A 57,671-nucleotide genomic window follows, 5' to 3' on the forward strand; every position below is an offset into this window, starting at 1 on the left:
TATTTACGGCGTCTTGTTAACGCACGGTAGGAAAGCTCCCTTTTAGGGAGTTATATCAAAGCCACCTTCTTCAGAAGGTGGATCTTTTACTGGCGAGCTTTAAATAGTAAAGCGTGATACTCGCTCGCTGAGTTCGTTAGAAGTGTTCAGCATCATCTGAGCATTGTCGCTAACTTCTTGGGTCTGCGCTGATAATTGATGCGAGGTTTCGCTAATACCTTGGGTATTACGGCTGATATCGTCTGACACGGCGCGTTGCTCTTCAGCTGCACTGGCAATTTGGGTCGCCATATCAGTGATTTCGGTAATTGAGTCAGTGATACGCGCTAGGCTTTGCTTGGCTTGGTTGGCAAGTTCAACACTGCTATCGGCAATTTCTGTGCTCGATGCCATCGATGCTACCGCTTGTTGACTATTTTGCTGCAAGGTCGCAATCATATTGCGGATCTCTTCGGTAGAGTCCTGAGTGCGGTGACTCAATACTCGTACTTCATCGGCAACAACGGCAAAGCCACGTCCTTGCTCGCCAGCTCGTGCAGCTTCAATCGCAGCATTTAGCGCAAGTAAGTTAGTTTGCTCAGCAATCGCCTGAATGGTAGATAGGATCGTATTGATCTCTGTAACGTTAGCTTCAAGGGCTGACACCACTTGTGACGCATCACCTAACTGCTCTGATAATAGACCAATAGATTGGCTGTTTTTGCTGATCACTTCATTACCTTCGATACAGGCTTGAGTTGATACTTGCGCTGCATTAGCGGTCATTTCAGCGTGGTTAGCCACTTCACTAGCGGTAGCTGACATTTCGTGGATAGCGGTAGCAATTTGATCAACATCTTGATGTTGAGCATTGACGCCATCACTAGCTTTAGCGGCGATATCTGATGAGTCATGGATCTGTTTGATCAACTGCTCGGCATCATTAGAAATAGCTTTGATCATCTGCTGTAAACTTGCGATGAATCGGTTCATATGGCGCTCAAGTTCACCAATTTCATCTAGTCTGTTTGCTGAAAAACGTTGCGTTAGATCGCCATTACCATTAGATAAGGTTTCAATCGCTTTGGTCAGCTGTTGCAGTGGCTTAAACATGCTGTTTACGATTAATGTCGCGATAACCAAAATGATAAAAGCCAGTAAAGCGACTGCAAAGATAGACTGCATAACTTGCTCTTGGATAGCCTCGTAGGCTAAAGATTTGTCTTCAACTAAGCCTAGTGTCCAAGCAGTGCCTTTAAGAGGAGTTAAGCGCAGTAATTTGTCTTTGCTATCTTGCCATTCAATAGTGCTGATCTCACCAGTTTGGCGTAGCTGCTGGATATAGGCTGGTGTAAGTCCTTTAGCGAGTTTATTAGCTGTTTGCTGAGCGAAGCTGCTGTCTCTAAAGGCAAGAATTTTATTATTTTCATCCAGTAAAAAAGCAAAGCCTGCATTGGCAATATTCAAATCGCTCACTTGCTCTGTGATATAGCCAATACTTAAGTCGGCTGCTAATACGCCGTTACTGCTACCGTTAAAGCGCTTAGCTAAGGTCACCACGATATCGCCAGAAATATCAACATAAGGCTCGGTAGTGATAATGCCATGGCTGCGATAAGCATCTTGATACCAAGGGCGGCTGCGACCATCAAAATCAGCAGGAATGTTGACGGACTTGTCTCCCGATACCACTAAGCCGTTATCAAACCCCATGTATAAGTTAATAAAGCCGCCAGATTCTATGCTTAACTCTAGGTCGCTTTGACTGCTAACGCCTTGGGCTAAGCGGGCTTCGTTGGCATCGATAATATGATTTTTGCTGTCTAACCAGCTAGCAATGTTATTACTTACTGCATCTGCTTGCAGAGTGAAACGATCTGAAATGGCTTGCTCGGTGTTGTGCTGTAACTGGTTTACAGATATCACCGCTAGGGTTGCGGTAATCGTTATAATTACCATGAGTATGGCAAGCTGGATCTTGTTTTTTATCGTAAGGTTCATTGTATATTTTTGGTTGATTATTTATTTTCAGTAACGACTAAAAGCCCTGCTGTTGCAGGGCTTTTAGCATTGAGATGGGCTAAATTTTAAAACGTGATACGCGATCGCTCAGCTCACTCGAGGTGCGCAGCATCATCTGCGCGTTGTCGCTGACCTCTTGAGTCTGCGACGACAGCTCGTTTGAGGTATCGTTAATTGCTTGAGTATTGCGGCTGATATCTTCTGACACTGCGCGTTGTTCTTCAGCTGCGCTGGCAATTTGGGTCGCCATATCATTGATCTCAGTAATAGAGTTAGTAATGCGCTCTAAACTTTGTTTAGCTTGGTTTGCAAACTCAACACTTGATTTAGCGATATCAGTGCTTGATGCCATAGAGCTTACTGCTTGCTGGCTATTTTGCTGCAAGGTCGCAATCATGGTTCTAATTTCTTCGGTAGAGTCTTGAGTGCGATGACTTAATACTCGTACCTCATCAGCTACAACTGCAAAGCCTCGCCCTTGCTCACCTGCTCGGGCAGCTTCAATGGCAGCGTTAAGCGCAAGCAAGTTAGTTTGCTCAGCAATTGCTTGGATAGTCGATAGAATTTGATTGATGTCAGTTGCATTTTGCTCGAGAGCGGAGACCACTGATGATGCATCACCTAGTTGCAGTGATAACTGCTCAATCGATTCACTGTTTTTGCTAATAACGTCGCTGCCTTCAATACATGCTTGAGTCGATACTTGCGCTGCGTTTGCTGTCATTTCAGCATGGTTTGCCACTTCACTGGCAGTCGCTGACATCTCGTGAATAGCAGTTGCTATCTGATCCACATCTTGGTGCTGACCATTAACCCCTTCGCTGGCTTTTGCTGCAATATCTGACGACTCATTAATTTGCTTAATCAGCTGCTCTGTATCGCTTGAAATAGCTTTAACCATCACTTGCAGGCTTTCTAAGAAGCGGTTCATATGGCTTTCAAGTAGGCCTATTTCATCTTGTTTGGTCGCAGCAAAACGCTGAGTTAAATCCCCATTACCTTTAGACAGGGTTTCAATGGCATCGGTTAACTGCTGTAGTGGCTTGAACATGTGATTGACGATAAACGACGCCAATAACAGAATAAGCAAGGCTAGCACTGCAACTACCGCTAATGATTGTAGCACTTGCTGTTCAATTGCTTCATAGGCGAGAGCTTTATCTTCAACAATACCTAAGGTCCATTTAGTACCTTGTAAGTTGGTTAGGCGTACAAGTTTATCTGTGCCATCTTGCCATTCAATGGTGTTTATTTCGCCTTGGTTAAGCAAGGTTTCAATATGAGCTGGGGTTAGCACTTTTGCGAGACGAGAAGCGTCTTTTTGGGCGTAGCTACTATCGCGAAACGCTAGGATTTTATTGTTTTCATCAAGCAAAAACGCAAAACCAGCATTATCAATGTTGAGGTTGTTAATTTGCTCAGTGATATAACCAATGCTTAGGTCTGCTGCTAGCACGCCATTCATTACGCCGTTAAAGCGCTGGGCTAAAGTCACAACCGCTGCGCCGGTAATATCAATATATGGCGGAGTGGCGATCATTTCATTGCTGTTATACGCCAACTTGTACCATGGGCGGGTACGTGGATCATAATCTTCAGGCCAAGGCTGAGTTTTATCGCCAGAGATAATATCACCAGTATCAAAACCAGCATAAACGTCAATAAAGCCGCCGCCGTTTAGGGTTAACAATAGTTCTCTATCACTGTCATGACCGCGACTAATTCTGTCTTCGTTAGCAATAATGATGCGGCGTTTATCTTCTAGCCAACTAAAAATATTATTGCTTACGGCTTCAGCATGTAATCTAAAGCGGTCTGCAATCGCTACTTCAGTGTCTTGAGTTAGTTGACGAGTAGAAATACTGGCTAGAGTAGTGCTAATCACTAAAATTATGATTAATACAGCAAGTTGGATCTTGTTCTTTATCGAAAGATTCATTGTTTTATCACTGATAAAATTAAGGTTTACTCGCTGATTAGGCCAGTAAATAGTAAATATTTAGCGTAAAGGTGCGCTAGAAAAATCCGCTGCATTATAGAGCAATAGTTAAAGTTGAGTATATAGATTGTTCAGTATATTGAGTGAGTTATCTCAAATAATAAGCAACTTTATTAAATACGCAGTGTAGCGGAGTGTGTATTATGCTGGTTATTGCTTGTCTGAATATTAAAAAAGCATGGTTTAGTGTTAGCTAAATACAAAAAAGCCGGCTACAAAGTAACCGGCTTTAGTTATTAACCTATGGTTTTATGTAGGTTACTCGTCGCTATCACCTAAAGACAATAACGTCGCGTTACCACCAATAGCGGTAATATTATTGGTGTGAGTCTTTTCGGTTATAAAGCGTGTGAGGTAGTGTGGACCACCGGCTTTAGGGCCAGTACCAGATAGGCCTTGACCACCAAAAGGCTGAACACCAACTACTGCACCAATTTGGTTACGGTTGATATAAACGTTACCAGCACGGATCTTTGCAGCTAGCTTTAAGGCGTAAGCTTCGTTGCGGCTGTGGATCCCTAAGGTCAAACCAAAGTTGGTCGAGTTAATTTCTTCAATTACTCTTTCTAGCTCAGAAGACTTATAACGGATCACATGTAAAATCGGACCGAAATGTTCCTTCTCTAATACTCTGATTGAATCAATTTCTACTGCTGTTGGTGCAACATAGTGGCCGTTTTCGGTTCCAGGCGGCAATTCGACCTGTTTGATCAACTTCCCTACTTGCTTAATATGCTCAATATGGGCATTTAGGTTAGCCGCCGCTGTTGCATCAATCACTGGGCCAACATCAGTTTTTATAAAGTGTGGATCGCCAATGGTTAGCTCATCCATGGCACCTTTCATCAGATCGAGTACGCGATCGGCAATATCTTCTTGTAAGAATAATACTCGTAGCGCTGAGCAGCGTTGGCCTGCACTGGTGAATGAGGATGACACGACATCATTAACCACTTGCTCAGGTTGCGAAGTAGAGTCCACCACCATTGCATTCTGACCACCGGTTTCTGCGATAATTGGGATGATTGGCCCTTCACGCATAGCAAGTGTGCGGTTAATCTGTTTTGCGGTGGCGGTAGAACCGGTAAAGCATACGCCTGCAATACGCTCATCTGAGGTAATCGCTGCGCCAACTGTCGCACCAGTGCCCGGTAGGAACTGTAATGCTTCTTTCGGGATCCCAGCCTCATGGGCAAGCTGTGTGGCGCGGTAACCAACGATTGAAGTTTGCTCTGCGGGTTTAGCGATAACCGTGTTACCAACCGCTAGCGCGGCTGTCACTTGACCTAAGAAGATAGCTAATGGGAAGTTCCATGGGCTAATACAGATAAAGATACCACGGCCTTCGAGGTATAGCTGATTACGCTCTCCCGTAGGTCCTGGTAGCAATGTCGGCTTTTCCATCATCTTCTTGGCATTGACTGCGTAGTAGCGACAGAAATCGACAGCCTCACGGACTTCATCGATACCATCTTGAATACTCTTACCTGCTTCGCGGGTACAAAGTGCAATCAGTTCTTCGCGGTGTTCTTCTAGCAAATCAGCCAGTTTAAATAGTGCATTAGCGCGTACTTCTACAGGGGTGTTGCACCAAGCTGGAAAAGCGGCCTGAGCACTAGCAAACGCCAATTCAACTGCTTGTTCATCAGCGAAAGTGATATTGCCAACAAAGCGGTCGGTATCAAATGGGCTTACAACTTCTTTAGTTTCACCGCTAAGCGTTACACCGTTAACCAAAGGACCCGCATTCCAAGTGACATCTTTATACTTATCTAGTTCGGCAAAAAACGGAGTCGACTCAGAAAGGATGTTCATGTTGATCCCTTTAGAGTTTTTACGCTCAGGACCAAATATATCCTCTGGTAACACGATTTTAGTATTAGCTAAGGTTTTGTAATCTTTAAGGGTTCTTAAAGGATGAACCACTAACGACTCAATCGGTGTATTAAGATCGACCAACTTGTGAACAAACGAAGTGTTAGCGCCGTTTTCAAGTAAACGTCTAACCAAGTAAGGCAGCAAGTCTTTATGAGCACCAACAGGGGCATAGATACGGACTTTTTTAACGCCGCTCTCGGCAAGTAGCGTGTCATATAGCTCTTCACCCATGCCATGTAGGCGCTGGAATTCATAATCACGATCGCCTGCTATATCGGTAATGCTGGCAATAGTTTGTGCGTTGTGGCTGGCAAATTGCGGGTAGATGGCGCCTTTTGTGGCGTCAGATAGTAAGTATCTTGCACAAGCAAGGTAAGAAACGTCGGTACCCGCTTTGCGAGTATAAAGTGGGTAGCCAGCTTCACCGTTTTCCTGCGACCACTTTAGCTCGCTATCCCAGTACGCGCCTTTTACCAAGCGTACCGGTATTTCATCACCTTGATCTTTTGATAAGCGTGTTAGCCAACATAGTACTGGCAGTGCACGCTTTGAGTATGCTTGAACAACAATACCTAACAGCCCCCAGCCTTTGGCGGCATCTGAGTTGTATAGCTTTTGGAAGAGTTTTAATGATAGTTCTAATCTATCCATCTCTTCAGCGTCGATTGAAACGCCAACATTTAGGCTACGAGCTTGCTGAACCAGACGGGTTAAGCTGTCATATAGCTCGGTCAGGGTTCTGTCTTCATTAGCTACTTCATAGCGAGGGTGTAGCGCAGAGAGCTTAATTGAGATGGTTGGTCTAGGTGCATTGCTGGTGTCGTAATTTTGGCTACCTAAGGCTGCAATCGCGTTTGAGTATTCTTCAAAGTATTTTTGGGCATCTTTTTTAGTGAGTGCAGCTTCGCCTAACATGTCATAGCTGTGGGTATAACCCATCTTACGCTTATCGACACTGTTTTTAAGCGCTTCTTTTACGGTGCGCCCAAGTACAAACTGCTTACCCATGATCTTCATGGCAGCCAGCATCGACTTTCTTACAACTGGCTCACCAACCTTGTTGACCAAGCGATTAAGTAGGCTACTTGGCTTGCCATCAATATCGTGGTCAAGTTTAACCACTTTACCGGTTAACATGAGTCCCCAAGTTGATGCGTTCACCAAAATAGAGTTGCTCTTTTTGATGTGTTCATCCCACTTAGCGCCCGACAGTTTATCTTCAATTAGCGCATCGGCAGTATCTGAATCTGGAATACGTAATAAAGCCTCTGCAAGGCACATTAAAATAATGCCTTCGTTGGTTTCCAAACTGTATTGCTGTAGGAAAGCGTCGACACCGACCATTAGGCCTTTTTTGTCATATTGACGGACTTTATTAACTAGCTCATGTGCACGGTTAGTCACACGATTGAGCTCTTCATTGCTCGAAGGAACCAACTTGATCAAATCTGATAAATATTGCTCTTCATCGACAATATAGTTATCGCTGATCGCTTGGAACAGTTCGTTGAGATCGGCTGAGTCATAACGCCCAGTTAGTACTTCACTCGCTTTGAACATATTAATCACTTCCATCTAGGCCATATGGGCAAAATTGCTTGAATAATTGTGTCGATTGGCCTTGACTGTTTTTCTTTTGTATACAATCTAAGGCGTTCTCGCGGCGATTATACATACAAAATGTGACGGGGGACACCTTTGTGACATCCGATGTGATTAACGTTTGATTTTCGCTGAGTAAAAAGTGCGCTAGCCCAGTGATATAAAGGGTTGCGCTAATGTTAATAAAATCGCTGAACGATTGAATTTTGCGGTTTTTATCAGTGGTTTTACTAATGTTTAGCGAGATTGATATTTTCTAAGGAGTTTAATGTGAGCAAAAGACCGCTTTGAATTACGATTCGTTATCTGTGATTTTTTAGCAACGGGTTAGCGGCAATAAAAAAGCCCATGTTAACAACACAGGCTTTCATTTTTAGACTATTTGCCCAATTATTTTGGCAGTCATTCTTGCGGGATTTTACCAGCGATTTTTAGGTTTACGCTGTGGCTTTGGTAGGTACACTAAAATAATACCTAGAAGTAAACCACCGGCAGCAATAAAACCACCTTGTTTCCACATTTCAAAGCGTTCATTCTTTTGCATGTTAGCCAATGTTGCTTTGGCGTTGTCACGCTCTAAGCTAGCGCTTGAAAGTGCTTTCTCTGCTGCAGCCAATTGAGATTTCACTTGGCTTAGCTCTTCAGCATTGCTGTCACTAGTATTTAGTGCTGTTTCAAGTTTAGCTTTAGTTTGCTCAAGTTCAGCTTGAATTGCTGGTAGTTGAACACGCAAGCTAGTCGACTTGCTGAGCATTTTTGATTGGATCCAGCCTTCACGACCTTTGTGATCAACAATCTTGCTGTAATCGCCTTGAGTCTCTTCAAGAGAAGTCACTTGTTGCCCAGCTTCAATACTACCCAATATGCGGAATTGAGTTCCCGGTCCACCATGAAGGTAGATATAAACATCATCAGAGATGTAGCGCGTTTGGTTTGCAGCAAGTAAAGAAGGGGAAAGTAACATCATTCCCACAATAACTAGAATTCTTAACACTAATCTATTCTCTTCTACGAAATTTAGCCCACATGCTAGGGATTTCAGGGGGCTAATGCAAGTAGCAAAAAGGGGGATAAAACGCAAAAGGGAAGTTTGATACAAAAAATATCAAACTTCCCTCATCATCACGCTGTACCAGAGGTACTCATCGTGCTCAGGTGTTAGTTAAAGATACCTTTAATCATGAAGAAGAACATGATTGAAAGACCAGCACCTGCTGGAAGAGTAACAACCCAAGAAACTACGATGTTACGTACAACACCAATGTTAATTGCTGCAATACCACGTGCCATACCCACACCTAGAACTGCACCAACAAGTGTTTGTGTAGTAGAGATAGGTAGACCAGTACCAGAAGCAATAACAACTGTTGATGCTGCAGCAAGCTCAGCTGCAAAACCACGGCTTGGCGTTAAGTGAGTAATGTTCTTACCAATAGTCTGCATTACGCGCTGACCAAAGATAGCTAGACCCATTACGATACCGATAGCACCAAGAGGCAGAATCCACCAAACAAGTGCTGCAGTGCTATTGATTTGACCACCGCTTTCAACAACAGAAACAACTGCTGCTAGAGGGCCAATCGCGTTAGCTACGTCGTTAGAACCGTGAGCAAATGCCATACAACATGCAGTTACAACCATTAAGATAGCAAATACTTTCTCAACGTTACCAAACTGAGTTTGACGGTCTGCACTAGTGTCCATTTTAAGACGCTTAATCGCAAGCATACCGCCAAAACCAACAGTAACGGCAATCAATGTTGCTAAGCCATACGCCTCAGCTGTGCTGAAGTGCAGACCCACGTGCTTAAGACCTTTAGTGATTGTCACTAGTGACATCATAAAGCCCGCAAGAGCCATATAGAAAGGTACATAACGCTTAGCGTTTTCTAGTGGGTTATCTGTGTTGAAGATAAGCTTTTGCACACTTTGGAATATCATAAAGGCGATAAAGCCAGATATTGCAGGTGTTACAATCCAAGAGCCAACGATACCGCCAACTTTACCCCATGCAACTGCATCGGTACCCACACCCACTGCCGCGAAACCAACGATAGCGCCAACAATAGAGTGAGTAGTAGATACAGGCCAGCCTAGTGCTGACGCAACGATCAACCAGATACCAGCAGCAAGTAACGCAGAGATCATGCCGTAAACCAGTAGTTCTGGTGAATCAATAAAGTAAGCTGAGTCGATAATGCCTTTACGAATAGTGCTGGTAACTTCACCACCAGCAAGATACGCACCTGCGAACTCAAAGATCATAGCGATAATAATCGCTTGCTTAATTGTAATAGCATTTGAACCTACAGAGGTTCCCATAGCATTAGCAACGTCGTTTGCGCCAATACCCCATGCCATTAAAAATCCAAATACAGCCGCAATACCAATAAGCCATGGGCCGTTGGTGACTAATACATCAACCATTTTGTTACCTTGATAATCTTTTGATTAGACGCGAGCTAACATTAGCTCTAAGCGAGAACCGACTCGTTCAGCAAGATCTGCCAAGTCACCAACCCACTCAATTATCTTGTAGAGGAACATGACATCTACCGGATTGAGTTCCGACTCGATAGCGTAAAGCTGTCTACGGATCTTAATCTGTAAATCATCGGTATCTTCTTCGATAGAATCGAGTTCACCGATCATTTTTGCCACAAGATCCACTTCACGGCCTCTAAAACCTGTTTCTAACAGATCATCAAGTTCGTTAATTGCTTCTTTTGACAACGAAACTGCATCAATACAGCGTTGCAAGTAAGCGATAAATGGTTCTTGAATAGCTTGAGGTAGCTCAAGTTGTCGACCGATAACACGGCCTGAAATGTCTTTTGCTTTGTTAGCAATCTTATCTTGCTGGGTAAGTAGCTCCAGTAAGTCAGTACGCTCAACAGGCATAAACAAACCACCTGGCAGAGTTAAACGGATCTCACGCTTTAGTGAGTCAGCTTCTTGCTCTGTAAGGCTAATTTGCTTACGTAATTGAACGGCTTTGTCCCAGTCTCCTGCGACAGTAGCTTCAAAAAATGGGACAAGTAATGACGCACAGTCGTATACTTTGTCGATATGCTCTTGAAGAGGCTTAATTGGCGATTTTGCAAACACGCCTAAAATAGAGTTTACTGGCATTGCCGTGTACCTATTTTGGTTATTCCACTATTGGAAAAAGCGGGCGCATGTTAACTCAAGCGGCCGCGTATTAAAACTGTGTTTTACGATTTAAATAGACAGTTTTTTATTCTAGCTAGTTATATCCTAACTGCAAAGCGGATCCTACGGGGATATTATTGCAGAAATATTACAGTATGTAACTTTGATGACAGATTGATTAATTTTTGATGACAAGGTGAATGGTGCATCGATGGAAGCTGAGATCGAACTCAAACTTTTCTTAAACGAAAATGACAAGAAAAGCCTTATAAAACTATTAGATAGCTTACCTAATTGTGATGCTAAAGGTACAGAAGAACTCACCAATGGCTACTTTGACACCGCTGATTTAGCGTTAAGAAAGTTGGACATGGGGTTGCGAATTAGAGGGATTAATCAGCATTTAGAGCAGACAATTAAGACTAAAGGTCAGGTTGTTGGCGGGATCCATTCACGTCCTGAATACAATGTTGATGTAGATCAAAATTTCCCGCAATTAAATTTATTCCCTGCTGATATTTGGCCAGATGATGCCAATGTGGAGCAAATTCAGACAAATTTATACTGTTTATTTAATACTGACTTCACTCGTCAGCGTTGGCATATCTTTGTTGAAGACAGTTTGGTTGAGGTTGCATTAGACATAGGCGAGATAAGAGTTGATGAAGCGGTCGATGCTATTTGCGAACTCGAATTTGAACTATTAGCTGGTGATACCAGTGCTTTGTTAGCGCTTGCAGGTATTGTTAGCCGCGAAATACCTGTGCGTTTGGGTAAAGCAAGTAAAGCCCAAAGAGGTTATCGATTAGCTGGGCAACATACACCTGATACCATAGACCCACTTAAGTTTATTGAAATTGAGCCACAACAAAGTTTAAAGCAAGTGGCGATTAACCTATTAACACTGGGGCTAGATCGCTGGCAAACCATAGAGTCTATGTTGCTCGACCCTGAACAAGACCCGCTAGCGCTGCCTATGTTGAGTTATCGTTTACGAGCATGCATTCGTTTGCTTAAAAACACGCTCAAACAATTTGGTTTACTCGAAGACTCGTTTCAAACCGATTTTGATTATATTGAACAGCGACTTAACTTTATTGAAGAAGTGCTAAGTTTGTTTGGCATTATTGATGAAGGAGCCGCTTTAGTCGCGAAACTACCGCAGTATCAAGCCTTAGTGGATGTGGCAGTAGATAAACTGCAACAGCTCGATATTGTTGGCGAGGTTGAGCAACTCATTGCTGATATTTGTTATGGCAGACTGCAGGTGCATTTAGTTGATCTATTAACTCAATTGATTGATGGCTCTGTGGCGATTGATAGACAGTTAGATTTGAAACATTTCGCCGATCAAATGCAGGAAAACTCTTGGCAGAAGATTTTAGCTGTTATGCCACAAGATGATGATCTCAGCACTTCAGATTACCTTTCAGTGGCTAAAGCGCTAGATGACAGTATTTTTGTTGGTGTGGCTTACGGTGGTCTCTATCCTGAAAAATCGCGAGATCAATTTAGAGCGCCTTGGCAAGACTTAGCATTGGGGATTAGAACCCTAGCTGCATATCGTCAACTTAAAACCATTAGCGAGCTAGCTTATTTAGATATAAGCCAGTGGTTAGAGAATAAAGAGCAAAGCTTAGTGCAAGCGATGGAGTTCTCTCGCCACAGTGCATTGAAAAATGAGCCGTACTGGCGTTAACTATGTATAAGCGCGCCGCAATATAAAACGTAAAAGCCCACATTACAGTGGGCTTTTTGCTTTTTGAGATAGTGAGTTTGTGCTAAAGAGCTAACTACTTATCTGCGTTAAGTCTATTTTCTAGGTGGCTTTCTAATTTATCTTCAAGCTTGTCGTCAATTTTGTCTTCGATCTTTTCTTCGATAGTTTGTTTTAACTCATCGATTTCAGCCAGTAGCTTTTTCTGGTTAGCTTCCATACGAAGTAGGCTGTTATTGAGCTCACAGCGAATTTCTTCTGCGTGACTATCAAGTTTTTCTGCTTCATCAGGGGCAACAAATACTGATGCCATATAACCGGAGATCACCCCGAAAAAGCTCACACCACAAACAATCACCACACCACCAATAATATGCCCAGCCGTGGTCACCGGATAATAATCTCCATAACCCACGGTAGAAATCGTCACTAGTGCCCACCAAATGGCGCTTTCTGCAGTGTCGATATTGGCACCTTCAACACCGCTTTCAACTATCAGTACTAATACAGAGGCAAAGGTTAAAATGGTGATTAGCGCGACCAGCAAACTGGCAACGGTAGCTTGGCGGCGCTGTTTGAGCATGGGCACAATGAGTGAGCGCGTAGTACGGATTAGCCTGACAACACGTAAAATTTGAAATAGGCGCGCCATTCGTAGTGCTTCAATGGCGGGAATACTGGCCACAAAGTCTATCCAATGGTGCCTGAGATATTCGGCTTTACTACTGGCTTTGAATAGCTCAAAAAAGAAATTAGACATAAACACCAAACAGATGCAGGTGTCGATAAAAAACAGTAAGCGCCGGGTTTCGCCATCAACGCGACCGAATGTAATGACTAACACGAGTATTACAGATAGCAGCGATAGTAACATCATCGCCAGTTGCAGTGGCGTGGGGGGAGTATCAGGTTGTATTAACCAGCGCTTAGTATTTACCATTATCGCGGTCCATCGTTGTCGGTGCAGCTTATTGGTTCAATAAACACCTTGAGGCGCTATTTTTCAGCGCTAAATTGAATCAAGTCGTCTAGCACATGCTTTTTAATTTCAAGCTGTTGCTCGGCAGCTAACTGATATTTTTCAGCTAAAATCTCGTAATCACTAGGGCTAAGTGACACAGTCAAGCGCGGACGCTTTGGTCTTTTCGTCACGCTGAGACCCAATATTTCTCGAATTTGATCAGAAGGGCTCACGCCTGCATCAAGTGCCGCCTTACGGATTGCGTACTGGAATTTTTCATCCATATCAAAAGCAATTTGGGTTGCTTTGGCTGCCTTTTGGTTTTGCTGCCATTGCGCTGGTAAGGGATTTTTTTGTTTGGTCATGCGTGCGGTACCTAAAATTTACTTATCCGTCATCGAACGAACGGAATATGCTCCATGCTACCACTCATCGGAGCTGAAACAAAAATGGTTCTAATACAATAATGTATTAGAACCATTTATTTATGCGCCAGGCCAATAATCTCTGATATCAGATAGTGGGCGATAGATGGTTAACATCACATCGGTTTCGCCGCCCTCATAGACTTCAACGTCAATGGCTTTATCTTCATCATCATCGAGTAATTGATATGCTTCAAAGGCATCACCAGTTGCACCATCGGCATCTTGAGGTGGCTTTTGGCCGCGGTAGTCTTGGCGGTGGAAATAGCCAAAATCACCTGAACTCACTTGATGGTAGTGCGCTGATAACCACTGCTCATAATCATGCAAGTCAGCCGACAATGTTTTAGTGGTTAGCTCTGCTTTACCTGGCTCTTCGAAGATCTCACTAAATTGATCTAAATCGAACAGCGCTTCAACTAGGCCTCGATTAAGTTTAATCGAGAGGCCAAGGTAAGTTTCATCATCTTCATCAAGGCTGAGAAAGATAGTGTCGTTACCGTGACCTTTTAACACCCATTCAGTTTGTTGTTTGCGTTGATACTCGTAAGTATTCACTGCTTCAACTCGCAATTGCTGCCCACGCAGTTGTGGCGGCAATGCAAAACTGTCATCAAGGGAGATCATGTCTCCCTTATTGAGTTTTGATGGGTGATCGAGTTGACGTTTAGGTGCTTCTTTTTTGCCAAATAGGCTGCTTAGAAATCCCACGCCAGTCTCCTTTAGCCTTTACGGGCTTTAATGCGATCGAGTACAGCGTTAGCGTTAGACTTTTGCTCGCCAATACCGGCTTCTGCAAGTTTGTCGTGTAGCGCTTTATCGCTGTTCTCTTCAGCCAAAGTTTCAGACGCTTTTAGGCGGTCATCAAATGATTGCTGACGAGCCTTAATGCGCTCTAGTGAATCTTTAGCGTTGAGTAGCTTAGAGTTACTGCCCGCAAACGAGTCAGTAATCGTTGCTGTCGCTTTTTGCACGCTTTCAGTGGTTTTAACCATAGTCAGCTGGCGCTGGTAATCAGCAACTTGACGTTCAGTTTTGCGTACAAGCTCTTTAAGACGAGTTGCGTGAGCACCAAAGCTTTCGTTTGCAGCTTGTTGATCGCTTAGCTCTTGGTCAAGCTCGGCAATTTTCTCAGCCACTTCTAGCGCTAATGGTTCGTTACCTTTCTCAAGCGCTTGAGTTACGTAACCTTCATGCTCAGCAACAGAGCGCTTTAGACGATCCACTTCTCGGCTCGCTTGCATCTCTTTTGCCATCACTTCTGTTAAGTCGCGCTTAGCTTTAGTTAGGTGTTTCTCTGCATCACGGATCTCTTGTTCAAAAATACGTGTTGAGTTTGCATCTACGATGCTTTGGCCAACTTCAGTAGCACCGCCACGAAACGCCGTAAGAATTTTGTTTAGAATGCCCATAATATGGCTCCTTTAGTTCAGGTAATCGACTAGTTCGTCGATGACTTCGAGACAGTTATCAGAAAGAACAGACAGTTCCTGTTCAATTTCTTGCATGCTTGATTGCACTGATAGCGCGCCGTAAACCACGTATTTATCATCAATTTTTGCAAATGATGATAGTGGCATTGGAATGTTGAGCTCTAACATAGTCTCAAACATCTCTGCACGACGTTCTTGATTCACTTCGTCCTCGCCCCATAGGTAACTGATGCAAAGGATCTGGTTGTCCGTGACCGATACAAATACCGGAATTTCTTCACGGCCAACAACGTTAACTTGTAAGACTTCCACGTCACCAGCAATTGGATAACAGTCAAATTGAAAGCCAGTCTGGCTGCTGTCGCCAAGTTCATTTAGGTGGTTGGCAATTGTGTGGATATTCATGTTTGTCCTTATTGACATATTATGTCTGTGATTAAAGATAACACCGCGACATAATATGTCAAGGGCTATCTTTACGATTCAAAAATAAACTCTACTGATTTTCTAACCAAGCTTGCTGATGGTATTGATACAGCTGGCTTGAACCTAAAACATTGGGCTTAATCTGGGCTTTATCTTGGTAGAAATTGCCCGGAAATTCAAAAGCTGCGTGAATAAGCCCTGGTGTTAACCAAGGATCATTCACTGGTAGCTGTTGCATATTGTTTAATCTATTACGTGCACTTTTACCACTTAAGGTGGCAATGCTCCAACCCCACTCGCCAAAACTTGGTACATTGTGGTGGTATTGGTCCACATTAAAACCTGCCAGCTCTAGTGTGTTAGCCACCGAAATAAATGCTTTAGGTGCATGATAAGGCGAGGTCGACTGTATGGTTAAGGCAGCGTCATTACTCATTAGTTCCTTAAGCTTCAAATAGAAAGCATCGGAATAAAGCTTGTTCAGATCGGGATGGCTAGGATCGGGCAAGTCGACAATAATCGCATCAAACTTTTGCTCGGTTGCCAGCAGTTTATCTACGCCATTAAAGGCGTCGTCATACATAATGCGTACCCGAGGATCATTCAGCGCGTTTTGATTAAGCGCCAGTAATGCATCACTTAAATGCTCTGGCATATCGCTAGCAGGATCCATAAATAACCCTACGAGTTCTTCATCGAGATCCATCAAGGTGACTTGCTTAGGTTGCCATTGCAATACTTGCGTTAGGCCTAAACCATCACCGCCACCAATAATTAATACTTTGTCATGGCGTGCGCTAGCGGCCATGGTTGGGTGCACTAAAAATGAGTGATAGATATGCTCGTCACTGCTTGAGAATTGCAAGCGACCATTGATATACAAGGAATGCACCGGCCCTAAGCCATTGCCGCGTAAACGCTCGGTAAAGGTTAATTGCTGAAAGCGAGTCGCCTTGGCATAAACCACTTTGTCTTTATACAGCAGGTTATTGAAGTTTTGCTCCCATGATGGGCCATGCAAAGCCAGTAATACTAAAATACCGCTCGCCACAAAATGGCCAGTTAACAGCAGTTTTGCGTGGCGAATTTGGTGCCAGAAGCGCCAGATAAAGATAAAACCCGCTAACAGGTTAAAACTAGCGGTTAATGCTGCGGCAAGCTGAATATCAATGGCTAACATAAAGCCAACCCAAATCGCAGCACCAATACCCGCACCAATATAATCGGCGCCATAAATGGTGCCAGCGTTATGCATTAGGTGAGCTTCTGACATGGCTTGGCGCACCCGGGCGATAAGTGGAATTTCCATACCTATCATTAGTCCGAGTAAAACGCCCCATACGTATGGCAAGTACTCGGCTAGCTTTTGCAGGGTGCCGATAAAGCCGCCATCGGGCAGCTGATCAGCTGGCAAACCTAAAGTGTTAGCAATAATCAGTGGCAACTGCTGACCAAAGCCGATAACCGCAGCGGTAATTAAAATCGCGAGTGAGCCACATAAAGCCACACACAGCTCTAAAACCGCAAAGCCTGTAAAGGCGCAGCGGATTTTACGCGCGGCAAATGCACCTAAACCCATAGAGACGATCATCAGGCCAATCATGGTGTAAATCGCTGCTTCTAACGCGCCTAAAATACGCCCAGCATAATGGGATAAAAGGTATTCATAGATCAGGCCACAACCAGCAAGTACCGCCATAATGCCTAGCAGTAAAATGTCATCAAACCAGCCGAGTTTACCTGACTCGATAGTTTGCTCGGTGCCGGAATGATTGGCTGTGGTTTGCTTGGCTGCGGCTTGTTGCTGCAAAGATTGATTGTCGCTAACAGCGTTATTTGAGTCGGTTTGCATCGAGTGTCTGTTGCTTAGAGAGTAATAAAAGAATGTAAACAGTGAAGAAAAAGGGAGCCTGTTAAGTGCTCCCTTATAACCGTTAAGCCATTAATGCGGCCAAAATGATGGCGATAGAGACGCTAATCGCCACTTCAACAGCAGCAAGGCCAATATTGTGTTGCTGCTCAACTTCTTCGCATAAGTTGATGTTGGCAAGTACCAGCTTTTTGATCAAAGTGATCAACAGTGACAGCGACACTAACATCACAATCGAGAAGGTTAACCAGCCAATCAGGTTGGCGATATAAGCTTCAGGATTAAAGATAATGAAATGACTGGCAGCATTAAAGCTAAAGGCCATTGCTAGCATGTAACCACTGTGACGAATCGCTAACGCAGTATGGCCTTGTGCCAGTGCATCTTGCATTGACGCGCCTTGGTTGCGCTTAGCATAGCGGTTTTCACGAGCGCGAGTCAGTAACACTAACATCAGCTGTGAAATCGCAAAGGCACTAAAGATGGCGATAAAGGTATAAATGGTTAAGTCTTCTGCCCACAATAGTACTGAGCGGATGATAATCGCAGTAGCAATTGCCGCAACCGCATCAACAATAGCTACCGATACATTACCTTTAATAATCAGCGCGTTTTTATCAATGTTATTTAGGGCAATTTTGTCATGTAAAAAGCGCCCAAGCTTGATAAGCACTAGGCCAAATAAGCCGTATGCACTCATGCCAATGGCTTCGACTAAATAAGACTCTGCCGCTTCGCCAGTAATTGCGCCAGTGAGCACAATACCTAACGCCATCACCGCGCCAGCAGTACTAATACCAAAAGCAAAGTTGTCGTTCTCAGCCAGCTCATGGCGGCTATTTACTTTTACCGTCCAGCCCTGCAAATAACGCATGAGTGTGAGTAATAACACCGCAATGGCGATATCGATTGCCAGAATAATCAGTAGCTCTTGAGTGAGGCCGTAGTTGTCTAAAAATGTCATAAAAGTTCCTTAATTATTTGCCTCGGCGAACACCGCGAGTAGTACGACTGCTGGAATTACGGAAGCTGCTGTCCTTAGAGTAGTTTGAGCGGAACTTGCTCTTACTGCTCGCAGTGCGTCCTGTTGAGCTAGCTTTTGGGGTACTGCTACTTTGTCTTGAAAGACTGGTTGAACCGGTACGCGATTTTGCATACGGGCTATCAAACTTTTTACCTTGAGAGCTAAACTGCTTTTTAGTGCGCTCATAGGTTTGGGTCTGGGCGCGCGCCTGTTTAGGCGAGGTATAGCGGTAACGACCTACATCGTTGTAGTAACTATAATTACGGCGGCTCGACCATCTGTCATAACCGATTGGGCCACGAGTGAGATTAGAGAACATAGAGTACATGCCGTACCATGCCCAAAACGACATGCCGTTAGAGCCCGTTTGCCAGTTACCATAGGCTGGGTTACCCACTAATTGGCTACCGGCACCAAAGTCTTCTGAACCGTTGGCAAGCGCAGCGGCTTCGCGGCTAATAGAGTTAACCCTCGCCAGCGCACCATCAGACATATCGGCGACCACGTTAAGTGGATCTGACAACATATCGTTGAAAAGACTTGGATCGGCCGCTTGGTAGAGGTTTTCTACTTCAGCGAGTTGCTGATCGAGATCGACATAGTTAGCCGCATTTTGGGTATCGGTTAAGCGCCGGGTCAACGAGGTAAACATCGGGCCGCGATTAGTGGCGTCGGTAGCTAGCTCATTAAGTAACGGGCTTAATTCGGGCTTTTGCTTTTCTAACACCTGGACGTATTGTTTAAGCAAATTAGCATTACGTACCTGACCGTCATTAAGCATATTACTCAAGGTATCTAATCGCTGCTGCGTTAGCTGCTGATACTTGGCGATTTGCTCTGGTCTATCATCGCCACATCCTGCAAGGGCGAATACCATTAAGACGGTGAGAACGCGCATTAGCATTCCTGCCATAGTCTCTCCAAAATCGGTTATGTTACTTTTAGTGGCTCTTAGCCAAACGACAAATACTAAATATAGCCAAAATACTTGCTAGGCTTATACCGCGCTATTGCTTGCTGAAACATTGAATTCGCAAGAGAAATTATTTGGCTGCGGCGTAATTAGTATAGTATTGCCTATTAGAGCATAAAAAAAGCAAGGATCCTGTTTATAAGGCCTTGATTTGGTCAATTTATCTAAATGTTCAACATCCGTGATAAAAATTGCTCACCTTTATTACGCTCTATCTATATCATTAACGACATAATATGTCGATGTACTAAATTGTTAGGGATTATTATGCGCACGGCGACACAGGGTAATAAGCAAATTAGTTCTCAAATGCTGGAAACGGCAGACTTATATTGGCAAAGGCTGTTAGATAATGCCGCCGAGCTAGTTGCATCTTTAACTGATGAGCAGCAACAAGAGTTAAAACTGGTCTTTGGCCTTAGTGATTTTATTGCCACTCAGCTTTGTCGCCATAGCCAGTGGATCCCTGAACTATTTAGTCAGAACCTACAAAATTTTGATCGCCAAGTATTTGATAAAGAACTCGCTGATTTACTTGAGCCAGTGACCGATGAAGAAGTTGCAAAGCGGGTATTACGCCAATACCGTAACAAGCAAATGGTGTGCATGGCGTGGCGCGACTTTCTTAGCTACAGCCAGTTAGAGGAATCATTACTGGATTTATCGGCATTGGCAGAAGCGCTAGTTATTGCTGGCCGCGACTGGCTATATCGTGAAATGTGCGCCTCGCTAGGCACTCCGAGTGATAAACAAGGTAAGCCACAAAAGCTGCTTATTTTAGGCATGGGAAAACTCGGTGGTCGCGAGCTTAACTTCTCCTCAGATATCGACCTTATTTTTACCTTTCCAGAACATGGCGAAACCCTTGGCGGCAGACGCTCATTAGAAAACCAGCAATTTTTCATCCGCATGGGGCAGCGCCTCGTTAACTTGCTTAACCAAGTCACAGTTGATGGCTTTGTGTATCGGGTGGATATGCGTCTGCGCCCTTATGGCGAAAGCGGGCCGCTGGTGGTCAGCTTTAACGGCCTTGAAGACTACTATCAAGAACAAGGGCGAGATTGGGAGCGTTACGCCATGGTCAAGGCGCGCGCACTCGGCCCGTGGACTGCTGAATCAGACGAACTGCACGATTTATTAAGACCCTTTGTTTATCGCCGCTATTTAGATTTCTCGGCAATTGAATCATTAAGAAAGATGAAAGGGCTTATTTCACAAGAAGTACGCCGCCGAAAACTCACCGACAATATTAAGCTTGGCGCGGGTGGTATTCGAGAAGTCGAATTTATCGTGCAGAGTTTCCAGCTTATTCGTGGCGGCCGCGAGCCAGCGCTGCGCACTCAGAGCTTATTTGCATCGCTAAAAACTTTACTCGAATTGGGGCAACTTGATTATCTGGCAGTGGATGAGCTGAAAAACAGCTACTTATTATTACGCAGGGTAGAGAATTTACTGCAGGCGATAAATGATGATCAAACCCAAACCTTGCCAAGAGAGTCCCTAGATTGGCAGCGCTTATGTTATGCATTAAATGCCGATACTGAAATGGATCTGCGCGAGCAGATCGCCTCAGCAATGCGCCAGATCCATCGCCACTTTGAAGAAACCGTGGGTGGTAACAACGAAGAAGAGCAAACCGAAACCTGGACCCAGCAACTGTGGAATGCCTATGAAGATGAGCATGCGCAGGCCATTTTAGAAGAGCAGGGCATAGATGATGAAAAGCTATGGCCACTGCTTAACAGCTGGCACGATACCGTGGTACGCCGCACTATCGGCCCGCGTGGACGTGAGACGTTAGATAAGTTAATGCCAAGGTTGCTGTGCGAATTTACCAATGTACCGCATCCTTCAAAAGCCTTTGAGCAGGTCTCGAAAGTGCTGGATCAAATTTTAACGCGTACCACTTACCTCGAGCTTTTATGTGAAAACCCCGGCGCGCGTCAGCAACTGGTGAGTTTATGTCTTGCCAGCCCGTGGATCGCACAGCAACTAGCTAAGTTCCCTATGCTGCTAGATGAGCTTATCGATCCAGCGCAGTTGTACGATACCACATCACTGGATGATTACGGCAGTGAACTGCGCCAATACTTGTTGCGGGTGCCAGAAGATGATTTAGAGCAGCAGATGGAAGCATTGCGCCAATTTAAGTTATCGCAGCAACTAAAGATCGCAGCAGCCGATGTCACCGGGGTACTGCCTGTGATGGAGGTGAGCGATCATTTAACTTTCTTAGCTGAAGCTATTATCGAGCAAGTTGTGCATCAGGCATGGGCCCAAGTGAGTGCTCGCCACGGTGTGCCTGATAACCTAAAAGATAATGAAATGGGCTTTGCGGTTGTCGGTTATGGCAAAGCGGGCGGTATAGAGCTTGGCTATGGCTCAGATCTCGATTTAGTGTTTTTACATAACGGCAGTAAAGCGGGGCAAACCAATGGCGATAGAGCTATCGATATCGGCCATTTCTATTTAAAGCTGGCTCAGCGTGTGCTGCACTTTTTCTCAACTCGCACTAACTCGGGCGAGTTATATGAAGTGGATATGCGCTTAAGACCCTCGGGAGCATCGGGCTTACTAGTGAGCGAGATAGAAAACTTTGGTGAATACCAACGCGATGAAGCCTGGACATGGGAGCATCAAGCGTTAGTGCGCGCTCGTTTTATGTTTGGCGATAACGCCCTATCAGTTCGCTTTAATGAGCTAAGAGCTGAAGTTTTACAAAGCCCGCGAGATAAAGCGGCGCTGGCTAAAGATGTACGTGATATGCGAATTAAGATGCGCGATCACCTGTTAAAAGTCGATCAAGGAATGTTCGATCTTAAGCAAAGCAGTGGTGGTATTGCCGACATTGAATTTATCGCGCAATACCTAGTGTTAGCCAATAGCCATGAGCATAAACGCCTATCGTTTTGGTCGGATAATGTGCGGATCTTTGCCGATCTAGCTGAGTTAGAATTGCTGCCACTAGCTAATGCCCAGGCACTCACTCAAGCTTATTGTTATCTGCGTGATGAAAGCCATAGATTAACCCTGCAGCAGAAAAAGTCAGTGGTACCGATTGAAGATGTTCAGGCGCATACCAGCATAGTCGAAATGATTTACCAGCAAATATTAGGACAAGAGCTAGGGCAAGAATCAGAGCAAGAGTAAATAAACAGCCCTGAACATATGCTATAGCTAGCAGCTAAAATCGGCCTCTTTGCATCTTGATGTGAAGAGGCCTTTTTATTAGCAGGTCACTCTATCGTGATGGAACTAGCCTTGATAGATGCAATATGCATTGCAGATCTAGAGTCAGCAGAGATAAGACAAAAATTGGTGATTTATCTGCTTTGTAAGGCTTTGAATTTATATCGATATCTCAATATGGTTCGTTATATGCACTATTTACGCTTATTAAGTGCGGCATAAAGCACAGCGTTGTAGAGGGCGTAACTATGAACTTTGAACAAGCCAGTTACTGTGACAAAACGATTAAGGATTTCCTAGCAGGCATTTGCCGTTTGCGTGGCGCGCGGGCTAATGCTAAGCAGTATAAATTGGGGCGCAGTCATGAGTTCCCTTGGTATTGGATCGCGCTACTAGGTTTATTACTAGTTATCAATTGTTTGTTTGCAGCGTCAGCCGAGGCTCAACTAAATAAGTTAACAGCGACTGCCGTAAGCTCTAAACAGAGCTTTGAACAAAGCGCAGAACAAACGCCAGAATTAGTCATCGTCGACCGCTCTGCAGAATATGCAGACACGCTACTGGCCGATTTTAGTGGCGAGTTACACTTACTTATTTTAGAAGAAGATCAAGAGCCTTTTGAGCAAATAAATCAAGTGCTGGCAACCGAGCCGCTGTATTCCCGAGTCACTATTATTGCCAAGGCGTCAAGCTCAGCTATCTATTTAGGCGGCCGCTGGATTGACCAAGATTACCTGCTTGAGCATCAACATAGCCTTGCTAGATTTGCCCAGCAGTTTGCGCGTAATAGTCAGCTTTCTTTGTATACCACTAACTTAACTAAGACCCATGCTGGCGGCGATTTTATCGGGTTATTGCAAAACCTTACTCAACTACAAGTCGATATTATTTACGTGCAAGGTGAGTATTATGAGCCGCTATGGGTACAGCGAGCGCAGTATGATTTTTAACGGTTAACTTTTGATACGTTTTGTATCATGTTTTCAGCAGATACTGCTTTGTAGAAATTCAAAAACTGCTTAATATCAGCGCAGTATGTCCCAATGTTGTAATGGGATCCATTAGGGGATTGTTCGATGACGTCTACTAGCAGTGCAGCCAATAGTACTAATATGAGTGCCGGGGCCAATATCACCCCAAAAACTGCAGATTTAGCCACTCAGCAAAGTGCGACTAGCACCAGCTCTACTTCTGCAGTTGCCACTGATGCTGCCAGTAAACCACTACCCAATACTGGTGATAGCACAACGGTTACCCTATCTAACACAGCTAAAGACAAGCTAGCAGCCGAGCAAGGCGCAGCTAAAACGTCAGCAGCAGCTCCTGCTTTAGCCGAGAATGCGCAAGACACTGACAAAACTGCTGAGCCAGCAAAAGCCGAAAAGGCCGCAGATGAAGACGGCGGTGATATTGAATCGTTTGTGTTTGGCGCGTTAGGGCTCGACCATCCAGAAGAGATTGATGAGAACGGTGACCCATCGTATTCGGCAGGCCAATATGTGAAAGCCGCTGCCACGGTTGGCGGCATGATTGCGATGTTTATTTAGACGCTGTCTAAAAACTGAGTTTTACCAGATTACTTCTGACTTCTAAGTTAGACTTCGACAACTTCGATGTGAAATTGGTGTTTTCTGTGAGTTTTGTAGCAAGCTTACCCTGATTCAACTTTGCCGTGAGCTATGCCTGTCCTATCTTTTAGTCATCTTTTAGTCCTATCTTTTCATACAGGGGCTAGCGCGCCGTATCTTTAGCCGGCACAACCAATCTGTGTTACGGTTGTATCATTATGACAATATAACTGGAATCTCCGATGGCGAATGAGCAGATAGATAAGGCATGGTTCCAAGTCGCGTTGGATATCACTTCAGCACTTTCAGCCCAAGATAGGTTTGAACGCTTATTAGCGACCGTTAGACATACACTTAATTGTGATGCCTCTGCATTGCTGATGTTTCGCCAGCAACAGTTTATTCCATTGGCGATTAATGGCTTAAGCGAAGATGTATTAGGTCGGCGCTTTGCACTTGAGCAACACCCAAGGCTCGAGGTGATAGCTAGAGCCGGTGATATTGTGCGCTTTCCTTCAGACAGCGATCTGCCCGATCCCTATGATGGTTTGATCCCCAATCACGATGAGCTAAAAGTGCACTCCTGCATAGGTTTGCCATTGATGTTTGATGACCGTTTGATTGGTGCAGTGACTATCGATGCCTTTGATCCTTTGCAATTTAATCGATTCAGTAATGAAGAATTGCGTATTGTTAGCGCATTAGCGGCCAGTAGCTTAAATATGGCGTTATTAATGGAGCAACTTGAGCGTGCCGCTGGGGTACAGGCCAGTGGTGTGAATTACAGTAGTAAGTTACAGCCGCACACAGAAATGATAGGCCAGTCCCCGTCAATGCTTGAGTTAAAGGCGCAAGTCAAAATGGTGGCTAATACCGATCTATCGGTACTTATCATGGGGGAAACTGGCGTAGGTAAAGAGTTAGTCGCCCAAAGCCTACACAGTTTATCCAGTAGGGCACTGCAACCCTTGGTGTACCTAAACTGCGCTGCGTTGCCAGAATCTGTGGCTGAAAGTGAGTTATTTGGCCATATTAAGGGCGCCTTTACTGGTGCAATTAGCAATCGTAAGGGGAAATTTGAACTGGCGGATAACGGTACCTTATTCCTCGACGAGATAGGCGAGCTATCACTGCCATTGCAGGCAAAACTATTACGAGCCCTGCAGTACGGTGATATTCAACGGGTTGGTGATGATCGAAATATCAAGGTGAATGTCCGTATTGTCGCTGCAACTAATCGAGTGATGCATGAAGAGGTCAAAAACGGCCATTTCCGCGCAGACCTGTATCACAGACTAAGCGTGTTTCCTTTGTTTGTGCCAGCACTCCGAGAGCGGGGGCAGGATATCGTATTACTGGCCGGATTCTTTGCCGAGCGCTGCGCTCATAAGTTGGGTGTCAATAGCATCAACTTGGCTGCAGCAAGTCTAGCGAGTATTCGACATGCCGCCTGGCCCGGTAATGTGCGGGAGCTTGAGCACGCTATTAACCGCGCCGCAGTTATCGCCCGGGCAAATTCAAATGCTGAGCAACTCACCTTGTTGCCAAGTCACTTTTCCCAGCAGCCAACGTTGGAACCATCAAGCGTTGCAGAACACACTGCAGTAATGGATCAGATTGACTTAACACAAGGGCTGAAATCAGCACTAGATCAGTTTCAAACAGAGCTGATTGAGCAAACTCTCAAAGACAATAATGGTAATCTTAGTGCGGCGGCAAGGCAGTTGCAGATAAACTCTGGCAATCTGCACCGCCTAATGAAGCGACTAAATTTAAAATAGCCCTTTCCGTCCACCGACTAGTGTCATAAAGATATACCTTTATCTTTATGACACTGTTAGGTAGTTGTCATTATGATAAACCCTCTTAACAGGGCAACAAACTAAAGCTTAAATAACAATGAGTTGTTGCCACCTAAAAAAGTGGCACGACTTCTGCCATAGAAGGTCAGTATTTTTATTAATTTTCTATGTGTAGGGTCGAAAATGAGTATTCATGTAAAGTCGAATGTTAAGTGGGTTGGTATTAAAGATTGGGAGACTGAATTCTTCCATGGTACAGAGTACAAAATGGGGCGTGGCACCAGCTATAACAGCTACCTGATCCGCGAACAAAAAACAGTGCTTATCGATACTGTAGATCATCAGTTTAGCGAGCAGTTTTTAGCACAACTTGAGCAAGAAATTGATCTTAATGAGATCGACTATATTGTGACTCAGCATGCCGAGCATGATCATGCTGGTGCTCTATCGGCATTAATGGCTAAAATCCCCAATACGCCAATCTATTGTACAGAAGCCGGCGTAAACAGCATTGTTGGTCATCACCACAATCCAAACTGGAATTTCCACACCATTAAAACCGGTGACAGCCTAGATATCGGGAATGGTAAATCACTGGTTTTTGTCGAGATGAAAATGCTGCATTGGCCAGACTCGATGGCTACCTACTTAACCGTAGATAACATCCTGTTTTCAAACGACGCCTTCGGTCAGCACTATTGTGACGAGCATCTATTTAATGATGAAATGAACCAAACCGAGTTATTCGAGGAGTGTCAACGTTACTTTTCTAACATCCTGACGCCATTTTCGCCTTTAGTAAAAGCCAAAATTGAAGAGGTGCTCTCACTAGGTGTACCTATCGATATGATAGCCACCTCTCATGGCTGTATTTGGCGCAGCAATGCCACCCAAATTGTGGAAAAATACTACGAGTGGTCGCAAGCCTATAGGGAAGAGCGCATCACTTTGGTTTACGACAGTATGAGCGGTAACACCCGCATGATGGCGGATGCCATTGCCCGCGGTATTCAAGCCGAAAGCCCTGGCACCAGCATCAAAATCTATAATATTTCACGCCAAGATAAGAACGTGATTTTAGCCAATATCTTCCGCTCTAAAGGCGTACTGATTGGTAGCTCAACCATGAACAACGTTATGATGCCAAAAGTAGCTGGTTTACTGGAGGAAATACACGGTTTACGCTTTGCAGGTAAAGCTGCCGCGGCATTTGGTTCTTCTGGTTGGACAGGTGGTGCGGTAAAACGCATTGACGCCCGCTTAAAAGAAGCTGGATTCGATGTTGCCGAGGCGATGCACATTCATTGGAAACCAGATAGCGATGCACTTGCCCAGTGTGTGGAATATGGCCGTAACCTTGCAAAAGCATGGAGCAGCATGTCGGTATCTTCCCAGCCAGAAGCGACATTTGTTGCCAAGGTTGCCGATGAGACTACTGCTATTAGCACCACTGAGATTAGTGCTGCTGAAGAAGCTAGCGTTGAAGACTGCATGGCCGCAGAAGTACCTGCCCAAGCCTTATCGACTCAAGAGCTTGCCCCTATTGGCGCAGATGAGCACGGACCTGATTGTACCTGCATGATCTGCTCTGTTTGTCACTGGATTTATGACCCCAAAATAGGCGAGCCAAACCAAGGTGTTGAACCAAACACCCCGTGGGCTCAAGTGCCAGAAAACTTTCTTTGCCCTGAATGTCATCTTGGCAAAGATGTCTTCATTGAATACAAGGGGTAAGTCATGTACAGCGATATCTTGGTTATTGGTAGCGGCTTTGCCGCTTATCAATTGATTAAATCACTACGTCGCATGGGCAATACGGCGAGTATTTCCGTGTTATGTGCCGATGATGGTCACGACTACAATAAGCCAGACTTAAGCCACGCGTTCTCCAAGCAACAAGATGCCGAAGCTTTAATAACGCTAACGGCTAAAGCATTTGCCGAGGAACATCAAATAGACTTGTTTACCAACCACCAAGTGACAGCTATTGACGCACATGCTAAAACCCTTGAGGCCAATGGGCAGCGCTTTCGTTATGGCAATTTGGTTTTGGCTACTGGAGCGAGCACCTTTATGCCGCAGATTTCCGGTGATGGCACGGATGAACTGATAACCCTCAACAGCTTAGCCGAGTACTTGCAGTACAGTAATCGTATTGCCGCAGCCAGCAAGGTTACCCTTGTTGGTGGTGGCTTGATCGGCGTTGAATTAGCGCTAGATATGGCCAAAGCAGGTAAAGTGGTCACTCTGATAGAGCCAAGCGCGCGCTTAATGCAAAACTTGCTACCTGATTATATTGAAATGAAATTACGGCAAACCTTGCAACAGCATGGTATTACGGTTATTTGCGGACAATTTGTTAGCGCAGTGGATCATAAGGGCGCTGAACAACAAATAGTGTTAAACAATGGCCAGCAACTTACTAGCCATGCCACCGTATTGGCCACAGGGCTAAGGGCAAACATGAGTTTGGCACAGCAAGCTGGATTAACTACTAACAAAGGTATAGTCGTCGACCGCTTTATGCGAAGCTCTGCTAAGCATATTTATGCTATTGGCGATTGTGCCGAATTTAATGGCGAAGTACGCGCCTATCTGCAACCTATCGTCATCAGTGCCATGGCCTTAGCTAAAACGCTGTCTAATCAGCCAACGGAAGTTAATTTACCGCAGATGATGGTGAAGGTAAAAACACCTGAATATCCAATTCAGCTTGCAGGTAAAACCAACGATGCTGATGTGCATCATTGGCACTATCAGGTAGACAAAGACGGTATCAAGGCCAAGGCATTTGATAATAATGATGCTTTGATTGGTTTTGTGGTCAGCGGTAGTCAAGTCACCCAGGCATTCCCATTGTTTAGAGAGTTATAATTGGGAAATGTGGGGTCAGCGTAAGCTATTCAGTACTCCTTAATCTTGAGCCATTAATCAATCGCGAATAAAATCGCATTGACACTCATCGTTAGTGGCATGTTTTTGGTCCGAATGTTCTATACCTTGGATATCAAGGCCTACAATACTCGAGATTAAAACCAAGATGTATTACAGCAAGACTAACTAGAGTCGCTTTAGTCTAATACCCACTTATCTAAAGTCGCTGTAAATAAGGATTTAAAATGGACTTATCAAGACACTCTCTACTCACACAGCTGCGCTACAGTTACTTTGCTGTGCCTGTGATTTATATCCTTGGGGTGCTTTGGCTCCCTGCGGCGACACTATGGATAGGCTGGCTTGGTTGGGTTGGGGTTAACTGGTACCGCCTCCAATCGCCGGTTTTAAAGCAAGGGTATTGGGTTCTCTTGCAATCGTTAGGCTTACATCTAGCGCTGAATTTGGCGGCTGTTTCCTCGGCTTGGGGAGCCAGCATATTTAATCGTGGCGGGCTGTTTTCCGGAGGTGGAGGTGATGATTTTATCAATCTGCTTATCTTGGGTTTTCTTGCAATCGCACTATTGATTACTGCCATGATATGGCCATTGATAAAGCTTGTGAAAGGCTATCAAGTCTTGATGAATAGCCATAAGAATTGCACTGAGGACGGCAGCGTCGATAGCAGTGCAAAAAGTAGTGCGGATGCTGAGGGTAACAGTAGTGAGACGGTTTAAGCTGTCGCAGGTTTCAATATTAATCTGGTTTATGTTTATCATGTTCTCCACTGCTGTTGGAGTGGCAACCTATGCAGTGCATCAGTCTCATGCTGCTTTTAATTGGCCTACAGCTAAAGGGATGGTGGTAAATTGCTGGCTCATTGAGCGCTACCATGAAAGAAGCAGCGCTGAATCTCATTATGAAGTTGCTATCGAGTATTTTTATGCTGTTGACGGCAAAATCTACCACAAGAGCAATAAGACCGATATTACAGGTGCTATCCCAGGTTACTCTTTAGAGGAGGCCGAAGCCTTGGTGGCTGAGTTTCCTCGTGATAAAAAGATCTTAGTCCACTATAAACCTAGTAATCCCGACACTGCTGTTATCAAACCAACAATGCACCTGTTTTTGATTGTGGCTTTGGTGGTGTTTTCTTTGATATTAATCCCCGTCCTTTATCTGATGTATCTGCAGATGACCTCAAACCGTGACAGTTTTATTGTTCGCAATGTGTAGCTGATTTTATTCGAACTGTCACGCTGATGGGGGCGGTATGGATGATGAGGTCGCCTTTAGAAAACTGTGCTCTCTTTCGTGCATTCATATGTGTCAAATGTAAGGGAGCTTTGCTTAACCCTCATCTGAGTAAATTTGATTTCTCAAAGCGTGATTTTCGGCGCATTTGAATACACCAATTTACGCTAACAAGAGCGTATACTGGCATCAATAATCTATGGTTCGCTAGTGGATAATGCTAGCGAATTAGCAGATTAACCTATTAATAATAAAAGGAATATGTTGTTAAATATGGCGTTTGTAATTAAAGATACCAAATTGAATGTAGCTGAAATCGATATTTTCCATGATGAAGCTGGTTATCGTGCATTTCCAACGGCTGAGTCTGTGACTTTTGACCGTGAAAAATTAATCCCTATCGGACTGCTATCATTCAATATGTTTGATGCAAGCATTGACGATAAAGTACTCATCGCACTCCCTAATCTGCAAGGCATTCCCGATGGCGATTATGGCCCAATCACCTATTCGTATATTGATGAGCAACAAGGCTGGTGCTTAGATGACGAGTACGCCAATGATGACACGCTTGAAGAGCAAGACGAATACTTAGACAACTACCAGCAAGCGCAGGATGAATTTACTGCCAATCAGTGTTTGATGCGTCGTGACAAAAAGCTGCCATTAATTACTTTGGGCGGCCAACCTAGATTTGGCCAGAACTGGGCTTCATGTTTATATAATGAACTGGCAAAGAACCCAGAGTTAGATCATTACTATGAAGTGACCTGCAGCCTTAATCATCCTGAATTTGAACATATGAGCACTCGCGATATCGTTTATGTGGATGAGAAAGACAATAAAGAATATACCTTCATAGGCAGCTTTAAAGATGAAGCTTACTTGGTTAGAGATAGTGAGTACTTGGGTTTTGCCGGTGAGTTTATGGTGTTTTACCAGCCAGAGTTAAAGAAAGTCATGCTTGTTGCTGAGTACGATTAACTTCAATTTGTCATGCTGCCATTAAGTTAAGTTGAGCAAGTGAGAACAGAGTAAAACTATCCTGATCTCACTAGCTATTCTTATTGGCAAAGTCACCTTATTAATAACCTGCTATTCAGCTTGCCTATCATCAGTCTTACTGAAAATCCTATAAAGAAAAATTCACATCTAAATTTTCATTATCCTGCTTTAGCATGTTTATCTACACATTTAGATAACTTCCATTTGAAATCGCAATATTAAATAGCAATTTGAAATGAAATTCTTCCTTAATGCGCAACTGTTGCTGTTATTATGTTGTTACCTATTTTATTTGTGGTGCTGGCTAAGTTGTCTTTTTTTTCAAAGGCTTTTCATTGCTGCTACTCGCGTTTACGAGATTTATTTTGTATAAGTAATCACTTTGATATTATAAATTTACTTTTTTAACAAATGTTGGGGGTTTGGTGATTTCACTGAAGATTATTAGTGCTAAATCACTATGTGTTTATCCCTATTTTGACGTTGTATATTGGTTTGAGTTTATAAGAGGTCATTTTAATAATGAGTGGATCACTTGGGACAAACTCTTGGGCATATTACTTTCTATCAGCTTTATTTTTTTCTAGTTATGTCTCGGCAAACGCGAATTTTGGCGGGCCTGATGCTGTAGAGAACACCATCAAAGACAACAAAAGAGAGAAACAAAGTTGGCGTGAAAATCTGGCATCAGATCATAAGCTAACTTTTGGTCTGGATTATCAAGCGTTAGGCTTATCAGCTTCTGATCCTACCGAAGGTGGTGAAGATAAAGCTGCTGCAGGGGTTGTACGCTTTTACGGCTCATGGGGACTAACCGGTACAGAAAGCGCTAATACAGGTAGTTTGGTGTGGAAAGTTGAACACAGACATGCATATACCGAACTGTCGCCTAAAGAATTTTCGTTTATCGGTGATGGACTGGGTTATGCCGGGATGATTGGACCTGCATACAGTGATCAAGGCGCTCGTCTAACGAATTTATACTGGAAGCAAAAAGTTAGCAGTGGCCAAGGCACCCTAATGGTGGGCTACCTTGATACAACAGATTATGTTGATGTCTATGCGCTGGCCAGTCCTTGGAATGGCTTTACGAATCTTGCATTTAGCACTGGTGGAGGAGCCATAGGTTTACCAGATGATGGCATCCTTGGGGTTGCATTTGGTCATATGCTAAATGAAAACTTCTATGCTGTAGCAGGGATAGCGGACGGAAAAGGCAAGTCTGACGATCCTCTCGAAGGCTTTGACAACCTGTTTAACGATAGCAAGCTATTCACAACACTTGAGTTGGGCTGGACTGCATCAAAGGAAGAGATTTATACCGATAATTTTCATGTTACGGCCTGGCACCTTGATGGCGGAACACAGCATAACCTTACCAATACTGATGGCGGCAAAGGGATAAATTTTTCATTTAGCTATTTTGCAAACCCACAAATCATGCCATTTGTTCGAGGGGGGATCTCACAGGGAGATGTCGCTTTGTATGATAAGTCATTAACAGTTGGCTTGGGGTATTTTGGTTTAGCTGGAGAGAATAACAACTTAGGGTTTGCAGTTAATTGGAGCAATGTGAATGACAACCTTGAGCATGCCTATGGCGTCGGTGAGTCAACTCAATTAACTACTGAGCTTTATTATAACGTGCAACTTAACGACATCATCCAGATCACCCCGGATCTTCAGTATATCAAAGACCCCGCATTTTCATCTGAGTCTAGCTCATGGGTTATCGGGCTAAGAGCAAGATTTTACATATAGTTATTTAATAATTTTCAAACGCTTAAACTTATTTTTAGGAAGATTTGGGTGGTGTGGTTTCAGCTAGGTCACTTGTTAAGCAATACCGATTAAATGGAAGTAAATTCAACATTCAGAGGTGAGTATGATTAAGACTTTTTCACGGACAGCAGTTGCGATTTCGTTATCCATGAGTATGGCAATGGCAACAGCTTACGCTAGCGTAGAAAGTAAAACTTGGCCAGCTTCAGATAAGGCTGACGCTTTTGTGCAAGATACTATCGTAATTGGCATGCTCGCTAGTCCATACGGCGCAGGTTGGACGGACGACCAACAACTTCTTGATTACTTCCAAGCGGCACGAGATAGCGGTATTACCGGCCACGAATATACCATTACGGCTGCAGACCATAACTTTGATGACTTTATTTTTCATCACCATAAGCATCGGGCGGCTATGGCAAAAGAGCCTGACAACTTTATCGTTGCTTATTCAAACCAAGATATTGAGAAAGCGCACGTAGAAGGCAAAACAGCGGTACTTTGGAATAGCCAAACAGCGACTATTTTAGAGGAAGATGTTACCCGTATGGCGCTCCTGAAAGATATGGGCCTAAAGAGTATGATTTTGGCTTATAACGACATATTTCGAACCGGGTCAGGTCAGCTAGCAGCATATAATGGGCGTGATATCGGCTTAACCCCGTGGGGCGAATCCGTTATTGATGAAATGGTTAAATATCAGGTGCTGTTAGATTTAAGTCATACGGGCTCAAAAACTGCCAATGATGCGATGACTTATATGGAGAAGAATCATCCAGGTATCCCATTCATTTATTCGCATTCAGTACCCGCTGGGCTATATAAAAACGAGCAAAACGCAACAGTAAAAGGCTGCTATCGTGCGATACCAGATGATGAAGCGATCCGCGCGGCGAAGTCCGGTGGCTATATCTCTCCAACCTTTACCGAATGGATGATGGATGGTGTTTGGCCTGAAGATATTTCGCCGAAACAAGCTGCTGATATGATTGATTACTATGTCAAATTAGTTGGTGTTGATCATGTGGGGATCGCGACTGACGACATGTTTTCAACAGCTGGTGTTGTCGACTTTGCTAAGAAGAATGCTGAAATGTATAACGATGGTGGTTATATGATTGAAGCATTTAATAAAGGCGCCACAGGTAACGGCGAGTTATCGAAAATTCTAGCCGCTATAACCGATGACCTTTGGGGGCGAGGCTACAGCAATGAAGATTTAGCTAAGATCTTCGGTGGCAACAAAATGCGTGTTTATGCGCAAGTTTCAGAAGGCGTAAACCCTCAAGATTTCCAAAAGCAATATGCTGAAAAGCTAAAAGCGTTAACCAAGTTACGAAATGAGCGAATAGAAAAGTAATCTTTTCTGTTGAGGCGCTAAATCAGCGCCTCATCTCTTTTGCTACAAGTCACCAAGCGCTTCGAGCAACTCTTCATCAGTCAGCTCTCTTGGAGGCTTTTTCTTACCAAAGTGCTTTATTGGTCGACCAATAAGCGGGTTGCCAATAAAGGCGTCATAGCCGATGTAGGTGATGTTTTTGCTCATTAACACCTGAGTGATGGCGTTATTAGCAAAGGCTTCCTCACCAATCTCGGTCAATGAGCTTGGCAGATTTAACTTGTTAATGGCGTTGTTGGCGAAGGCATAGTCGTCAATGATCGACACCGACTTACCGAGAGTGAGCTGCTCAATAGCGTTATCACGAAATGCGCCTTCGACAATTTCAACCACTGAATCTGGAATATCCACTTGGGTGAGGGCGTTTTCAGCAAAGGCTGAGTAACCAATGCGAGTAACCGCGCTTGGGATGGCAATTTTTGTTAAGGCGTTACGCTGAAAGGCACCTTCGCCGATATAAGTGATAGTGTCAGGAAGCACCACGCTGATAAGCTGATTTTTTGGCGTGGCATCTTCGTCAATGTCTTCCACTTCTGAAAAGGCGTAATCAGAGATCTCTGTAACCGCAATGCCCGCAAAATTGTCGGGGATAATAATTTGCTGATACTTGCCCTTATAGGCATCAATGCTGCCTTGCTCTTTATCGAAAGATACATCTTTTAATGTGAGTATATGCGGCTGGCTCACGATCAATTCTCTCTTTGTTTGTGCGTTAGGCTCTGTGGCTTTTGGTTGAGCTGAGCTTTCTGTAACAGAAAGCCCGAGCAACATGGCGACTGCTGCGCCAATTAACAACCTAGGTAAGCGGGTGGCATTGGCGTAAATATTAGTCTTCCATCCAATCTAGATTTGGCATGGCATCTAAATGCTGGTTGTAGCGCTTTTCGTTAAATGAGGCGTTATTTAGCATCACGTCACTGACTTCAATGGCTAAGGCGCAAGCCATCCATTGAATCGCTTCTTCACGTGGCGTACCAGTCATCACTAAGCGCATTAAGGTTTCTTTTACCTTTTTCGGCTCACCATCGGCGATTTGGTTTTCGACTGTTTCAATCAGGGTTTCTTCAGTCATGTAGCTGTCTTGCTGGTTATCCATTTTTACGACTCTGTAATGTAATTGCCGCTATTATGCCGCATGCTTATTGCAAGCAATAGATTTGTCGTTGAATTAATCACGCTTCAGGGCTTAAAACTCAAAATTGTTTATCACTTTGCTGTTTTTGCTTGGTGCTTTAACCAATCAACAAACAGCTTAGCTTTAGGGTTAAGCTCTTTATCGTGTGAAGCCACGTAATAGGTTTGCTCACAGGCAACCTGCTGGCCGGCAAAAGGCGCAATCAGTTCACCACGCTTGATGCGTTTACTAACCAGTTGGCCTCGTCCCATGGCGATGCCGGCATGGTTCATGGCAGCGATAACAGCTAAGTCTGAACGGTCAAAACCAATAGAGCGACAGTCATCAATGCTGAGGTTGTGCTTATCGGCCCAATACTTCCATTCATCACAGTCTGAATCGTATTCCCAAGCTTGATTGTCGTGCAACAAGGTGCAGTGACTCAGATGTTCAGGCTTGCCGATAAGATCGTGCTCGGCGGCATACTCAGGGCTGCATACCGGCATGATGGTTTCATCCATTAAGTGCTGGCAAAACAGTTTGCTGCGCGGATGATTGTCGTAGTAAATCGCTAAGTCGATATGAAAGCTGTTGAAGTTAACGTTTTCATTACCGGTTAAAATATTGATTGAAATCGCCGGATACTGGCGGCTGAAATCGGCAATTTTAGGCACCAGCCAGCACTGGGCGATAGAGGGGCGAGAGTAGACCGTCAGCTTACCGGATACCTCTTGGTTTTTAATCTCAAACACTTCCTGATTCAAGCTTTTTAAGCTGTCTTGCAATTTTGCAAACAGACGCTTGCCGTCTTCTGTTAGCTCAATTCGGCGATGAAAACGAGCAAACAGCTTAAAGCCTAACTCGTTTTCTAGCGCGGTAATTCTGTGGCTCACGGCCGAGGGGCTAACACATAGTTCTTCGGCGGCGAGTGAGAAGGATTGATGGCGAGCCACCACTTCAAAAGTATGCAGTTTTGCTAGCTGATAACTACTGAGTAAACGGTTTCTGCTGAACACATCTTGTTGGGAGTACATGACTAACTTCTCAAATTTTGATGCGAGCATTTTACCTCAAGGTGCTGTTTAGTGCCGATTACATCAACGCAGTTGAAGCTTAGGTCATGTAAAGCCTGCTTTTGTGACGCTTGAACCTGAGTTGCCACAATCTGGCTCAAGCGAACAGCAATTTATATCTTTTGTCAGCGTTTCTCCCTTTGGTTTTAATAGCGCCACTTTTCGATTTGTTTCAATTTTTCAACTAATAGAGAAATACAATGGAATCACAACTGTGGATTATCGGTACACTGCTTAGCAGTATCTTGTTGATCGTTATCAGCATCGTTAAGTTCAAGTTGCATCCTTTCCTTGCCCTGTTGTTAGCCAGCTTCTTTGTGGGCGGCATGATGGGCATGGCGCCACTTGAAATGATTAAGGCGATGGAGTCGGGCATTGGCGGTACGCTAGGCTTCTTGGCGATTGTTATTGGTTTAGGCACCATCTTAGGAAAGATGATGGAGATCTCAGGCGCAGCTGAGCGCATTGGTATCACCTTACTCAAATCGCGCTATTTAAGCCCTGACGTCATCATGGTGTTAGTCGGCCTTATTTGCGGTATCACCTTGTTTGTGGAAGTGGGCGTGGTACTGCTTATTCCACTGGCCTTTTCGATTGCCCGTAAAACCAATACATCCTTGCTAAAACTTGCCATTCCGTTATGTACCGCATTGATGGCCGTGCACTGTATCGTGCCGCCGCACCCTGCTGCGTTGTTTGTGACTAACGCGCTAGGCGCTGATGTTGGCTCGGTAATTATTTGGGGTCTACTCATCGGTCTAGTGGCCTCACTCATTGGTGGTCCGCTGTTCCTTAAGCTGTTTGGCGACAAGCTGCCACATTTAAGCGTACCTGCTGAATTTAGCGAAGTGTCGACTCGCCAAGAGAGCGAACTACCATCACTTGCCACCACCTTGTTTACCATTCTTTTGCCAATCATTTTGATGTTGGTGAAAACCGTGGCGGAACTGTACATGGAGCCGGATACTGCGCTTTACACCACCCTTGAATTTATTGGTAACCCAATCACCGCGATGTTTATCGCCGCTTTTGTGGCGTACTACCTGCTAGGTTTGCGCAACAAGATGACCATGGGTACCTTGCTGACTAAAACCGAAGACTGTTTTGCCTCTATCGCCAATATCTTGCTGATTATTGGTGCTGGCGGCGCGTTTAACGGTGTATTAAGTGGCAGCGGCATGGGCGACAGCTTAGCGCAAATTTTGGCAAATCTTGATATGCACCCAGTGCTGCTGGCATGGTTAGTAGCGATTATTCTGCACGCCGCAGTGGGCTCGGCAACGGTGGCTATGATGGGCGCAACTGCAATTGTGTCACCGCTGTTGGTACTGTATCCAGACTTGAATCCAGTCATCGTGACTTTGGCAATCGGCTCTGGCGCTATCGGCTGCACTATCGTGACCGACTCCTTATTCTGGCTGGTTAAGCAATACACCGGCGCCACCATGAAACAAACATTTATGTATTACACCACAGCAACCTTTATTGCCTCGCTGGTGGCTCTGGCGGCGACTTTCGCCCTTTCATATGTTATTTAATCCTAAAAGGGGAACTGAAATGATGAACACTGAACAACTGCTAAACGACTTCCCTTTACTGACTCAGCTTATCAAGCTTGAAGAAGTGAGTTGGTTTGAAACCAAGGCGACCAACTTAGCACAGGCGCTACCTTATGTGGGTTTAGATAGCACAGATGTGGCCGATGCCAGCGCACGTCTGCAGCGTTTTGCACCTTATTTGGCACTAGCCTTCCCTGAGACTGCAGCCTCTAACGGCATTATCGAGTCTGAAGTGGTTGTCATTCCGCAAATGCAGCAAGCGCTAGAAGCCAAGTACGGCCAAGCGATTGCTGGTAAGTTGATGCTGAAAAAAGACAGCCATCTACCAATCTCTGGTTCTATCAAGGCGCGCGGTGGTATTTATGAAGTACTTACTCATGCTGAGAAGCTGGCGATTGCTGCGGGTAAATTGAAAGAGTCTGACGACTACCAAATGTTGTTTACCGATGAGATGCGTAACTTCTTTAGTGGTTACAGTATCGCGGTAGGTTCAACCGGTAACTTAGGCATGTCTATCGGCATTATGAGCGCCAAACTTGGCTTTAAAGTGAGTGTGCATATGTCGGCTGATGCGCGTCAATGGAAGAAGGATAAGCTGCGTAGCCACGGCGTGTCGGTACATGAATATGAGCAAGATTATGGTGTCGCGGTTGAGCAAGGCCGTAAGGCGGCAGAGTCTGATGCTAACTGTTTCTTTATTGATGATGAAAACTCGCGCACGCTATTTTTAGGCTACTCGGTGGCTGGTGAGCGCTTAAAGGCGCAGTTTGACGCGGCAGAGATTAAGGTCGATAGCGAGCACCCGCTGTTTGTGTATCTACCTTGTGGTGTGGGCGGTGGCCCAGGTGGGGTGGCGTTCGGTCTTAAGCTTGCTTTTGGTGATAACGTGCATTGCTTCTTTGCTGAGCCAACGCATTCTCCTTGTATGTTACTGGGCGTGCACACAGGTCTGCATGACGAAATTGCGGTACAAGACTTAGGCATTGATAACGTCACTGCTGCTGATGGTTTAGCGGTAGGCCGTGCCTCAGGTTTTGTCGGCCGCGCCATGGAGCGTATGCTTGACGGTTACTACACGCTAAGCGATCAGCATATGTATGACCTACTTGGCTTATTAGCTAAGAGTGAAGCCATCGAGCTTGAGCCATCTGCCCTTGCGGGTATGCCGGGCGCACTTCGCGTCAGCGCAGATCTACAATACCAAGCCAGAGTGGGGCTAACACCTGAGATGATGAGCAATGCAACACACGTGGTGTGGGCGACTGGGGGCGGCATGGTGCCAGCGAAAGAGATGGCTAAATACTTAGCGCAATCGGCGAGCTAATTAGGCTCACTCGTTCAAGACAAAACAGCAGAGCTTGCTAGGCCGATTTATTCGTTCTAGGCTCTGCTTTTTTATTTGGTCATTTGGGTTTTAGTCATCAGCAGATACACCGACTAACGTCCACTCTGGTAGCTTTTGCTTGATATCGCTTTCAATCTTGGCTCTGTCGCCGCGGATCACAATATACGGAGTGTTTAAAAATACGCTTTGTGCAATGGTTTGTAACTGCTCTGGGGTTAGTGCATCGAGCCGCTGGTTTTGCGCTTGTTGCTGCTCGGTAGAGTTGCCGCGAATAAGCTGTTTAATCCTATCGGCTTCAATGGCGCGATAGCTGGCTTGGCGGAGGATCTTTTGGCTAGTGAGGTAAGTTTTTAATGCGCTTACCTCATCAATTGATGCGCTGGACTCTGTGGTTAATGCGAGATGGTCTAGTACGCCACTGATAAAGGCGCCGCTATGTTCAAGTTTAGTGCTGCCGTAAAATTTGAGTGTGCGTGACAACGGATTATCAAAACAGCGGCCATAAATGCCATAAGTTAAGCCGCGCACCTCGCGTAAGTCATGATATAAACGTCCTGAAAAACTGCGCCCCAGCCAGCTGGCAAGTAGCTTGCAATCTTGAATATCGTCAGCTGTTTGTTGTTGGTTTTGCTGATTAACAGTTAAAGGGTAACCAATACGGACTTGAGTTTGTACGCTGCCGGGAGCGTCGATAATAAACAAAGTTTTTTGGCTATTACTGGCAGGCACCTCTAGTTTGAATGTACTTAAAGGTAGGGGGGCAACTTGTTGAGACTTAGCCGTTAATGCGGCCAAATCTTGTGCTAGTTTGGCATTGAACTCACTGTTTTTAGCCAAGCTTTGGTTAGTTATGACCGCCCATTTTGACTGGCTGATAATTTTATCTCGAACTTGATTGAGCTTGGCTAAATCAAGTTCGTCAGCCAGTGATTTGTCATTTAGCGCTTGGTTATAAATATGCTGCTCACCAAGGATTTTTTTCGCCCATACATTATCTATTTCGGCGCCGCTGTAAGCATTAATATGTTTAGCTAATTTAAGCTGACGGCGTACATTGGCAATATCTATTTCATTAAAACTATCAGCTTGCCAAAACTGGATTAACAGTGAACTTGCGAGCTTTGGTGAATCAGGGCAATCAATACTCATGGTTAGGCTGTGTATGCTTGCTCTAATGCGCAAGCTTTCGCTACAGGCCAGGCTTGATTGCTGCGCTATCCAAGTTACTTTCTCCGTAAGCGCCTGTATTAGCACATCTAAATTTTGCAGCGGTTGTTGGCTGTAGGCGACTAATGAGATGTGATTAAGCCCCGATAAGGTGTTATCGAGTGAATACAACTTTAACTCAGAATTAAATGGGTTTTGTGGCAAAGCTTCAATTGATAAAGCCTCATTTGATGAAGTGGTTGTTGAAGTTGATGTTAAAGGGGCAACACTAGGAGCGCCTTGCAGCGAGTTAAAAACCGGTAAGCTTGGCTCTGCAGTCGGAGTAAATTCAATCTGAGTTTGCTGGCAGCCGAGTAAGCTAAAAAGAGTGGCGACTAACAATGCTAGAAACACTGCTTGATAGCATAGAGTTTGTGGCATTCGCTTAGGTTGAACTTGTTGAAACATTAACTTTGTTTGCATCACATTACGCTCTCTTCAAGGCTGTCTGACATGCCTTTAGGCAAGAACTCTAAAATTGATTTGGTGGCGCGGATATACCAAGGTGGCAGCAGATCTAAGCGCACAGTATTGGCGACAAAGTATTTTTGGGTAATTGCTTGTATATCTGTACTGCTTACAGCATTTATTCGCTCCCAAGGCCCGGTTAGCGGCTGTAATTTATCGCGAGTTTGGCTGGCTGATAGATATCGTGACAGCAATGATGGTGAGTCTAAGCGCTTAAGGGCGTTATTGAGCCAGATCTGTTTAAGCTGACAAAGATCTGGCTCTGCTAATGGCTCACTGGCGACCCGATTAATTAGCGCTTCGGCGTTTTCAGTGAGGGTATCAAGTGAGGTGCGAGCGCGGGGCACAAGTACCAAATTAGTGACGCCGTGATGCGTCATGGTCAGAGGAATGGAGTAACTTAATAGTTGCTCTGGATCATTTAAGCTTGTTGCTTGCAGTAAGCTGCTTTTATTTTGAAATAGATAAGCTTCGATTAATGCCAGTCCCGGCGCATCGGCAGAACCACTGCCTGCGGTGTGCCAAGCGAGTAATACAGCAGGCCATGGGCCGCGTTCATCAACAATTTCTCCGTGCACAGGTTTTGGCGTGACTACCAGATCATCAAGTTGAGTGCGCTTGTTGTCTGGTGCTTGCCAGTCACCAAATTGGCTATCAATCCAGGTTTGGGTTTGCTGTGGAATATCACCCACTAAACTAAGCTGCATCGAATCTGGCCGATAATAGCGCTGATGAAAGGCGTTTAAACTCTCAGGTGTGGCAGCTTTTACATCTTCGACACTGCCGATAACCGCGTGGCCGTATGGCGTACCGCTAACCTGTGATAGCAAAAACTCCATTGCTTTACGTACATAGGGTTGGTTATCAATGGTGGTGGCCATTTCTTCGAGTACCGCACCTTGTTGGTTGCTCACAGTGGCTTGAGTCAGCATTGGATAGCGAAACCGGTCGGCCTCTAGCCACAAGCTAAGTTCAAGAGCCTGTGATGGGATAGTCAGATAATAGTTAGTGAAATCAAAGAAGGTACTGGCATTAAATTGGCCGCTCAATGCGCTAATGGTTTGAGTGTAGCTGTCACCGGGAGCATGTTGGCTGCCTTTAAATAGCATATGCTCGAACAGATGCGCGTAGCCTGTTTGGCCTTTAACTTCGTTACGCGAGCCGACATCAAACTGACTAGCGATTGATACCGCTTGAGTGTTTTCAAGCGCTAAAGTGCGCACTTGCAGGCCGTTATCTAACAGGCGATATTGAATTTGCTGCTCCGCATCATAGAGCGGCTGGGCAAGGGCGCTGAGGTCGCAGCTTTGCGGGGCTAATCTGTCTTGAGCGCTGACAGGAAAAGCGAGCACAGATATAGTGCTCAATACAGCCAGCGTTTTGAATACCGCAGTGCAGATATAAAGGCGAGGTTTGGTGATCTTGCTAACTATTGAACGCATTAATTCCTTTTAACCCTGTTTAAACCGCCGATTAATATCTTCAGCAACAGCTTAATTTATATCAGGTAAAGTTAGCGTATTCCATTCTAAATGGCACAAGGCTGTGTTGCGTTCGGTCAAGTCTAATCACTCAGGCGACAGTCATTTGGCTAAAGCCTTATCTACACTTGGTTCGACAAGTACTATTCTGTTGCCTCTGAGTAGTTTTACAGACTGAATAATTCTCAGCCCATTTGGGTAATGAAGGTTTGCTCGTCATCCACAAACGCCACAAAGCCGCCGTGATAGATAAATACCCGACCACGCCCTTCAACTACACAGGCAAGCTGTGGGTACAAGTCTTCTTCGTTATTCTGACTTTGATAAACGCCAGTATCTGTGATTACGCCGTCGAGTGCAGGCAAATATCCATAAGTACGTTTGGCTTGATCAATCAGGCTCAATTCACTAGTTCTAGAGAAGCAGGAGGGGATTGCACCTGCATCCTCGATAAACATAGTTTTCAATTCTTCAAAAGCGGTAATCACCAGCCAGTCGATACCGTTAATATGATGAATATGCATTGCGTTTCTCGGTAATTCTGATGCGAAGATTGTATCACTAACACGAGCAGAGCCTAGTAGTTTCGTTGCTATCAACCGCCTGCAGCGGGGGAGGAACTAGCCTTGGAATGAAGGTAGGTTTCATTTTTTGTATCGTTGCTATGGGGTAGCCCGTTTGAACTTGTAGCTCCATAGTTATTAATCGCCTGTAGCGGTTGCTGGACAGGATGTCCGAATGTCATGGTCACATGGTCAATGATGTTCCCTACATCATAATGACATTTCCCATATCGCTTTGGGTCAGATGTGAAGGAGAGACCGCATGTGCAGACACTGTTGAAGCTCGCCGCTAGTACATCTGACCTCCATGGACGGAGGGAATGCCAAATTCAGTATGGAGCTGAATTGGCCTTGTAGGCTCAACGAAAACAAACAACATCCCTATTTAAACACCAGTTCGACATCCTGTCTCTCGTTCGATAGCTTGATAACCTCGTTATCTCTCACCCTGTTTTCGACGGCTTCAGCCGTATCTGCACTAGGTTAACCAAGCATGATTCTGGTGATTCGAGTCATGGTTATTTAAGACTCGATAATTAACTGTTTCAAATTTGCTTCGACATTTTTATGCAAATCACTTTACATAAATTAGCTAGGTTGCTAATTTATCTAAATCAATAAAGTAAAGGGATTTATCCGAGACGTAGGATAATAAGTCATTAGGTATAAAAGGTTTACTTAATAACTCGGTTTACAATAAAGACGAGAAGGAGCTCGAAATGAAAAAAATAATCTTATCGATTTTTTTAATAGGTGTCTGTACAAATTTAAGCGCAAAGGAATTAACAAACGGAGTTACGAAATACAGTGAAAGCTCTATAAAAGAGCTAAAACTAGATTCAATGAGTGAACTGCTTATAAATTATTTCAATGAACATGAATTAACACCTCAAGCAATTAACAAAATTACATATTTGGCTGATGGTCAATTAACGAAAAAATCTTCGGAAGAAAAAAATAGTTTAAAGTCGGCCGAGTCTGTTGAATTACTACTCAACAATAAAACGCTAATTGTCAATGTAATCAGCCGTAAAAACCCCGAAAAAGATAAATAAAAAAAGATAAATACTGCTTGGCTTTTGTCACTGTGTTTCCAAATTATAGCCAAGCATTGTTTTCCTATTATTGTAGGCGTTAGTATTACAGGGAGGTTCAGTGAGGTTTGTTCAATCTCGTTTTCAAGATTACTTTTCAAGATGCTATGAAGCTATATGTTTTCTTGGTTGGTATTTGCTAGTTTTCATCACTTTAAAATTATTATTTTCATATGATGTTGGGTTTACTCAAAATGTAGTTTTTTCTGTCCTATTTATTATAGGTACGTTGGTTTACTTTAAATTTAAACACAAAAGTGGCTCTCAATATTTAGAATTTATCAATGGCAAAGTAATATATAGGTTTCAAGATGTAGTTGCTGAAATTGAACCTAATGACTACCAAGGTTATAAAATTACAAAGCTTCTACCATATAAAGTTGTAATTTATAACAAAGTGTATGGTAAAACTAAATTTAGTTATTACGCTTTTTCATTAGAGCAAAGGCGAAAAATATTTAAGTTATTAGATGAAATGAAAGATAAAAGATAAAAGATAAAAGATAAAAGATAAAAGATAAAGGGGTCGGAGCGAATTAGCTCGTCAATCGTAACGCTAAATGCCAAAGGTTATGCTTTTTTAATTCGGTGTAGATACGGCTGAGGCCTTTGATGGCATGGATGCCATCGCAGAGCTTACAGGGACGTACTTGTAGCGTGTCTCAGAAGTGTCTGCACATGCGCTGGCCGCAGGCCATTGGAACCACTTTTGTTTTTAGTCATAACCGCAAAGCTGGATGAACTCGTAGGTTGGCAGAAAACACCCATTCCCCATCGGAGTTGCCGAAGATATTGAAGAACTCTTGTAAATATTAGCCGCGTGAGCGAGTCATGGATGACGAGGTAGCCTTAGGTGAGCCATGGTCTTTCTTGTGCATCCTGCACTTCAAGACATTCAGGCTTCCTGCCTATCAGAGGCGAATATGAGGCGATAGCGATTTTCGAAAATGACTGAGGATCTACAACTTCGTCGGGGCGGCAGGGGTGATCCAAGAGGGGATTGCTGTTGATCCCCTCTTGGCCGAGTGTGAGCTGGAAGCTCACGACCCTAGTCAGGCGCAGCCTGATATGTGGCAAAGCCACGACTTCAACTGTTAGACGAAGTCTAACTGTCAAAACCAAGCAGTATGGGTTAATGCAAACCTAAACTACTTATACAACGAAGCATCACCTTTATTCGGTCGAGTCTTAAAGCGCCTGTGCAACCACATATACTGTGACTTATTGCGGCTAATAATCTCTTCGATGATCTTATTACCGCGCTTAGCATCTTCAATCTCGTTTTCGCCGGGGAAGTTATCTAATGCTGGTTGGATCTCAATATTGTAGCCGGTGTCATCATTATTACGTTCAACAAAGAAAGGTAACACTTTGGCTTTGCCTAGCTTGGCGAGGGTGGTTGCACCGGTAATGGTGGCGGCTTCAGGGACATTAAAGAAAGGGATGAAAATGGCACTTGAGCGGCCAAAATCTTGGTCGGCGGTGTACCAGATAACATTAGGTTCGCGGAGGCTGCGCACCATTTGGCGTAAATCTCGTTTGGGGACTAAGGCCTTGTTTGAACGCAGGCGACCTTTTACCTGTAGATATTCCATTAGTGGATTGTTGTGGGGCCGATAAACCCCAACTCCGGGTTGAAACTGCCCAAAAATTCGAGCGCCCATCTCTAATGGTAAACAGTGCACGGCAAACAAAATAACGCCTTGGCCATTGGCTAATGTTTGCTCCACATGCTCCTTGCCTTTAATGGTCATGTGTTTTTGGATTTTTTCATCCGACCACCACCAAGCGTTTGCGGTGTCGAATACTGCTTTACCTGTTTCTTCAAAGTTTTGCTTGAGTAGCTGCCTTATTTCACTATCAGGCATATCGGGGAAACACAGTTCGAGATTACGTCTGGCGGTTTTCACTCGGCTGCCTACTAGCTTCATTGCCAGTCGGCCGAGTCCTGCGCCCAGTTTCATTTGAATGGCTAGCGGTAGCATTTGCGTCAGCCGCATAAATCCCACGCCTAACCATAATAGCCAGTACTTAGGATGATAAAGGTGAGATGAAAATTGAGCTTTTTCTACCACGTAATTCTCGAATCCATTGAAAAATTACTCATTATTCTAACTCAAATTCGATTAAAATTAGGTACAATCACTATTAAATTTTGTGAAAGATAAGACGTTATGAAGATTTCTCTGCCAGCATTTGAAAAAGCCAAGGTTCTCGTTGTAGGTGACGTGATGTTAGATCGCTACTGGGCGGGGCCGACTGCGCGCATCTCTCCTGAAGCGCCAGTTCCTGTTGTTAAGGTCGAGCAATTAGAAGACCGACCTGGTGGAGCGGCTAACGTTGCAATCAATATTGCCACACTCGGCGGCGCTGCTAGCCTTGCTGGTATTGTTGGTACTGATGAAACTGCTGACGCACTGACTTTGGGTATTCAAACCTTAGGTGTTGAGCCAAATTGGCATAAAGTAGTGGGTAAGCCAACCATCACTAAGTTGCGGGTGATGTCGCGCAATCAGCAGTTACTGCGTTTAGATTTTGAAGAAAGTTACAGCCAAGCTGAAAGTGATGCACTGCTAAATCAAAGCCTAGCTAGCTTAGATAACGTCGATGTGGCGGTATTATCTGACTATGCCAAAGGCGCACTTATTTCACCGCAAAGCTTTATTGAAGCGGCTAACGCTAAAGGCGTAAAAGTTCTGGTCGATCCTAAAGGCAGCGATTTTGCTAAATACCGTGGTGCTTACCTACTTACGCCTAATATGAGCGAGTTTGAGCTAGTCGTGGGTAAGGTTGAGTCTGAGGCTGATTTGGTGGCTAAGGCCCAAGGTCTACTTGAGACGTTTGACTTTAATGCCATGCTAGTGACTCGCTCTGAAAAAGGCATGACCTTGATTACGCGCGATCAGCCTGAACTGCATATCCCAACGGTTGCCCGTGAGGTTTATGATGTCACTGGTGCCGGTGACACGGTTATTTCAGCATTAGCCACAGCGATTGCAGCGGGCAGTGATTTACCACAAGCCTGTGCTATTGCTAATACTGCTGCAGGTATTGTTGTTGGTAAGCTTGGTACTTCAACGGTTACGCGTCTTGAATTAATTGAAGCGTTATCACTTAATCACGGTGAGTCGGGTTTTGGTGTCTTGAGTGAAGATCAACTGGCTTACGCACTTGAGCAAGCAAAATTGCGCGGTGAGCGCGTGGTGATGACTAATGGCTGCTTTGATATTTTGCACGCAGGCCATGTGAGTTATTTACAGCAGGCTCGTGCGCTAGGTGATCGCTTAATTGTCGCGGTTAATACCGATGCCTCGGTTAAGCGTTTAAAAGGCGAAGGTCGTCCGGTTAACTCTGAAGATCGCCGTATGACAGTGCTTGCTGCATTAGCGTCTGTAGACTGGGTGGTACCGTTCAGTGAAGATACTCCGCAGCGAGTAATTGGTCGCTTACTGCCAGACTTATTAGTTAAAGGCGGTGATTACAAAGTGGAAGATATTGCTGGTGGCGAAGAGGTGATTGCTGCTGGTGGCCAGGTTAAAGTGCTTTGCTTTGAAGATGGCATTTCAACTACGGCAATTATTCAAAATATCATGGCTAATCAGTAGTGGTTAGCCGATAGGGCGACTCAGTAAAGGTTAAGCTGAAATGATAAGCTCGCTTACGCTGAGAACCGCTCTAACATTAGCTTTTGTATTAGCTTTTTCACCTGCTCTGACGTTGACTTTTAGCGGGGTAGCCTTAGCTGATGAGTTAACTGAACAGCAAAAAAATCGCGCTCAAGGCGGCACTAATAACGGCTTTATTTGGACTGAAATAGCGTCTAAAAAAGCCTTAGTGTGTGAGCTTAATCAGTTTTCTGAGTGCCTAGCGCAGTTGCCCGACTCTGCTAGGGCTTTATTGCCTCTTCCTGCTTCACATTATACTCAGTTGCTTGGTAATCGCGGCGCCATGGTTCTGCCTTTGCGGCATGCTCAAGTCGCGGGTGTAGTGCTCACCGATTTCAAACAGTTACCTAGCCAGCAAACAATCAACTGGGGCGTAGGGCATTTCTCCTTACCACTTAAGCGCCAAGCAGAGCTTACTTACTGGCATGAGCTTGGTCATCTGTACGCTATTGATGCACTCAGTGAACAAGGTGAAGTCATTAAAAGTCAGTATCAGCATGAATGGTTGGCGGATCTGTATCTTGTGTGGCGAATTGCCGTTGAGACTCAAAGCACTGAACTTGCTTGGCAGCAATATCATCGGCGTAACATTGCAATGATGACTGATAGCGAGTTTATGTCACATTGGTCGGTGCCAGTATTGGCGCAGGTGTTGGCACTTTACTCGGCTGAGCAATTGGCTGCATTTTCAAACTTTAGGCAATTTTATGCCGATGTCTCAGTAAAACTCGAGCTACAAGATCAAGATACGCTCAATGAGTTTTCTAGTTTAATCCAGCGCACTTTTGGTGCGGGAACTGTGCAGCCTTTGCCGGGGTATATGTATTGGCGTAAGCCTAAACTTGGCGAGTATTTAAAGCCGACCTTAATTGCATTAATGGGTCAAAATGCGGCTGAAAAGTGGTTGGCACAGCAGCAAATGGATGGGACAACAAGCTCTGAGTACTATTGATTTAGTATTGAGTTTTTTAAGGTTTAACGTGTGAGCTTATAGTGGGCTGATAAGCTGATTTACTAACAGAGCTTAACAATGAGCATTTGTTTGCTGAATATTTCCTGAACGAACTTTAGATAGTGCTGACATGCTAAGGTTTTTAATCTATGCATTTGTTACAGTCATTATATGGTGATTTTGGTTAAGTGTAGTTATGGCGAAGCGCTCAAAAGTTCAAACTAAACAAACTGTACAGCAGATCCTCGATGAGGCGATGAAACAAATTTTGGATCATGGCTATGATGCGATGTCCTATTCAACCTTATCTGCCGCAACAGGCATTAGCCGCACCGGTATTAGTCATCACTTTCCACGTAAGATTGATTTTCTTACTCGACTTGATAGCAGAATGGCCGAGGTGTTTATCGAGCGTTTAGATTTCTCGTCGGTGCAAGCGCTGCAAACCACTTGGAAACAGTCACTTGAACTTGCTAATTTTAGAGCGATTATCCGCTTATTCTTTTCTTTGTGTGGCTCGCAGCAAATCAATATTAATCGTTATCAGGCGATCTCTTTAGCCAGTGAAACCGCATTTTCTAAAATGGGCGACCAAGGGCGTTTATTAGTGAACGCTTTGGTGGGGCAAAGTGCTTTGGTGCTTTGCGGTGTGGTTGAAGGTGAAGTGCTGGGCTGACCAGTGATTTAAATTAAATGATTCAAGCTGCAAGTTAATAAACTACCAAGCAGGCAGCTTGGCGATATAACCCAATAAACATCGAGGCTACGGCCTCTTTGTTTGTTTTATATACGTTTAATAACGCTTGTTTATGCGCTTTAACTTATGTAATTAAATTACATAACACTCTAGAAACTCACTTGTTATCGCTGTACACTCCTTTGCTTCGGACTATCCGGACATACAAATTAACCCGATAAAATCAATTCGATATAGTCAATTCAATATGGTCTCTGCAATCACTGGAAGCTTTGCAGCCCTGCTATATCTGAAATCATAATTTGTGCAGCAATAAGGAGTTAGCACGAAATGGATGTCACCCCTAAAACGCCCCCAGCGGCTGAATCAGTTAAGCGTTTACCCAAATTAGATAATCAAGAGTTGGTGAAAACCAGTTTTTGGATTAGTCAGATTTTTATGATTGTGGCTACTGTTGCCGGTGTTTATTTGGCGGCTCAAGAAGGTTTGAGTCAGGCAATTAAGTTTGATGATCTAAACAACAAACAAAATAACTATTATCTGCGTAATGCGCTTTATGATGAAGTCCAAGATAATATTGTGACGATAAATGAGTACGCAGAGCTTATCGCCACAAGCACTGTCAGTGCCTATGACTTAGCAAATGTGCGTCCAACAATCTCAACTTTTGTTTGGGAAAACATGCGTTACTCTCAAAACACCTTAGAAACCCCTACTGAAATTCTCACCGAAACTCGCCGTTTTTATATGCTATCTGATGACTTAGTTAAAAAGCTGGAAGCACGATACTACGGCCGTAAATTGGGCGCTAAAAAGTTAAAAGCGCTGACTGCAGAAGTAGAGGCCAATACCTTGCCTAAGCTTAAAAAGAGTTTTGAAAATTTAGCTGTACACCTAGAAGAAAACGGCATTATTGTCGAGTAAGGAACAACGATGAGTATGAAATGTCCAGGATGCGCTAGCGAAGAGATGCGCGTATCTTTTTTCCATGGCGAAGAAGTCGATAGCTGCACATCTTGCGGTGGTATTTGGTTTGATAGTGGCGAATTAAATGCTGCGCTTTCAGCTGCCGATAACGGTAACGACAGCGTTGGTATTGAGAACTCGTTAGGCGCACATAAAGGCGTGTCAGATAAAAGCTGTAGTCATTGTGACGTTAAGTTAGAGCATTACAACTTGATGGACGGCTTTCAGGTTGAAGTCGATGTTTGTCACTCTTGTACCGGCGTATGGATTGATGAGCATGAGCGCGAGAAAGTAGTGCAGTCACCGCAGATCCAAGCAGCTTTAGAGCATTTGAACCAGAAGGTTAACGTTAAAACTTGGGTATTTCAGTTTTTGATGCAGATGCCAATGGAGTACAACTTAAAGCCTAAGACCACGCCTTGGGTGACCTATAGCTTGATTGCCATCAATACGCTGATTTTCTTAGCAACTGTTTTACAACCTAGCGCAACTGAGTGGATTTATGAAACCTTTGCACTTAAGCCGGTAGATTTAATGCAAGGCCAGAATATTACTGGTTTAGTTAGCCATATGTTTATGCATGGTGGCTGGATGCATTTAATCGGCAATATGTATTTCTTATATGTTGTGGGTGACAACCTTGAAGATGCACTTGGGCATAATCGCTTCTTGGCGCTGTATCTTATATGTGGTTTTGCCGCCGCGGCAGGGCACATTATTTCTGAGCCGAGTTCATCTATCTATATGGTTGGCGCAAGCGGTGCGATTGCGGGTCTGTTTGGTATGTACTTATTGTGGTTTAGGCATGCAAGCTTGACCTTTATGTTTATTGTGTACCAGAAAAAACTATCGCCAATGGCATTCTTTGCGATTTGGTTAGCGATGAACCTGTTTGGTGCTTACGTCGGTGGCGGCGGAGTGGCTTACTGGGCGCACATCGCTGGTTTTGCCGCAGGCTTAATTATTGGTTTTGCGTTGAAAGAGAAAGTCATGCAACAAAATCCGATTTTAGCCATGCTGAACTCGCAAGAGCTTAAAGTCGCACGTTAGTATTAAGCGATTGATACTCGTTAAAAAGGCCGCAGTTGCGGCCTTTTTGGTTTTTATGTGCTAGTTAAAAATGCCATTGTAGATAAACACTTTGGTAGTTACTGCCGCCGCTAATGCGGCCAAAGGCTGAACTAGACTCAAAGATCCCCGATCTATGATGAATGCTGTAACCTAGCCATAGGTTATCCATCTTGGCTGAGTTGAATACATCGCCTAAGTTTACATCCAAGGAGAAGTCTAAATAGTTAAGTAACTTAGAGGGCTTATATCCTTTAACATCAAGCTCAGAGCCTTCAATATGAGTCACACTGCTGACATAAGATAAACCTTCTGCAACACCTAATCTGAAGCGTGGCCCAAGCTCAAAGGTATAGAAAGCCTTAATGGCAATAACGGCTTCAGCCAAGTTATCCTGTACTTCTGAGTCGTGGTGCCACACCACGCCGGGAGTGAGGTATAGATCAATGGGCAGGTTAAACAGACTATCGGTTAACTGAGTACCGTAAAATGCAGAGGTGAATTGATTATTATAAGGGTCAGTTTTCGTTTGCCATTTTAAGATGGCGTTGAGGTTCGAGGGGGTTGCCCAACCATGGGCAATCCGCAAATATTCGCTACCTTCTTTACGCTTTGGCGACACAGGCTGCGCTGAATACTGCTTTTTATTGGGTTCGGGATAGAAGCCAAAACCTAAGAATGATTCATATTGAAAGCGGTTGTTGATTGTCGGTAAGTGGTAGACGTCATCTTCAAGACGTCCGACGCCAAATTGACCGAGTAAATACAAGTTACTGACTACATGATAGCGGGCTTTGACGCCTGCATTGAAGGCGACACCTCCACCGACATCATACATATCTAACCCGTAATAGTGGTCATTAAAGTCTGCACTTTTCCATTGAAACTCAGCATAAGGCTTAAGAGTCCAATCACCGGATTGCCAGTTATATTGGGTGCGACTGTAACCATAGCTGCGCTTGTTTGAATCAGATAAAAAGGCGATATCGAAATCCCATTCATCTTTCACAAAGCGGTACTGCAGACCAAAGTCAAAGGCTTGTGACTGTGATTCATTTTGCAGTTCTTTGGGAATATCGACAAAGCGAAAACGAGTATAGAGGTTAATTTGATGATTGTCGTTTTTCCAAATATGCCCAGCAGCTTCCATACCATTAATGTAGAAGTAATCATTTTCAAAATAGATTAGCGGCAAGGTGTCGTAGACCTCATCTTGCTCGGTGGCATAAGGAATATCGCCTCTGCGTACACCAATACCTATGCCCCAATTATTAGGCCATGGGCTAACGCTATCTTCACCAAGCTCTACTGGAGGCGGTGGCATTTGGCTTTGATCTTCTGCTGCCTGCAAGTAGGCAAAGGGAATGAGTGAGCTCAAACTTAAACTCAAGCAAAGGGGAGTAAGTACTTTAAATGTCATATTATTTTCTTGTTAGCGCTGGGTACTAGAGATAAGAATACTGCTTTTTAACTATCAGGCACATAATTTTAACAACAATGGGTTAAGCAGGACTTAAACATTGAATGAAAGCGGCTAGTTTTAGCTGATAAAAATTGGCAATAAAAAAGGCCGCATTCGCGACCTTTAAAGGGTTATCAACTCAGGATTAATCTGCTTCTTTTAAGCTTTGAGTTAATTCAACAATGGCTTTTTTACCATCGCCAAATAGCATCAATGAGTTATCTAATGCAAATAATGGGTTAGGTAAGCCAGCAAAACCTGGACTCAATGAGCGCTTAACTACAACCACTGTTTTGGCTTTATCAACGTTTAGAATTGGCATACCGTAAATCGGGCTACCTTTATCTTCACGCGCCATTGGGTTAGTTACGTCATTGGCACCAATCACAATTGCCACGTCAGTTTGTTCAAACTGTGGGTTGATCTCATCCATTTCGATGAGTTGCTCGTAAGGCACTTCGGCTTCGGCTAGTAGCACGTTCATGTGACCCGGCATACGACCTGCTACAGGGTGGATTGCGTACAATACTTGCGTACCGCGCGCTTCCATCACAGAAGCTAGCTCACGTACTGCATGCTGTGCCTGCGCCATAGCTAAACCATAACCCGGCACAATCACAACGCGCTCTGCAGTTTCTAGTAGCATTGCCACTTCTTCAGGTGAAGAAGAAGTCACTTTACCTGCGTAAACTTCATCAGCATCAACGGTTTCGCCGCCTTCAGCCATAACGCCAAAGAGAACGTTAAACAGTGAGCGGTTCATGGCTTTACACATGATTTGCGTTAGGATAATGCCTGATGCACCAACGAGTGAACCCGATACAATCAGTACTGTGTTGCCGGTAATGAAACCCGTTGTCGCAGCAGCAATACCTGAGTATGAGTTAAGTAGCGCAATAACCACTGGCATATCGGCGCCGCCAATTGGCACAACCAATAGCAAACCTAGGACGAGTGATACCGCAACCAAAGCGTAGATTAGGTTGATGTTGCTAGGGTCCATAACAATCGCAATACCAAGGCCGATGGCACTGATAAGCAAAATAGCGTTAAGGAGTTTATTGCCCGGTACTTTAATTGGGTTGCCTGAGATCAGCTCTTGAAGCTTAGCAAACGCCACAAATGAACCTGATAGTGTTACCGCACCAATAATCACAGTTGCTGCGATAGAGATAAGTGCCACAGTATGAGTTGCACTGCTTGGATCCAGGAAGTTAGCTAGCGCAATAAATAGTGATGCACCACCACCAAAACCGTTAAGCATAGCTACCATTTGCGGCATTGATGTGACTTGGATTTTGGTTGCCATTACAGCACCAATGGCACCACCCAGTAGCACACCGGCAATAATCCATTCGTAGCTTAAAATGTTTTGGTCAAACAGGGTTACAACTACAGCGATAAACATACCCAGTGCTGAAAGCTGGTTACCACGCACTGCGGTTCTTGGCTTAGTTAGCCCTTTAATACCTAAAATAAATAGGCTGGCTGCCACAAGGTAGGCGAGGTAAATAAACGTCATACTCATAGTGGCTTATTTCCTTTTGAACATGGCTAGCATGCGGTTAGTTACCATGTAACCACCCACAACGTTAATGGTGGCCAGTACGACGGCAATAAAGCCCAGCACGTTGACCCAAATGCCTGCACCAGAACCTGCTGACAGCAGTGCACCAACTAATGAGATCCCAGAAATAGCGTTAGAGCCTGACATTAATGGTGTATGTAGGGTTGGTGGCACCTTAGTGATCATCTCAACGCCTAAGAACACTGCAACCACAAATAGGGTTAATAGCAGTAAAATTTCCATTATTTAGCCTCCGGAGTCGTGTTTGAGTCATCAGCATTTACGCTTGGCTCATTTACCTCAAGTGTTGGCAAGCCTAGTAGGTCGCGCAAACGGGCACTGGTCACTTCACCTTGGTGAGCAACGACTGTGTCTTTAACGATTTCATCGTCAAAGTCGAGGTTTAGCTCGCCGTCTTTGTTAACTAATAGCTTGAGCAAGTTTTCAATATTAGTGCCGTACATTTGGCTAGCATGATTTGCAGCTGATCCTGGTACATTTGATGGGCCAAGAATCGTCACGCCGTTGTAAACTACTTCTTTATCAAGCTCAGTTAGTTCACAGTTACCACCGGTTTCTGCCGCAAGGTCGACAATAATGGTGCCGGCCTTCATGCCATCAACCATCTCTTTGGTGATAAGAATTGGTGCTTTGCGTCCCGGAATTGCCGCAGTAGTGATAACAATGTCCTGCTGAGCTAACACGTTAGCCATGGCTTGTTGTTGACGCTTTAAGAAGTCATCAGACTGCTCGGCAGCGTAACCACCTTTAGTTTCAGTGTTTTCTGCTTCAAGATCGAGCTCAACTGGCTTAGCACCCACTGAAATAATCTGTTCACGGGCGGCGGGGCGAATATCGTAAGCCTCAACCACTGCACCTAAGCGCTTTGCTGTAGCACAAGCCTGTAGACCCGCAACACCCACGCCCATGATAAAGGCGCGTGCTGGCTTTAAAGTACCTGCTGCAGTCATCATCATCGGGAATAAGCGCGGCGCTTTATGGGCGGCTAACAGCACCGCTTTATAACCTGCGATTGTCGCCATCGATGATAAAATATCCATGCTTTGCGCACGAGTAATACGTGGCACAAGTTCAAGCGCGATAGCGGTTGCCCCGGTAGCTGCAATCGCTTGAGCATTTTCAGGGTGCGCCAGTGGATCCATCATGCCGATAACGATTTGTTGTGGCTTGATCGCTGCTGATAGCTCTGCAAGCTGCTCGTCTTTGGCGTTCACAACTGTGATGATGTCTGCGTCACTGAGAACCTGTTCGCGGCTCACAATTGTGGCGCCAGCCTGAACATAATCCTCATCAGTAAAGCCGGCATTGCTGCCTGCACCACTTTCGACAAGAACATGTAAGTTATTTTTAAGCAGTCGAGTCACATTGGCTGGGATGATCGCTACGCGACTTTCACCAGCATGACTTTCTTTCGGTAGACCTAGCTTCACAAAGGTAAACCTCTCAGTTGAGGACATTCGTATGAACAGATGTCATTAATTTGTCAGGGTGCTTATTGTGGCGACTCTAAATCCAGACACAAGTGCATATTTTTCAATATCCTGTTTTCTGGACTGGTCAGACTAAAAAGTTTGCGCTACGCCACACTTTTGAATAGAAGTTTGCGCTAGCAAACCCTACAGCAAACGGATTTGTTGATTCGCCTGTTACTTTTGTAGCTTAATTTTTGAGCTTTGTATATTCCTAAATCGAATTAAAAATTATCTTTTATTCTTTTTTCTTTATCTGGCGAGGGGCTAAGCTGGGCGACATTACACTGATACAGGGCCGTTTCCATGTTGTTAAAAGAGCTTTCATCACTCGCTTCACCGCTTTCTGCTGGTCAAGTGGACAAGTTAAAGCAGCTCACTGCAGAGCTGAGTGCCGTTCAACTTGCTTGGGTTAGCGGCTATCTTGCTGCAACGTCTGAACAAGGTGCGGCAGGTGTACCTCAAGTTGCGGGAAGCAACGAGGCGGGTACTGAACAAGTTATTACGATTCTTTATGGCAGCCAAACGGGTAATGGCCGTGGTGTCGCAACTGAGCTTGCTGAAAAAGCACAAGCGCAGGGTTATGCGGTAAACCTGACTTCGATGGGAGATTACAAGACCCGCCAATTGAAGCAAGAAAGCTTATTGCTATTAGTGGTGAGTACTCATGGTGAAGGTGAAGCGCCGGATGATGCCATTGAACTGCACAAATTCTTAAGCTCTAAACGGGCCCCTAAACTGGATAACTTAAATTATTCTGTGTTGGCACTAGGTGATTCAAGTTATGAGTTTTTCTGCCAAACAGGTAAAGACTTTGACTCTCGCTTAAGCGCGTTAGGTGCCAAAGCGATTGCGCCAATTGTTGAATGTGATGTTGATTATCAAGAGCAAGCGGATCAGTGGCAAGCTGATGTACTAGAGGCGGTTAAGCCACTTGTTCAAAGCGCGGGTGCCAGCGTGGTGTCTATTGCTAGCAGCCAAGCGGCAACATCAAGTTTTACTAAGCAAAAACCCTATACAGCCGAGTTGTTAGTGAGCCAAAAACTAACGGGTCGAGATTCTGACCGTGATGTACGCCACGTGGAAATTGAGCTAGGTGAATCAGGCATTAATTACCAAGCGGGTGATGCATTAGGCGTGTGGTTTACCAACTCAGAAGCCTTAGTGTCAGAGCTTATCAGTGCGTTATCTCTTGATGAAAACGAGCAAGTCACTGTGGCGAAAGAGTCATTTAGCTTGCGTGATGCGTTAACCAATAAAAAAGAGCTAACCCAGCTTTATCCTGGTTTGGTTAGTGGTTGGGCTGAGCTTAGTCAAAACGCAGAACTATTAAGTTTAAGTGCTGATAAGGCATTGACTCGCGAGTTTGTGAATAACCATCAAGTTGCTGATCTAGTGCGTTTATACCCTGCAAAAGCAACGGCTGAGCAGTTTGTTGGCTTACTTCGTGGCATTACCCCAAGACTTTACTCAATTGCATCGAGCCAGTCAGAAGTTGAATCAGAAGTGCACTTAACTGTGGCCTTAGTTGAAGATGAACGTGACGGCGTAACTCGCTTTGGCGGC

General features: G+C 44.5%; 47 protein-coding genes (1 of these 47 running past the window's edge). 22 read left to right on the top strand and 25 right to left on the bottom strand.

Annotated elements, in window-relative coordinates; genetic code table 11:
- Window positions 1-99 precede the first annotated feature (99 nt).
- The 6 genes from MSG37_RS05600 to MSG37_RS05625 form a co-directional block, all read right to left on the bottom strand.
- Window positions 100-1,980: a methyl-accepting chemotaxis protein gene (locus MSG37_RS05600; RefSeq protein ID WP_248469599.1), complete on the bottom strand. Its 1,881-nt coding sequence runs from the start codon at window positions 1,978-1,980 to the stop codon at window positions 100-102.
- A 79-nt stretch (window positions 1,981-2,059) separates the two neighbouring features.
- Entirely contained in the window at window positions 2,060-3,940 is a 1,881-nt protein-coding gene (locus tag MSG37_RS05605) for a methyl-accepting chemotaxis protein (RefSeq protein ID WP_248469600.1), read from the bottom strand.
- A gap of 318 nt (window positions 3,941-4,258) precedes the next feature.
- On the bottom strand, window positions 4,259-7,453 hold the full coding sequence (gene putA / locus MSG37_RS05610) for a bifunctional proline dehydrogenase/L-glutamate gamma-semialdehyde dehydrogenase PutA (RefSeq protein WP_248469601.1): 3,195 nt from the start codon (window positions 7,451-7,453) through the stop codon (window positions 4,259-4,261).
- Between the two features lie 445 nt (window positions 7,454-7,898).
- Entirely contained in the window at window positions 7,899-8,474 is a 576-nt protein-coding gene (locus MSG37_RS05615; protein WP_248469602.1) for a TIGR04211 family SH3 domain-containing protein, read from the bottom strand.
- A gap of 164 nt (window positions 8,475-8,638) precedes the next feature.
- Window positions 8,639-9,907 carry an inorganic phosphate transporter gene (locus MSG37_RS05620; protein WP_248469603.1) on the bottom strand — a complete coding sequence of 423 codons (1,269 nt, stop codon included), beginning with the start codon at window positions 9,905-9,907 and terminating at the stop codon, window positions 8,639-8,641.
- Between the two features lie 24 nt (window positions 9,908-9,931).
- Window positions 9,932-10,612, bottom strand: coding sequence for a TIGR00153 family protein (locus tag MSG37_RS05625; protein WP_248469604.1), 681 nt, complete (start codon window positions 10,610-10,612; stop codon window positions 9,932-9,934).
- Window positions 10,613-10,844: 232 nt separating this feature from the next.
- Between MSG37_RS05625 and MSG37_RS05630 the strand changes: the two genes are divergently transcribed.
- Window positions 10,845-12,332, top strand: coding sequence for a CYTH and CHAD domain-containing protein (locus MSG37_RS05630; protein ID WP_248469605.1), 1,488 nt, complete (start codon window positions 10,845-10,847; stop codon window positions 12,330-12,332).
- A 94-nt stretch (window positions 12,333-12,426) separates the two neighbouring features.
- On the opposite strand, the gene MSG37_RS05635 is transcribed toward MSG37_RS05630, so the two are convergent.
- The 8 genes from MSG37_RS05635 to MSG37_RS05670 form a co-directional block, all read right to left on the bottom strand.
- The gene (locus tag MSG37_RS05635) at window positions 12,427-13,290 is read right to left on the bottom strand and encodes a potassium channel family protein (protein ID WP_248469606.1); all 864 of its coding nucleotides are present in this window, start codon (window positions 13,288-13,290) and stop codon (window positions 12,427-12,429) included.
- Between the two features lie 56 nt (window positions 13,291-13,346).
- Window positions 13,347-13,676, bottom strand: coding sequence for a hypothetical protein (locus MSG37_RS05640; RefSeq protein ID WP_248469607.1), 330 nt, complete (start codon window positions 13,674-13,676; stop codon window positions 13,347-13,349).
- Between the two features lie 120 nt (window positions 13,677-13,796).
- Window positions 13,797-14,447 (bottom strand): DUF4178 domain-containing protein, encoded by a 651-nt coding sequence (locus MSG37_RS05645; RefSeq protein WP_248469608.1) that lies wholly within the window; start codon window positions 14,445-14,447, stop codon window positions 13,797-13,799.
- 11 nt (window positions 14,448-14,458) lie between these two features.
- Window positions 14,459-15,148, bottom strand: coding sequence for a PspA/IM30 family protein (locus MSG37_RS05650; protein ID WP_248469609.1), 690 nt, complete (start codon window positions 15,146-15,148; stop codon window positions 14,459-14,461).
- 12 nt (window positions 15,149-15,160) lie between these two features.
- Window positions 15,161-15,574, bottom strand: coding sequence for a DUF2170 family protein (locus MSG37_RS05655; protein WP_248469610.1), 414 nt, complete (start codon window positions 15,572-15,574; stop codon window positions 15,161-15,163).
- A gap of 91 nt (window positions 15,575-15,665) precedes the next feature.
- A complete protein-coding gene (locus tag MSG37_RS05660; RefSeq protein ID WP_248469611.1) occupies window positions 15,666-17,447 on the bottom strand; it encodes a polyamine aminopropyltransferase in 1,782 nt (593 codons plus the stop codon).
- Between the two features lie 82 nt (window positions 17,448-17,529).
- Complete coding sequence (locus MSG37_RS05665; protein ID WP_248469612.1) at window positions 17,530-18,429, bottom strand: DUF350 domain-containing protein; 900 nt, start codon at window positions 18,427-18,429, stop codon at window positions 17,530-17,532.
- A gap of 13 nt (window positions 18,430-18,442) precedes the next feature.
- Entirely contained in the window at window positions 18,443-19,402 is a 960-nt protein-coding gene (locus MSG37_RS05670) for a hypothetical protein (RefSeq protein ID WP_248469613.1), read from the bottom strand.
- 327 nt (window positions 19,403-19,729) lie between these two features.
- Between MSG37_RS05670 and glnE the strand changes: the two genes are divergently transcribed.
- From glnE to MSG37_RS05725, 11 genes are all read left to right on the top strand, one after another.
- Window positions 19,730-22,612, top strand: coding sequence for a bifunctional [glutamate--ammonia ligase]-adenylyl-L-tyrosine phosphorylase/[glutamate--ammonia-ligase] adenylyltransferase (glnE, locus tag MSG37_RS05675; RefSeq protein ID WP_248469614.1), 2,883 nt, complete (start codon window positions 19,730-19,732; stop codon window positions 22,610-22,612).
- 287 nt (window positions 22,613-22,899) lie between these two features.
- Window positions 22,900-23,601, top strand: coding sequence for a DUF4347 domain-containing protein (locus MSG37_RS05680; protein WP_248469615.1), 702 nt, complete (start codon window positions 22,900-22,902; stop codon window positions 23,599-23,601).
- Window positions 23,602-23,727: 126 nt separating this feature from the next.
- On the top strand, window positions 23,728-24,198 hold the full coding sequence (locus tag MSG37_RS05685) for a hypothetical protein (protein WP_248469616.1): 471 nt from the start codon (window positions 23,728-23,730) through the stop codon (window positions 24,196-24,198).
- A gap of 263 nt (window positions 24,199-24,461) precedes the next feature.
- Window positions 24,462-26,000 carry a nitric oxide reductase transcriptional regulator NorR gene (gene norR / locus MSG37_RS05690; RefSeq protein WP_248469617.1) on the top strand — a complete coding sequence of 513 codons (1,539 nt, stop codon included), beginning with the start codon at window positions 24,462-24,464 and terminating at the stop codon, window positions 25,998-26,000.
- Window positions 26,001-26,204: 204 nt separating this feature from the next.
- Complete coding sequence (gene norV, locus MSG37_RS05695) at window positions 26,205-27,755, top strand: anaerobic nitric oxide reductase flavorubredoxin (RefSeq protein ID WP_248469618.1); 1,551 nt, start codon at window positions 26,205-26,207, stop codon at window positions 27,753-27,755.
- A 3-nt stretch (window positions 27,756-27,758) separates the two neighbouring features.
- Entirely contained in the window at window positions 27,759-28,895 is a 1,137-nt protein-coding gene (gene norW / locus MSG37_RS05700; RefSeq protein ID WP_248469619.1) for an NADH:flavorubredoxin reductase NorW, read from the top strand.
- Between the two features lie 245 nt (window positions 28,896-29,140).
- Window positions 29,141-29,632, top strand: a complete 492-nt coding sequence (locus MSG37_RS05705; RefSeq protein WP_248469620.1) for a hypothetical protein — start codon at window positions 29,141-29,143, stop codon at window positions 29,630-29,632.
- Entirely contained in the window at window positions 29,619-30,131 is a 513-nt protein-coding gene (locus MSG37_RS05710) for a DUF3592 domain-containing protein (protein ID WP_248469621.1), read from the top strand. Before MSG37_RS05705 ends, MSG37_RS05710 begins: the two co-directional genes overlap by 14 nt.
- Before the next feature lie 291 nt (window positions 30,132-30,422).
- On the top strand, window positions 30,423-31,133 hold the full coding sequence (locus tag MSG37_RS05715) for a hypothetical protein (protein WP_248469622.1): 711 nt from the start codon (window positions 30,423-30,425) through the stop codon (window positions 31,131-31,133).
- Between the two features lie 543 nt (window positions 31,134-31,676).
- The gene (locus MSG37_RS05720) at window positions 31,677-32,915 is read left to right on the top strand and encodes a carbohydrate porin (RefSeq protein ID WP_248469623.1); all 1,239 of its coding nucleotides are present in this window, start codon (window positions 31,677-31,679) and stop codon (window positions 32,913-32,915) included.
- Between the two features lie 124 nt (window positions 32,916-33,039).
- Window positions 33,040-34,296, top strand: coding sequence for a membrane dipeptidase (locus MSG37_RS05725; RefSeq protein ID WP_248469624.1), 1,257 nt, complete (start codon window positions 33,040-33,042; stop codon window positions 34,294-34,296).
- A 42-nt stretch (window positions 34,297-34,338) separates the two neighbouring features.
- On the opposite strand, the gene MSG37_RS05730 is transcribed toward MSG37_RS05725, so the two are convergent.
- The 3 genes from MSG37_RS05730 to dsdC form a co-directional block, all read right to left on the bottom strand.
- A complete protein-coding gene (locus tag MSG37_RS05730) occupies window positions 34,339-35,022 on the bottom strand; it encodes a leucine-rich repeat domain-containing protein (RefSeq protein WP_248469625.1) in 684 nt (227 codons plus the stop codon).
- Between the two features lie 139 nt (window positions 35,023-35,161).
- Window positions 35,162-35,431 carry a hypothetical protein gene (locus MSG37_RS05735; RefSeq protein WP_012278625.1) on the bottom strand — a complete coding sequence of 90 codons (270 nt, stop codon included), beginning with the start codon at window positions 35,429-35,431 and terminating at the stop codon, window positions 35,162-35,164.
- A 110-nt stretch (window positions 35,432-35,541) separates the two neighbouring features.
- Window positions 35,542-36,483, bottom strand: a complete 942-nt coding sequence (gene dsdC / locus MSG37_RS05740; protein ID WP_248469626.1) for a DNA-binding transcriptional regulator DsdC — start codon at window positions 36,481-36,483, stop codon at window positions 35,542-35,544.
- A gap of 239 nt (window positions 36,484-36,722) precedes the next feature.
- On the opposite strand from dsdC, the gene dsdX reads away from it, so the two are divergent.
- Together dsdX and MSG37_RS05750 are read left to right on the top strand one after the other, a co-directional pair.
- On the top strand, window positions 36,723-38,060 hold the full coding sequence (gene dsdX, locus MSG37_RS05745; RefSeq protein WP_248469627.1) for a D-serine transporter DsdX: 1,338 nt from the start codon (window positions 36,723-36,725) through the stop codon (window positions 38,058-38,060).
- 19 nt (window positions 38,061-38,079) lie between these two features.
- The gene (locus tag MSG37_RS05750) at window positions 38,080-39,405 is read left to right on the top strand and encodes a D-serine ammonia-lyase (RefSeq protein ID WP_248469628.1); all 1,326 of its coding nucleotides are present in this window, start codon (window positions 38,080-38,082) and stop codon (window positions 39,403-39,405) included.
- Between the two features lie 90 nt (window positions 39,406-39,495).
- Here MSG37_RS05750 and MSG37_RS05755 read toward each other — a convergent pair whose 3' ends face one another.
- The 3 genes from MSG37_RS05755 to MSG37_RS05765 form a co-directional block, all read right to left on the bottom strand.
- On the bottom strand, window positions 39,496-41,055 hold the full coding sequence (locus tag MSG37_RS05755) for an insulinase family protein (protein ID WP_248469629.1): 1,560 nt from the start codon (window positions 41,053-41,055) through the stop codon (window positions 39,496-39,498).
- Window positions 41,055-42,542 (bottom strand): pitrilysin family protein, encoded by a 1,488-nt coding sequence (locus MSG37_RS05760; RefSeq protein WP_248469630.1) that lies wholly within the window; start codon window positions 42,540-42,542, stop codon window positions 41,055-41,057. The genes MSG37_RS05755 and MSG37_RS05760 overlap by 1 nt, the downstream gene beginning before the upstream one ends.
- Window positions 42,543-42,766: 224 nt before the next feature.
- Window positions 42,767-43,105 carry a cytosolic protein gene (locus MSG37_RS05765; protein WP_248469631.1) on the bottom strand — a complete coding sequence of 113 codons (339 nt, stop codon included), beginning with the start codon at window positions 43,103-43,105 and terminating at the stop codon, window positions 42,767-42,769.
- A 758-nt stretch (window positions 43,106-43,863) separates the two neighbouring features.
- On the opposite strand from MSG37_RS05765, the gene MSG37_RS05770 reads away from it, so the two are divergent.
- Complete coding sequence (locus tag MSG37_RS05770) at window positions 43,864-44,199, top strand: hypothetical protein (protein ID WP_248469632.1); 336 nt, start codon at window positions 43,864-43,866, stop codon at window positions 44,197-44,199.
- Between the two features lie 100 nt (window positions 44,200-44,299).
- Window positions 44,300-44,731 carry a hypothetical protein gene (locus tag MSG37_RS05775; RefSeq protein ID WP_248469633.1) on the top strand — a complete coding sequence of 144 codons (432 nt, stop codon included), beginning with the start codon at window positions 44,300-44,302 and terminating at the stop codon, window positions 44,729-44,731.
- A 655-nt stretch (window positions 44,732-45,386) separates the two neighbouring features.
- Here MSG37_RS05775 and MSG37_RS05780 read toward each other — a convergent pair.
- On the bottom strand, window positions 45,387-46,313 hold the full coding sequence (locus MSG37_RS05780) for an LpxL/LpxP family Kdo(2)-lipid IV(A) lauroyl/palmitoleoyl acyltransferase (protein ID WP_248469634.1): 927 nt from the start codon (window positions 46,311-46,313) through the stop codon (window positions 45,387-45,389).
- Window positions 46,314-46,412: 99 nt separating this feature from the next.
- Between MSG37_RS05780 and hldE the strand changes: the two genes are divergently transcribed.
- The 5 genes from hldE (at window position 46,413) to MSG37_RS05805 (ending at window position 51,568) form a co-directional block, all read left to right on the top strand.
- The gene (gene hldE / locus MSG37_RS05785; protein ID WP_248469635.1) at window positions 46,413-47,843 is read left to right on the top strand and encodes a bifunctional D-glycero-beta-D-manno-heptose-7-phosphate kinase/D-glycero-beta-D-manno-heptose 1-phosphate adenylyltransferase HldE; all 1,431 of its coding nucleotides are present in this window, start codon (window positions 46,413-46,415) and stop codon (window positions 47,841-47,843) included.
- A gap of 40 nt (window positions 47,844-47,883) precedes the next feature.
- Window positions 47,884-48,855 carry a hypothetical protein gene (locus tag MSG37_RS05790; RefSeq protein ID WP_248469636.1) on the top strand — a complete coding sequence of 324 codons (972 nt, stop codon included), beginning with the start codon at window positions 47,884-47,886 and terminating at the stop codon, window positions 48,853-48,855.
- Between the two features lie 196 nt (window positions 48,856-49,051).
- Window positions 49,052-49,531 (top strand): TetR family transcriptional regulator, encoded by a 480-nt coding sequence (locus tag MSG37_RS05795; RefSeq protein WP_248469637.1) that lies wholly within the window; start codon window positions 49,052-49,054, stop codon window positions 49,529-49,531.
- Window positions 49,532-49,882: 351 nt separating this feature from the next.
- Window positions 49,883-50,476, top strand: coding sequence for a hypothetical protein (locus MSG37_RS05800; RefSeq protein WP_248469638.1), 594 nt, complete (start codon window positions 49,883-49,885; stop codon window positions 50,474-50,476).
- A gap of 9 nt (window positions 50,477-50,485) precedes the next feature.
- The gene (locus MSG37_RS05805) at window positions 50,486-51,568 is read left to right on the top strand and encodes a rhomboid family intramembrane serine protease (protein ID WP_248469639.1); all 1,083 of its coding nucleotides are present in this window, start codon (window positions 50,486-50,488) and stop codon (window positions 51,566-51,568) included.
- 64 nt (window positions 51,569-51,632) lie between these two features.
- Here the strand turns inward: MSG37_RS05805 and MSG37_RS05810 are convergent, their stop codons facing one another.
- From MSG37_RS05810 to MSG37_RS05825, 4 genes are all read right to left on the bottom strand, one after another.
- Window positions 51,633-53,006, bottom strand: coding sequence for a MipA/OmpV family protein (locus MSG37_RS05810; RefSeq protein ID WP_248469640.1), 1,374 nt, complete (start codon window positions 53,004-53,006; stop codon window positions 51,633-51,635).
- A gap of 187 nt (window positions 53,007-53,193) precedes the next feature.
- Window positions 53,194-54,576, bottom strand: a complete 1,383-nt coding sequence (locus MSG37_RS05815) for an NAD(P)(+) transhydrogenase (Re/Si-specific) subunit beta (protein WP_248469641.1) — start codon at window positions 54,574-54,576, stop codon at window positions 53,194-53,196.
- A gap of 6 nt (window positions 54,577-54,582) precedes the next feature.
- Complete coding sequence (locus tag MSG37_RS05820; protein WP_012153916.1) at window positions 54,583-54,858, bottom strand: NAD(P) transhydrogenase subunit alpha; 276 nt, start codon at window positions 54,856-54,858, stop codon at window positions 54,583-54,585.
- On the bottom strand, window positions 54,858-56,066 hold the full coding sequence (locus MSG37_RS05825; protein WP_248469642.1) for a Re/Si-specific NAD(P)(+) transhydrogenase subunit alpha: 1,209 nt from the start codon (window positions 56,064-56,066) through the stop codon (window positions 54,858-54,860). Before MSG37_RS05825 ends, MSG37_RS05820 begins: the two co-directional genes overlap by 1 nt.
- Before the next feature lie 345 nt (window positions 56,067-56,411).
- Here MSG37_RS05825 and MSG37_RS05830 point away from each other — a divergent pair, with 345 nt between their 5' ends.
- On the top strand, window positions 56,412-57,671 hold the 5' portion of the coding sequence (locus tag MSG37_RS05830; protein WP_248469643.1) for an assimilatory sulfite reductase (NADPH) flavoprotein subunit. The gene runs 537 nt beyond the window's last position; only the first 1,260 of its 1,797 coding nucleotides appear in the window; its start codon is at window positions 56,412-56,414; the stop codon falls past the right edge of the window.

The sequence above is a fragment of the Shewanella sp. 1CM18E genome (genome assembly GCF_023161665.1).
In the GTDB taxonomy this organism is placed as follows: domain Bacteria; phylum Pseudomonadota; class Gammaproteobacteria; order Enterobacterales; family Shewanellaceae; genus Shewanella.

Coding starts and splice junctions, on each gene's coding strand:
- dsdC (WP_248469626.1), bottom strand. CDS start 36,483: ATGTACTCCCAACAAGATGTGTTCAGCAGAAACCGTTTACTCAGTAGT.
- glnE (WP_248469614.1), top strand. CDS start 19,730: ATGCGCACGGCGACACAGGGTAATAAGCAAATTAGTTCTCAAATGCTG.
- MSG37_RS05770 (WP_248469632.1), top strand. CDS start 43,864: ATGAAAAAAATAATCTTATCGATTTTTTTAATAGGTGTCTGTACAAAT.
- MSG37_RS05720 (WP_248469623.1), top strand. CDS start 31,677: ATGAGTGGATCACTTGGGACAAACTCTTGGGCATATTACTTTCTATCA.
- MSG37_RS05655 (WP_248469610.1), bottom strand. CDS start 15,574: ATGAATATCCACACAATTGCCAACCACCTAAATGAACTTGGCGACAGC.
- MSG37_RS05820 (WP_012153916.1), bottom strand. CDS start 54,858: ATGGAAATTTTACTGCTATTAACCCTATTTGTGGTTGCAGTGTTCTTA.
- norR (WP_248469617.1), top strand. CDS start 24,462: ATGGCGAATGAGCAGATAGATAAGGCATGGTTCCAAGTCGCGTTGGAT.
- MSG37_RS05815 (WP_248469641.1), bottom strand. CDS start 54,576: ATGAGTATGACGTTTATTTACCTCGCCTACCTTGTGGCAGCCAGCCTA.
- MSG37_RS05810 (WP_248469640.1), bottom strand. CDS start 53,006: ATGACATTTAAAGTACTTACTCCCCTTTGCTTGAGTTTAAGTTTGAGC.
- MSG37_RS05650 (WP_248469609.1), bottom strand. CDS start 15,148: ATGGGCATTCTAAACAAAATTCTTACGGCGTTTCGTGGCGGTGCTACT.
- MSG37_RS05600 (WP_248469599.1), bottom strand. CDS start 1,980: ATGAACCTTACGATAAAAAACAAGATCCAGCTTGCCATACTCATGGTA.
- MSG37_RS05605 (WP_248469600.1), bottom strand. CDS start 3,940: ATGAATCTTTCGATAAAGAACAAGATCCAACTTGCTGTATTAATCATA.
- MSG37_RS05800 (WP_248469638.1), top strand. CDS start 49,883: ATGGATGTCACCCCTAAAACGCCCCCAGCGGCTGAATCAGTTAAGCGT.
- MSG37_RS05765 (WP_248469631.1), bottom strand. CDS start 43,105: ATGCATATTCATCATATTAACGGTATCGACTGGCTGGTGATTACCGCT.
- MSG37_RS05685 (WP_248469616.1), top strand. CDS start 23,728: ATGACGTCTACTAGCAGTGCAGCCAATAGTACTAATATGAGTGCCGGG.
- MSG37_RS05725 (WP_248469624.1), top strand. CDS start 33,040: ATGATTAAGACTTTTTCACGGACAGCAGTTGCGATTTCGTTATCCATG.
- MSG37_RS05760 (WP_248469630.1), bottom strand. CDS start 42,542: ATGCGTTCAATAGTTAGCAAGATCACCAAACCTCGCCTTTATATCTGC.
- MSG37_RS05715 (WP_248469622.1), top strand. CDS start 30,423: ATGGCGTTTGTAATTAAAGATACCAAATTGAATGTAGCTGAAATCGAT.
- MSG37_RS05705 (WP_248469620.1), top strand. CDS start 29,141: ATGGACTTATCAAGACACTCTCTACTCACACAGCTGCGCTACAGTTAC.
- MSG37_RS05755 (WP_248469629.1), bottom strand. CDS start 41,055: ATGCAAACAAAGTTAATGTTTCAACAAGTTCAACCTAAGCGAATGCCA.
- MSG37_RS05625 (WP_248469604.1), bottom strand. CDS start 10,612: ATGCCAGTAAACTCTATTTTAGGCGTGTTTGCAAAATCGCCAATTAAG.
- MSG37_RS05620 (WP_248469603.1), bottom strand. CDS start 9,907: ATGGTTGATGTATTAGTCACCAACGGCCCATGGCTTATTGGTATTGCG.
- putA (WP_248469601.1), bottom strand. CDS start 7,453: ATGGAAGTGATTAATATGTTCAAAGCGAGTGAAGTACTAACTGGGCGT.
- hldE (WP_248469635.1), top strand. CDS start 46,413: ATGAAGATTTCTCTGCCAGCATTTGAAAAAGCCAAGGTTCTCGTTGTA.
- MSG37_RS05790 (WP_248469636.1), top strand. CDS start 47,884: ATGATAAGCTCGCTTACGCTGAGAACCGCTCTAACATTAGCTTTTGTA.
- MSG37_RS05805 (WP_248469639.1), top strand. CDS start 50,486: ATGAGTATGAAATGTCCAGGATGCGCTAGCGAAGAGATGCGCGTATCT.
- MSG37_RS05640 (WP_248469607.1), bottom strand. CDS start 13,676: ATGACCAAACAAAAAAATCCCTTACCAGCGCAATGGCAGCAAAACCAA.
- MSG37_RS05660 (WP_248469611.1), bottom strand. CDS start 17,447: ATGCAAACCGACTCAAATAACGCTGTTAGCGACAATCAATCTTTGCAG.
- MSG37_RS05735 (WP_012278625.1), bottom strand. CDS start 35,431: ATGGATAACCAGCAAGACAGCTACATGACTGAAGAAACCCTGATTGAA.
- MSG37_RS05665 (WP_248469612.1), bottom strand. CDS start 18,429: ATGACATTTTTAGACAACTACGGCCTCACTCAAGAGCTACTGATTATT.
- norW (WP_248469619.1), top strand. CDS start 27,759: ATGTACAGCGATATCTTGGTTATTGGTAGCGGCTTTGCCGCTTATCAA.
- norV (WP_248469618.1), top strand. CDS start 26,205: ATGAGTATTCATGTAAAGTCGAATGTTAAGTGGGTTGGTATTAAAGAT.
- MSG37_RS05795 (WP_248469637.1), top strand. CDS start 49,052: ATGGCGAAGCGCTCAAAAGTTCAAACTAAACAAACTGTACAGCAGATC.
- MSG37_RS05750 (WP_248469628.1), top strand. CDS start 38,080: ATGATGAACACTGAACAACTGCTAAACGACTTCCCTTTACTGACTCAG.
- MSG37_RS05635 (WP_248469606.1), bottom strand. CDS start 13,290: ATGGTAAATACTAAGCGCTGGTTAATACAACCTGATACTCCCCCCACG.
- MSG37_RS05630 (WP_248469605.1), top strand. CDS start 10,845: ATGGAAGCTGAGATCGAACTCAAACTTTTCTTAAACGAAAATGACAAG.
- MSG37_RS05670 (WP_248469613.1), bottom strand. CDS start 19,402: ATGGCAGGAATGCTAATGCGCGTTCTCACCGTCTTAATGGTATTCGCC.
- MSG37_RS05680 (WP_248469615.1), top strand. CDS start 22,900: ATGAACTTTGAACAAGCCAGTTACTGTGACAAAACGATTAAGGATTTC.
- dsdX (WP_248469627.1), top strand. CDS start 36,723: ATGGAATCACAACTGTGGATTATCGGTACACTGCTTAGCAGTATCTTG.